A 57,671-nucleotide genomic window follows, 5' to 3' on the forward strand; every position below is an offset into this window, starting at 1 on the left:
TATCCGCAGGCGGCGGGCGGCCCCCGGGCATACCGGCCGGCCAAGCAGCCGTCGGGCAAGAAAGCGGCCGGCTGGTTCTACGGCCGGCTCTCCATGTCGGAGTCGCTGCGCCTGTCCGGCGCGCCGCTGGAGGCCAAGCCCGACGTGGTGAACGGCGGCATCGGTGGCGGCGTCGGCGAGAACCTGAACGCCGATGTGAACCCGGTGGAGAGCGCGAGCGAGGTGTTCGGCGAGATCCGCCGCCTCTTCCTGCTCAACGGCGCGGTTCTGCTGGCGATCCTGGTCGGTCTCGCCGGGATGGCGTTCCTGATCCGCCGCCGGATCTGACCGAGACGCTCTCCACCAGGGCGATCAGGTCGTCCAGGTCGGCGTCGAACTCGTCGTCCGGCTCCAGCGGGTTCTCGGCGACCGGCAGGCCGCCGGTCACCTCGCCGGTGAGATAACCGAGAAGCAACGCACAGATCATCCGCGCGATCCGTGGCACGTCGGACGCGCGGACACCGGCGTCGTGCAGGATGCCGCGCAGCGCCGCTGCCAGCCACGACGCCGAAGCGCCGGCCGCCGATCGGGTCAGCAGCAGAGGGAAAGCGCTCGGGTGTTCCTGGGCGAGAGCGCGCACGGCCCGGCTCAGCGCACGTAAGCGCCGGCGCCAATCGATATCGGCCGGATCGTCGTCGAACGCGGTTCCCAGCTCAAGATGCAGCAGGTCGACAAGGCCGTCCAGCAGCGCGTCCTTGCCACCGACATACGGGTAAAGGGCCATCGAGGTCAGGCCCACCCGCTCGGCGACGGCCCGCATCGACATCGCAGCGAGGCCACGCTCGTCCACGAGGGCGAGCGCCTGGTCCAGGATCAGCCGTCTCTTGTCATCCACCGCACCTACCTGACCAGGCGCATGGGCCGGCCCGGGCGAAACTCGCCCGGGCCGGTGTGGCACTCACCCGTTCGGGGCCCCAGCTCCCCGCCCGGTTTTCCGCATCACCAGCGTCTAGCACCAGCGGCCGGGTGGCCGCCCTCGTCCAGCCGCGCGCCGCCTCGGGCGCACAGCACCGTGCAGATGAGCACCAGCCCACCCGCGCAGTTCGGTACGGCAACCAACCCGTCCCGATCCCAGATCCAGGATCGGCTCCTCGTCGACCGGTGCGGGCACCGTCACATCGTCGAGGACGGAATCACCGTCGGTACGCGTCAACGCCTCGTCCCGTTCCATCATCTCGCCTCCTCGATCCGCGTCCTCGACACCAACACCAGCATTCCTCGGCACCGTCTCTTCATCGGCACCGCGACGCCCTGTGTTAACCCCCCGGCCCGGACCGCACTAGTCCGACACGATGCCAGGTCACCGACCGAAATCGCGGAAGGGGCGCACTGCTACACCGGTCAAATGTCGTAAAACGGCATAAACCTACTCAGCCCAACCCGGCATTCGGTCCGTGACACGCTTGGCACGTGGCAGACAGCACCACCAACCCGCTAGCGCCCGGCACATTACGCCGAATCGAGCGGCATGCCGGGGCGCTCGCGACTTCCGCCGTGGCCCGCATGGAAGAGACGTTGCCGTGGTTCCGCGCGCTCCCCGCCGACCAGCGTTCCTGGGTGATGCTCGTCGCACAGGCCGGCGTCCGATCTCTCGTGGAGTGGCTCAGCTCCGGCGCTACTGTCGCCGCCAGCACCCAGGAGATCTCCGACGAGGTCTTCGCGGCGGCGCCTCGCGCCCTGGCCCGGGCCATCACGCTGACCCAGACCGTGCAACTGATCAAGGTGACGATCGACGTCGCCGAGGCCGAGGTGCCGGGGTTCGCCGAGGAGGGCGAGACCGGCGCGCTGCTCCAGGCGATCCTCCGGTTCTCCCGGGAGATCGCGTTCTCCGCCGCCCGGGTCTACGCCAGGGCCGCCGAGTCCCGGGGCGCGTGGGACGCCCGCCTGCAGGCCCTGCTCGTCGACGCGCTGCTGCGCGGCGACTCCTCGGACGTGCTCGCCAGCCGGGCCGCCGCCCTGGGGTGGACCGACGCGCCACCGGTGACCGTCGTGGTGGGCCGCTCGCCGGGCGGGGACATCACCGCGGTGCTGCACGCCGTCTATCGGGCCGCCCGCCGGGCCCGGCTCGAAGTGATCGGCGGCGTACACGGCGACCGCCTGGTCGTGGTGGCGGGCGGAGCCACCGATCCGGTCGCCACGGCCACCGCGCTCTCCGGCACTTTCGGCGAGGGGCCGATCGTGGTCGGCCCGGCCGTACCGTCGCTGGACCAGGCGACCGAGTCGGCCCGGGCGGCGCTGAACGGGTTCCGGGCGGCGCCCGCCTGGCCGGCCGCGCCATCCCCGGTCGCCGCCGACGATCTGCTGCCGGAACGCGCGCTCGCCGGCGACCTGGACGCCCGGCGCAAGCTGCGCAACGAGGTCTACGGAGGGCTGACCCGGGCCGGCAGCGGGCTCATCGAGACGCTCGACGCATTCTTCGGCTCCGGCGGGGTACTGGAGAGTGCGGCACGCGAGCTCTACGTGCATCCGAACACCGTGCGATACCGCCTGCGCCGGGTGGCCGAGGTCACCGCCCTGTCGCCGTTCGACGGCCGGGACGCGTTCGCTTTACGCATCGCGCTGACAATCGGCAGGCTCGACCCCGCAACCTGAGGGACGCCTGCCTCGTACCTCATGTTGGTCGTATTGTCCGCTGATTACGTGTCGCGGGGGGAAATTCCGCTTCCGTGGCGAATATGGCTAAAGTGTCCCAAGCCAACGGCGGCTTTGTAGGTTTCCTACAAACATCGTCGTAGGGTTTCGTCGCGCCCAGCAACCCCCGAACCTCCCCCGATCCGGAAGAGTCAAGACGTGCTCGCCGTACTCTCCCCCGGCCAAGGCTCACAGAAGCCCGGCTTCCTGATCCCATGGCTCGCCCTACCCGGCGCCGAGGCCCGCCTCGGCGAGTGGTCCGCGCTCGCCGGAGTGGACCTGGTCCACCTCGGCACCAAGGCTGACGCCGACGAGATCAAGGACACTGCCCGTACCCAGCCTCTGCTCGTCGCGGCCGCGCTGCTCGCGGGCGAACAACTGCCGCTGGGCGACGTCGACCTGGTCGCCGGCCACAGCGTCGGTGAGCTCGGAGCGTCCGCGCTGGCCGGCGTGCTCTCCCCCGAGTCCGCGATCAGCCTCGCCGGTGTGCGCGGCCGGGAGATGGCAGCCGCCTGCGCCCTCGAGCCCACCGGCATGAGCGCGGTCCTCGGCGGCGACCCGGACGAGGTCGTCGCCGCGATCGAGAAGCACGGGCTGTACCCGGCGAACCGCAACGGCGCCGGTCAGATCGTCGCCGCTGGGGCGCTGCCCGGCCTCGCCGACTTCGCGGCCGCCCCGCCGGCCAAGGCCCGGGTCATCGCTCTGGCGGTGGCGGGTGCGTTCCACACTCCGTACATGGCTCCGGCCGAGGCGGCTCTGGACGCCGTCGCTGCCGGCGTCACCGTGACCGACCCGGCCCGGACCCTGCTGTCGAACCTCGACGGCAAGCCGGTCGCGGACGGCGCCGAAATGCTGCGCCGCCTGGTCCGTCAGGTCACCGCGCCGGTCCGCTGGGACCTGTGCATGGCGTCGCTACGCGAGCTCGGCGTCACCGGCGTGATCGAGCTGCCGCCCGCCGGCACTCTGGCCGGCCTGGTCAAGCGCGAGCTCAAGGGCGAGGGCGCGCCCGAGATCGTCACCCTGAACACCCCGGACGACCTGGACGCCGCCCGCGACCTGATCGCCCGCCACGGCGGACACCAAGGAGGAGCACGATGACCGCGGGTTCCCGCATCGTCGCGATGGGGCACTACCAGCCCTCGCGCGTGGTCACGAACGACGACCTGGCCATGAACCTGGACACCAACGACGCGTGGATCCGGGACCGGGTCGGCATCGCCGAGCGCCGCATCGCCGAGAACGAGTCGGTCGCCGACATGGCGACGTACGCGGCCGAGAAGGCACTGGCGAACTCCGGCCTCACCGCCGCCGACATCGACCTGGTGACCGTCGCGACCTGCACCTCGATCGACCGCTGCCCGAACGTGGCGGCCCGGGTCGCGAGCCGGCTCGGCATCGCGGCACCGGCGGCGTACGACCTGAACACCGCCTGCTCCGGGTTCTCGTACGCGCTCGGCACCGCGGACCACGCGATCCGTGCCGGCGCCGCCCGCAACGCTCTGGTCATCGGCTCGGAGAAGCTCTCCGACGTCGTCGACTGGTCCAACCGCACGACCGCCGTGCTCTTCGGTGACGCCGCGGGCGCAGCGGTCGTCTCCGCGGTCCCGGACGGCGAGGAGATCGGCATCGGCCCGGTGCTCTGGGGTTCCGCCCCGGACAAGGGCGACGTTCTGCGGATCGAGGGCTGGCAGCCGTACATCGAGCAGGAGGGCCAGGCGGTCTTCCGCTGGGCCACCACCGCGCTCGCCCCGTTCGCGATCGAGGCCTGCCGCCGCGCCGGCGTCGACCCCTCCGACCTGGCGGCTTTCGTGCCGCACCAGGCGAACACCCGGATCATCGACGGCATCGTGAAGCGGCTCGGACTGAGCCCGGACGCGATCGTCGCCAAAGATCTGGTCCATTCCGGCAACACCTCAGCGGCCAGTGTGCCGTTGGCACTGTCGAAGCTGATCGAACGGCGCGAGGTTCCCTCCGGGTCCCACGTACTGCTCTTCGGCTTCGGCGGCGGCCTCACCTACGCCGGCCAGGTTGTCCGCTGCCCTTGAGCAGCACCTGACGGCGTATTCACCACCCACCGAGAGAAAGAACGAGAATGGCAACTCGCGAAGAGATCACCTCTGGCCTCGCCGAGATCCTCGAGGAGGTCGCCGGGGTGAACCCGGACGACGTCGCCGAGGGTAAGTCCTTCACCGACGACCTGGATGTCGACTCGCTGTCCATGGTCGAGGTCGTCGTCGCGGCCGAGGAGAAGTTCGGCGTCAAGATCCCCGACAACGAGGTCCAGAACCTGAAGACCGTCGGCGATGCCGTCACCTACATCGAGGCGAACCACTGACATGAGCAACGTAGACGTCGTCGTCACCGGGCTCGGCGCGACGACCCCGCTGGGCGGGGACGTCGCGTCCACCTGGGACGCAATGCTCGCGGGCCGCTCCGGGGTCGGCCCGCTCACTCAGGAGTGGGCGGGTCAGCTCCCGGTGCGGATCGCCGCACAACTCGCGGTCGACCCGGCCACGCTCATCGAGCGGGTCAAGATGCGCCGTCTTGACCGTTCCGAGGCGATGGCGCTGATCGCGGCGAAGGAGGCCTGGGCCGACTCCGGCCTGGCCGGTTCGGGCCTGGACCCGGAACGCCTCGCGGTCAGCATCGGCAGCGGCATCGGCGGCGCCACCACGCTGCTGGAACAGGACGACATCCTCGAGCAGTCCGGTCCGCGCCGGGTCAGCCCGCACACCGTACCGATGCTGATGCCCAACGGCCCTGCCGCCTGGGTCGGCATCGAGCTCGGCGCCCAGGGTGGCGTCCGGGCCGTGGCCAGCGCGTGCGCCACCGGCGCGGAAGCCGTCGCCCTCGGACTCGACCTGATCCGTGCCGGCCGCGTCGACGTGGTGGTGGCCGGTGGCGTCGAAGCCGTCGTGCACCCGCTGCCGCTCGCCGGTTTCGCCTCGATGCGCGCCATGTCGACGCGCAACGACGAGCCGGAGAAGGCATCGCGCCCGTGGGACAAGAACCGGGACGGCTTCGTCCTCGGTGAGGGCGCGGGAACGATCGTGCTGGAGCGTGCCGATCACGCGATCGCTCGTGGCGCGAAGATCTATGCCCGGCTCCTCGGGGCCGGCATCACCTCGGACGGTTTCGACATCGTCCAGCCCGACCCGGAGTGCCGCGGTGGCATCCGTGCGATGCGGATGGCTCTGACCGACGCCGGCCTGACCGGTGCGGACATCCAGCACGTCAACGCGCACGCCACTTCGACGCCGGTCGGCGACATGAGCGAGATCAAGGGGATCCGGACCGCCATCGGCGATCACCCGATCCTCACCTCGACCAAGTCGATGAGCGGACACCTGCTCGGCGCGGCCGGAGCGGTCGAGTCGATCGCCACCATCCTCGCCCTGCGTGAGTCCGTGATCCCCCCGACCATCAACCTCGACGACCCGGACGAGCGTCTCGACCTCGACGTGGCAGCGCACAAGGCGCGGCCGCTCGAGATGACCGCGGCGATGAACAACTCGTTCGGCTTCGGCGGCCACAACGTGGCGTTGGTCTTCGCCCGCGCCTGATCGCAATGACACGACGGTGCCGTGTCCGCCGAACGAGGCGGGCACGGCACCGTCGTGTCGTTCAACGGATCACTTGACGCAGGCGCTCCGCTTCAGCCCGGCAACCTCGATCGGCGACTTGCCCGGCGCCTTGGCCTTGCCGGCGATGACCGCGGCCAGGGCGGCCAGCGAGAGCTTGCTCGACGAGTACGTGGCGACCAGCGTCGGCGACCGGGACAGTCCCAGCAGCGACGGGCTGTCCATCGCCACCGTGATCGCCGCCGAGTCGTCCAGATCGACCTGGGAATCTCCGAAACCGACCAGGCGGATTTTCGCCCCGTTGTCGGCCTGGACGTTCACACCGGCCTCCTGAAGGGCCCGGACCATGGCGACCCGGGCGACCTCGCGCGAGGCGGGCGCGGTGACCGTGACCGGTCCCTCGGCCAGCGGCCCGGAGCACTTGCCCCGGAAGACCGTGACGGCGGCGGCGTCCAGGGCGCCGACCGACCGGGCATGCGCCGGCGAACCGATGACGTCGAGGTCCGGCTGGTTCCTGATCTCGGTACGGAACTTGAGAGTGAGAATCCGGGTGACCGCCTCGACCAGGCGTTCCCGCTTGAGGCTGCCGCTCTTGAGCCCGGCCACGATGCCGTCCCGGGCACCACCGATATCCGGCGGCATGAGCAGCATGTCGTTGCCCGCGTTGAGCGCGCGGACCGCGGCCTCGCCGGCCGGCCACTTCTTCGCCGGGGCCATGTTCATCGCGTCGCTGATCGCGACCCCGGTGAACTTGAGCTGCTTCCGCAGCACGTCGGTCATGATCTTGTGGGAGAACGTGGCGGCGTTGCCCTTGTCGATCGCCTGGAGATCCAGGTGACCGGACATCACCAGGCCCGCGCCGGCCTCGATGCCCGACTGGAACGGCGGCAGGTCCTGCGCCTCCCAGTCCTTGCGGCTCTGCTTGATCACCGGGAGCTCGTCGTGGCTGTCCCCGCTGGTGTGCCCGTGGCCCGGGAAGTGCTTGAGGGCGGCCGTGACGCCGGCGCCCTGCAGGCCCCGGACGGCCGCGGTGACCTGCGTGGCGTTCGCCTTGGCGTCGGAGCCGAACGAGCGCGAGCCGATCAGGCCACCACCCCGGGTCGCGAGCGTGTCGGCGACCGGGGCGAAGTCGACGGTGATGCCCATCGCGGCCAGCTCCTCGCCGGCCGCCCGCCAGGCCACCTCAGTGAGACTGGGCTGCCGGGCGGCACCGACGGCCAGCGCCGACGGAAGCATCGTGACGCCCTCGGTGATCCGGGTGACCACGCCGTACTCCTGGTCGGTGCCGATCATCAGCGGCGCGGTGGCGGGCAGCTTGAGAGCCGCCTGCTGCAGGCCCCGGGTCAGCTCGCGGACCTGTTTCGGGTTCTCCACGTTCGTGGTCGGGTTGGTGTCGCCGGTCGGGTCGTCCGGTGTGAAGCCGACCAGGATGAGACCACCGAGCTTGTATTTCTCGATCATCTCGGCCGGCGTGTTCACCCCGGCGAGTTGCTGGTTGCCGGCGGAGGCGCCCTTGTCGACGGTGGTGGCGTAACTGCCGTAGGCGTACGGCATCAGCACCTGGCCGGCCAGGTCCTCGTCGCTGAGCCTGGTCACCACCTCGGCCGCGCGCGCCGCCGGGTCAGCGTTGATCACCAGACCGGCGCTGGCCGAAGCCTCAGGCACGAGGGACGGCGACGCCGGAGGCGTCGTCGCGGTGGTTGCCGACGGCGCCGGCTCATCGTTACCGCATGCTCCGGACAAAAGCAGCAAAGGTACGGCCAAAGCGACGCGGAGCAGGTTTTTCACGCACGCCATCGAACCAGTTCACGGCGACCGTCGCCACTTTATCCCCGAGAACCACCAGTCGCGGTTTTCGCCCGATCAGCCGGATCGCACGTCAGCCGACCCTGGTGAGCAGGGTGACCGGCGCGCCGTCGCCGGCGTACCGGTACGGCTCGAGCTCCGCATCCCATGCGGTGCCCAGCGCCTTGTCCAGGGCGTGCGCCAGCGCCTCGGGCGCCCGGACCGAGGTCATGATGGAGCGCAGCCGGTCCTCGCCGATCTGGATGTCACCCGAAGCGCCCATGACCCCATGGAAGAGGCCACGCCCGGGGACGTGCATGAACCGCTCGCCATCGAGGCCCTCGCTGGGTTCCTCGGTGACCTCGAAACGGATCATGGGCCACTGCCGGAGGGCAGCAGCCAGCTCGGCGCCAGTACCAGCCCGGCCGGTCCAGCTGCACTCAGCTCGGCGCATGCTGGGATCGACCGGTTGCACGGTCCATTGCAAATTGACCGGCGCGGTCAGGACGCGCGCGATCGCCCACTCGACATGCTGGCACACGGCGAGTGGGGTCGAGTGGACGTATACGACGCCACACGTTGGCACGGTGACCTCCCGGAGACCGAGGTGCGTCTTCCCCTACGACCTCGACCGCGGTTGATCGTGTCCCATGATGCCGGGTGGTACGGATGGTGCGCCAGAGAATCCGCAACATCGACTATGGGACCTGCCGTAGTGGCGTACCCAGTGCAACGCCCGTACCTGCTCCGACGGCACGGTCCAAGGGCTGTCGTGTAGAGTTGCCACGGCCCTTTTTCTACTTTCTCAGCTTTCCTTCAAGGAGTGCCGCCGTGGCGAGCAACACCTCAAAGACCGCCCGCGCATCAGTCCGCGCCGGACAGAGCACGTCCGGCGCGCTCAGCGTGCTCGGTGAGTACAAGTACCTCATCCCGCTCGGCACCGGCCGCTTCGCGTACGTGCGCAACCTGACCAACGGCAAGACCACGCACCTCAGGACCGACTCCGACGCTTTCGTCGAGGAGATCCGGGTGCTGGCCGCGGCCGGCCACGGCGCCAAGATCCGCGCCGAGATCAACTCGCTGCACAGCGCCAGCCCGCAGGACGGCTGGGACGCGACCGAGAAGCGTCTCGCCGACGCCGGCGTGTTCGAGGGCTGAGAACGCCTCTGACAAGAAAGGCGCCTCCCGGTTTGTGCCGGGAGGCGCCTTTTTGCACTTCATGAAGATCAGGACAGGCTGAGCCGCCGAGAAATCAAGAAAGAAATTCTACCCACCCGCTGTCCAGGTCATAGATGGCGCCGACCACGTTGATCCGCCCGGCCGCCATGGCCGCGGCCAGGCTCTCCACCTTGTGCAACCGGTCCGTGGTCCGGATCACGTGGGCGCGGATCGCTTTCTCGGCGGCGTCCGGGTCGTCGATGCCCACCTCGCGTACCGCAGGGGCCAACTGGTCGACCAGATAGCCGATCTCACCCTCGGAGACCGTGCCGGCGCGCAAGGCCTTCACCGTGGCGTTCACGGCGCCGCAGCGCTGGTGCCCGACCACGACCACCAGCGAGACGCCGAGTTCGGCGACCGCGAAGCCGACCGAGCCGATCAGCGACCGGTCCAGCACGTGCGCACCGGAACGTGCCACGCAGATCGAGCCGAACGGCTGGTCGAAGATCGCCTCGAGCGGAACCCGCGAGTCGATGCAGCCGAGGACCACCGAGTGCGGCTGCTGGCCGCCCGCGGTGGCGGCCGCCTGGGTCACGTCGTGGCCGTAACGGGGATTTCCGTAGACGAACCGCTTGTTGCCCGTCACGAGCCTGCTGAGCGCTTCAGCGGGCGTGATGACCTGCGCTTCTCGGGTAACAGCCATGAAGAGATTTTCGCTGCTGAAGTCCGGCGGGAAAGTGATTGCGAGGTAACTCACTGTCCGACCGGATCTGACCAAAAGCCTTGACGAAACATGCTGGTAATACACGTGATCGGGAGTGATGATTATTACCCGTGGGTACAACGGGGACCGTGACTCTCACGGAGGTGCCCATGCAGACGCGTTCAGAGATCACTCTCGCCGACGGCGTACGCCTGCACGTGACCGTTTCCGGCCCGGCTGACGCTCCGGTGACCGTCGTGCTGCTCCACGGCTGGTGCCTGGACCGGCGGATCTGGCATGACCAGGTCGCCGCCCTCGGCGGCATGGGCCGCAAGGCGCCGCGGGTGATCGCGTACGACACCCGGGGGCATGGGCGGTCCGGGCACACCGGTCTCGGCGGGGCGACCCTGGCCCAGCTCGGCGACGACCTGGCCGAGGTCCTGCGCCAGTTCGCGCCGACCGGCCCGGTGGTCCTCGCCGGCCACTCGATGGGCGGCATGACGATCATGGAGTACGCGCACCGCCACCCCGAGGAGTTCACCGCCCGGGTGGCCGGCCTGCTCCTGGTCTCCACGACCGCCGAGGGACACACGCACACCCGGTACGGCCTGCCGGCCCGGGTGGCCGCCCTGCTGCGCGCCGGCGAGACGTTCGGCGCCGGCCTGCTCGCCCGCTCCGGCGCCTGGTCACCGCACCGCATGGTGCTGCCCGCCCTGCGCCCGGCGGTCCAGTGGCTGCTCTTCGGCGAGGACTGCGCGGACGCCGCGCTCAAGGTCGCCCTCGGCGGCATCGGCCGGGCCTCACTGCGCTCGATCGGCGGCTTCCGCGCGTCGGTCGGCGCGCAGCAGCGCCTGGACACCCTCGCCACCATCGCCGACGTGCCGGCCACCGTCCTGGTCGGCGACCGGGACCGGCTCACCCCGACCGCTTGCGCCGAGTCGATCGCTCAGGCGCTGCCCGGCGCCCGGCTGGAGATCCTCGAAGGCGCCGGGCACATGCTGCCGCTGGAGCGGCCGGAGCAGGTCTCGTCGGCGCTGGTAACCATCGTCCGGCGGGTCGCCCGGTCGGCGAAACGAGAACGACGCGCCGTCCGCGAGACCGTTACCCGCTGCCGCGAGGCCGCTTAAGTCGTTTCCCGTTTCAGCTGAAACGCCTGTCCGGCGGTGCCCCGGCGGCGATCCTGAGAGATTCGAGGCCCCGGCGGAGGGTAGTGCGGAGCAGTGCGGTTCGACGCGGCCAGCCGGACAGGAGTAAGTTCGATTGCCCCCTTCGCGCAAGCGCTGGTGGTGCGCAGAGGTTTTTCGCCCCCCGTCGCGCTGAGTGGTGTGGTGGGCATGAGAGGAAGACAGCGGACTTGAGCGACGCCACCGTCCTGCAACAGGAGATCGCGGTCGAACAGCAGCACGTGGACCGGGTCTACGCCCGGCTCACCGAGCTGCGCCGGGATGCCTCCCGAGCCGAAAAAGAGGGCTACAGCCTGGCCGGGGTGGGCACCTTCGGCGCCCTGGTCGAGCGTGACGCGATGGTCTTCCACGCGGCTCGCCGCCGGCACGCCCTGGACACCGAGCACGAGGGCCTGGTCTTCGGCCGGCTCGACCTCAAGACCGAGGCCACCCATTACGTCGGCCGGATGGGAATCCGCGACAACGAATCGAAACCGCTGGTGGTGGACTGGCGTGCGCCGGCCGCCGCGGCGTTCTACCAGGCCACTCCGGCCGATCCACTCGGCGTGATCCGCCGGCGGATGATCCAGTCCAGCCGCGAGCGGGTCACCGGGATCGAGGACGACCTGCTCGATCCCGACTCCGCGCCGGACGACATGCGGGTGGTCGGCGACGGCGCCCTGCTGGCCAGCCTCGCGAAAGCGACCGGCCGGGGCATGCGCGACATCGTCGCCACCATCCAGCGCGAGCAGGACGAGGCGATCCGCTCCCCCGCCGGCGGCGTGACGATCGTCACCGGCGGCCCGGGCACCGGCAAGACGGCGGTGGCGCTGCACCGCGCGGCGTACCTGCTCTATTCCGACCGCAGCCGGTTCGCCGGCGGCGGCGTCCTGGTGGTCGGCCCGTCCGGGGTCTTCGTGGAGTACATCGCGACAGTGCTCCCCTCGCTCGGTGAGGAGACCGCGACCCTGCGCTCGCTGGGTTCGCTGGTGCCCGGTTACGACGCCATCCGGGTCGACTCCGGCGAGGTGGCCTCGATCAAGGGCTCGCTGCGCATGCGGCGGGTGCTGGAACGTGCCTCGCACGACGCGGTGCCGGGCGGTCCCACCGAGCTGCGCCTGCTCTACCGGGGCACGCTGCTGCGGCTGGACGCCGCAGCGCTCGAAAAGATCCGCCGTGCGGCGCTCCAGCGCGGCGCCCGGCGCAACGAGGTACGCAGCCACGGCTTCGACCGGATCTTCGACGCGCTCTGGGCACAGTTCCGCGACCACAAGGGCACCGGCCTGCCGGAGAAAAAGGAGTTCGAGGCCGAGCTGGCCGACCGCACCGAATTCCGGGAGTTCCTCAAGGCCTGGTGGCCGAGGTTCACCCCGATGCGGGTGCTGCTCTGGATGGCCGACCGCGAACGCCTCCGTTCGTACGCGAACGGCATCCTCTCCCGCGACGAAATCGCCACCCTCCAGGGCTCGTTCGACGCGCTCGCCACCGAGGGGCCGACGATCGCCGACGTGGCGCTGCTGGACGAGCTGGACGAGCTGATGGGCCGCCCACGCAAGCCGGCCAAGAAGTCGAAGAACCCGTTCCACGTGCGTGACGGCGTCCAGGAGGTCAGCACGTTCGCGGACCGCCAGGCGGCCGCCCGCACGCAGCACCTGCAGCGTGAGGACGACTACCGGGACTACGCGCACATCGTGGTGGACGAGTCCCAGGACGTGTCACCGATGCAATGGCGGATGGTCGGGCGCCGGGGCGCGTACGCATCCTGGACGGTTGTGGGTGACCCGGCACAGACCGCATGGTCGGGTGACGCGGATGAGCTGGACCGTGCGCGCGATCGCGCGCTGGGGTCCCGCAAGCGCAACAGTTACTCGCTGACCACCAACTATCGAAACTCCTCGGAGATCTTCGCGGTGGCCGCTCAGGTCATCCGCAAGATCATGCCGGACCTGCCGCTGCCGTCGGCGGTGCGCAGCACCGGCGTCGACCCGGCCGACCTGGTGACCACTGTCGACGGGCTGCCCGGGGTGGTTCGTGAGCTGACCGAGAAGCAGCTCACCGAGGTGGACGGCACGATCGGCGTGATCATGCCGGTGCCGCGCCAGGGCGAGGTGGCCGGCTGGGTGGCCGGTCTGCCGGAGCGGGTGCAGGTGGTGACCGCGCTGGAGGCCAAGGGCATGGAGTACGACGCCGTGGTCCTGGTCGAGCCGGCGCAGATCGCCAGCGACCCGGCCGGGATCCGCACCCTGTACGTGGCGCTGTCACGTGCGACGCAACGGCTGACCACGGTGGGCACGAACCCCGGCTGGCTCTAGGAATTATGGGATGGGGACGGCGACCGCGTTGTACGTGGTCGTCGGCTCCGCCGGTGTGGTGAATCGCGCGTTCGGCAGGTAGAACCGCTTGCCGAACTCCGCGATCGTGGTCGGCACGTCGAAGCTCGGGTCACCGGTCCGGGACACCACGGTCCCGGCGGTGCCCTTGCGGTTCAGCTCGACCTTGGCGATCACGTTGAGCCGGTTCTGCACGGCGTACAGCGTCTTGCCGCGCAGCCAGAGCCCGTCGCCGTTGACCAGCGTCTCGGTGGCGCCGAGGTCGACCTTCGTGGCCACCCCGGAGTACGAGACCCGGAACAGCGAGCCGGTGTTGGACTGCACGACGATCAGCGCACGGCCGTCGGGCGTGGTGGTGATGCCGTTGGCGTTGTTGCCCTCGCCCTGGACGAAGTCGCCGGTGATCGGCACCGCGACGGCCTGCGCCGGCAGCTTGCCGTGCCGGCCGAACGGCAGCTTGAACAGCACCGCGTTGCGCGAGTCGGTGAACCAGGCCGCGTCATCGGTGACGATCACGTCGTTGATGAAGGCCGTCGTGCCCACCGGCTGAAGCTGATACGACTTCAGGACCTCGCCGGTGCGCAGATCGAGAACACGGGCATTTCCCCCCGCGCCACCGGCCACGAAAAGCCGGTTGTCGTCGATCTTGAGGCCGAGTGACGCGGTTCCGGGACCCTCACTGAAGGTCCGGCCGGCTCCGGTACGCAGATCGACGCGGTAGATGCCACCGTCGACCCGGGAGCCGAAGTAGGCGTACGGCTTCTTCCCGATGGCAATGCCTTCGGGCTGGAAACCGCTCGGCAGGGTGATTGTGCTGGGTAACGGGCTTGTCAAAGCCCTGGACTGAGCCGCCTGCGCTGGCGCGGCGGTTACCGTCACCGCGAGGGCGGTGCCGAGAAGAGCGTTCGCAAAGGTACGGCGAAGCACAAAACTTCCTTTCCGTTGCGGACGGGTCATAGGTGATTCCAACCCGCGATGGTCATCCACACAACCGATTGCACATATAGCAATGTCCGCATACATTGGCGACGGCCCGCTGGACGACGGAAGGTAGAAGACATGGGAGCCGGCCACGACCACGGCACCGCCGCCCAGCTCGGAGGGGCCAAGCACCGCAAGCCACTCTGGTGGGCAGCGGGCCTGCTGACCGCCGTCATGATCGTCGAGGCGGTCGCAGCCGGGTTCACCGGTTCACTGGCTCTTCTCTCCGACGCCGGTCACATGTTCACCGATGTTCTGGCGATCGCCATGACGCTCGCCGCCATCACCGCTGCCGGCCGGGCCGGCGGCGGCGACTCGCGCCGCACCTTCGGGCTCTACCGCCTCGAAGTGCTCGCCGCGCTCGCCAACGCCGCGCTGCTCACCGTGGTCGCCGGCTTCGTGGTGGTCCAGGCCGTGCGCCGGTTCACCGACCCGCCGCACGTCCCGGCCGGGTGGATGCTGCTGGTCGCGGTCGGCGGCCTGCTCGCCAACCTGGTCGCCTTCGCGCTGCTGCGCTCCGGCGCCAAGGAGAACATCGGGGTACGCGGGGCGTACATCGAGGTGCTCGGCGACCTGCTCGGCTCGGTCGGCGTCATCGTGGCCGCTCTGGTCATCTGGTTCACCGGCTGGGCGTACGCGGACCCGATCGTCGCCGTGATCGTGGCCCTGATGATCCTGCCGCGGACGTTCGCGCTGGGCCGCTCGGCGATCCGCATCCTGGTCCAGGCCGCGCCCGAGCACCTGGACATCTCCGCGGTCCGCGACCGGCTGGCCTCGGTCCCCGGTGTCTGCGACGTCCACGACCTGCACGTCTGGACTCTCACCTCGGGCATGGACGTCGCCTCCGCACATCTTCGCCTCGACCCGGCGGCCGAGCTCGGCGCGGTGCTCTCGGTGGCCCGCGAGGCCCTGCACGAGGACTTCGCGATCGACCACGCCACCCTGCAGGTGGAACCGGCCGGGGCGAGCCGGCACTGCACGCCGACTGGCTGGTGACAGGTATGGCGATCATCACACCCGGCGCGCGATGATCGAGCCATGTCGACGCACGTCATCCACCAGCCACGTGTGATCTGGGACGCCGCGCGGGCCTTCGTCCAGGCCGCGTCCGGGCCGTCCCACCACGAGTTCGCCTCCGCCGCCTACCACCGGCTCGGCCCTGAGATCTTCGAGGCCCTGCTCGCCACCCACGACTACCTGGTTGCCGAGGCCGCCCGCACCGGGGGCGACAGATCCGCCACCGACCTGGAGGCCGGCAAGTGGCGCATCCGCCTCGAGGAGCTGCTGCGGGCCCAGCCCGAGCTCACCGATCAGGTCCGCGACCTGACCTCAAAGGGGTTCGAGTCGTAAAGCGGGGCACTTGTTCTTTTTGCGATCAGCCACGGCGGATGCGCAAAAAGATAACAATGCGAGACATGAGTGACGGCCGGGTCATGGTCTTCGCACCGGCGCCCCAGCTGACGGTGACCATCGAACAACACCACGACGAGCCTGAGTTGCACGTCCACCCGGGGGGCCAGGGCATCTGGCAGACCCGGATGATCACGTCGCTGGGTGCGCACGTGACGCTGTGCGCGGCCGCCGGGGGCGAGGTCGGCCGCGTGCTCAGTCCCCTGCTCTCCGACCTGCCCGGCGTCACGCTGCGGCTGGTCATGCGCGAGCACGGCAGCGGGTGGTACGTGCACGATCGCCGCGGCGGCACCCGCCAGGAGATCGCTGAACGGCCCGGGAACCCGCTGTCGAGGCACGAGCTCGACGAGCTCTACAACCTGACGCTCGCCGAGGGCCTGCGGGCCGGGATCGCAATCCTGAGCGGCCCGGCACACCCCTCGGTGATCAAGCCGGAGGTCTACGGCCGGCTCGCTGCCGACCTGCGGGCCAACGGCTGCCGGGTGATCGTCGATCTATGCAGCAACCACCTGGCCGCGGTCCTGGACGCCGGCGTCTCGGTTCTGAAGATCAGCCACGAGGAACTGATCGCGGACGGGACCGTGCCGGACGGGTCGACGGAGTCCCTCACCAAGGCGCTCGCCCACCTGCACGAGCGAGGCGCTGAGACGGTCCTGATCTCCCGGTCCGACGAGGGCGCTCTGGCCCTGATCGACGGCGAGATCTACAGCGTCGCGCTCCCCCGGCTGATCTCGGCCGAGCACCGCGGCGCCGGCGACTCGATGACGGCCGGTGTCGCGGCCGTTCTCGCGCACGGCGGCCCGATGGAGGAGGCGGTCCGGACCGGCGCCGCCGCCGGTGCGCTCAACGTCACCCGGCACGGCCTCGGCACCGGGCACGTCGACGCCGTACGAGTCCTCACCGAACGAGTCGTCCTGACTCCGATCAAGAAGGCATCATGAGTTCGATCTCGGGCAATCAGCCCCCGATGAGAATCCTGATCACCAACGACGACGGCATCGAGGCGCCCGGCATCCGCTGGCTGGCCCGTGCCGTCGCCCACGAGGGTTACGACGTGGTGGTGGCCGCCCCGTTGAGCGAATCCAGCGGCAGCAGCGCCGCGATGACCGCGGTGGTGCACGAAGGCAAGATCGTGTCGGAGCCGCGAGAGCTGCACGGCGCGAAACACATCCCGGCGTACGGAGTGGCGGCCTCGCCCGCGTACATCGTGCTGCTGGCGCTGCGTGAGGCGTTCGGCCCGGTGCCGGACCTGGTGGTCTCCGGGATCAACCGGGGCGCCAACGCCGGCGCCGCGGTGGTGCACTCCGGCACCGTCGGCGCGACGCTCACCGCCTCGCACGCCGGCCTGCGCGGCCTCGCCGTGTCGCTGGACGTGCTCACCCCGGCGGCCGCGTCAGCGTCCAGCGGAGGGGCCGCGATCGCCGCGCTCGACACGATCGACGACGAGTTGCATCACTGGGCCAGTGGCGCCGCGGTGGCGGTTCGGATCCTCCCGGCGCTGCTGCACACGCCGCCCGGGACGGTTTTCAACCTGAATGTGCCGGACCTGCACCTGGACGGCATCCGCGGGCTCCGTCAGGCGCACCTGGCCCGTTTCGGTCAGGTGCAGATGAGCATCGCCGAAGCCGGCGAAGGGTTCGTCCGGACGGCCGTGCAGGCCGCCGAGGAGGAGCTGGAGGCCGGTAGCGACCTGGCAGCCCTCGCTGAGAACTTCGCCGTGGTCACCCCGATCCGGGCCCCGCACGAGGACACCGACATTCGGATCAATGTCGAAGCGGTCCGGGTGCAGAGCCCGGGGTTCTAACAGGTCTGTGTTGGTTTCGTCACGCGCCGGCGGTTGTCACCGCGTCCTCGTGCGGCTGGGGATTGCCGAAGAGGCCGAGCAGACCGGTCACCCACAGCTGTCTGTGCGCGAAACGGCTCGGCTGCGTGACGATGAGTTTGACTCCGCTGACCCCGGCGAGCTGGAAAGCGGCCACAAGAGCGCTGATCCCCACAGAGTCGATAAAAGTCACCTGTTGCATGTTGAGCTCGATCCGGCCGGGGCTGGCGTCAGAGAGCTGCGCACCCACCGCCTCGCGGATCTCGTACGCGTTCTCGACATCGATCTCGCCTCGCGGCGAGATTTCAATGGCCCCGTCGGCCAGCGTCGACGTCGTTATCGACAGCGTCACGCCTCTTCCCTCCACCCGCCCGGCTGGTCCAGGCGTTGTTCCTCTGTTCGTGGGTCAGCCAGGCCAGTTGAGAAGACCGGCAGGACTACCCCCGGAAGGTTCGGTGAATCCGACCGAAAGGTTAGGCCCTGAACCTGTCAGTCGCCTGAGTGGCCCGTGTGAACGAGGTCAACAGTACTGCGGCCCGTCAAATCGTTTTCGAACCGTGATGCCGTCCATACCGGACGTTTGTCGAGCTCCGTTCCGGGGCATGCTGGCCTTGAAAGGCCATCGCAGGAGGTAGTGATGTCGTGGAGCAGGAAAAACCGGGCCGAACGGACCGCGGATCAGGCTTGGGAGTACCTCACCTCGGCCATGACGGCGGCCAGTGAGGGCGCCGGCGCAGCGACCGACCTCGCCGGCAAGGCCGGCAACAAGAGCCGCAAGCTGGCTAAACGTGCCAGCCAGAAGAGCTCGACGCTGGCGAACCAGGCCGGCGGCAGAGTGAGCTCTGTCACAGACGAGGCATGGGGCCGGGCGAACGCGGCGGCGAACGCGCTGGCCGGGCGCAAACCGTCCCGTCCGTGGGGCTTGATCGCCGCGATCGGGCTGGTCGGCCTGGCTGCCGGCTGGGCCGCGGCCAGCACCGCACGGGCCGCACAGGAGCGTCAGGCGGAGAACGAGGAGCTCGAGCTCGCCGAAACCGCCATCGTCGTCACCCCTACGTACGACGAGCGCTGAGGCTTTCAGGCCGTACCGTATGAGCGGAAGTGCCGGCTGGTCGCCGATCTGGCGGCCGGCCGGAGTGCTTTCGAGCACATTCATCGTCGTACCGGAGAGCCTCGATGCGCTCCGGTGGTGAACGCTGAGCGCGCGGACACCCGGGAACCCAGGCTCAAACAGCTCATTGAGGACTCCGCGGCCGGTCGGAGGCCGCCGTCGCTGACCTCCCGCGCAGTGGCGGTGATCTGTACTCTTGAGCGGCATTCGGCTTCCCTCCGCGGCACCCTCACGGGCCGCCCGATACAGATAAGGTCCCACTGGTGCTCAGTGCCGGAGATCTCCTGGACAACCGGTACCGGTTGGACGATCGCATCGCGACCGGCGGGATGGGTGACGTCTGGCGCGGCACCGATGTAGTCCTCGGACGCACGGTCGCCGTGAAGGTGCTGCGCACCGCGATGCTCGAGGATCCGGAGTTCGCCACTCGCTTCTACGGCGAGGCCCGGATGATGGCGACGTTCCGGCACCCCGGCGTCGTCGAGGTCTACGACTACGCGAGCGACGGCGACTTCGGCGGCCAGGAGAAGGTCGCCTATCTGGTGATGGCCTTCGTCGAGGGCGAGCCGCTGTCCAGCCGGGTGAAAGAGGGACCGATCCCGGTCACCGAGACCCTCTCGATCGTGGCGCAGGCCGCCGACGCGCTGCACGCCGCGCACCAGGCCGGCATCGTGCACCGCGACATCAAGCCCGGCAACCTGATCGTGAAACCGACCGGCGCGGTCATCCTGATCGACTTCGGCGTCGCCCGGTCGGCCGCGCTGACCAGCGTCACCGGCCTCAACGCGATCGTCGGCACGGCGCTCTACATGGCGCCCGAGCAGGTCGCCAAGGGCGACCTCACACCAGCCACCGATGTGTACGCGCTAGGCGCCGTGGCGTACCACTGCATCGCCGGACGGCCCCCGTTCGACGGGGAGAACGCGCTCCAGGTCGCGCTGCGTCACCTGGAGGACGAGCCGCCGCCGCTGCCCGACCACGTGCCGGTCGAGGTGCGTCACCTGATCGCCAAGGCGATGGCGAAACAGCCGTCGGACCGGTTCCAGAGTGCCGCCGAGTTCGCTGAGGCCGCCTTCGCCGCCGCCGGGCCGATGGACTGGAAACGTCTGACCGGTACGGCCATGGTCGCCCCGCTCAGCCCGGCCGCGCCGACCCGCGCGGTGCCGCGTCCCCGCAACTTCCCGCCGCAGGCCCCGGTGGGCCCGCCCCCGGTGCCGTACACGGCGGCCCGGTCGTCGCAGCCGCTCGCCCAGCGCGGGCTGATGTTCGCGATCCTCGCGCTCTTCGCGATCGCCGGCACCCTCGGCGTGGTCTTCCTGCTCAACCCGACCGGCGACAAGCAGCCGACCACCTCACCCACCCAGCAGAACGAGCAGGTGGTGGAGGAGTTCCCGACGGAGGCGAGCGAGGAGGCCGAGCCGTCGACCGAGGTCACCAGCCGCCGGCCGGTGAAGCGGTCGCGCAGTGCGTCGGCGAGCCCGTCTCCGTCGCTGTCGTCCGCCTCTCCGGAGCCGAGCGAGACGACCCCGGCGACGACCGAGCCGACCACCCCGGCCACGACGACGCCGGCGACCACGACGCCGGCGACCCAGCCGACCACGACGGCGCCCACCGAGACCGAGGAACCGGAGCCGCCGGTCGCGACCACCACGACGGCCGGCGCCGGCGGGGGCACCGCACCGTAATCCTCAACTCGTGAGGGCCCGCGCCGATGAGCGAGACGGTTGCAACCGTGCCGCTACCCGGAAGGTCCTCACATGACAGAAGCTCCACCGTGGGCGGTCACGCCGGAACAGGTCCAGCACGAGCAGGTCGCGCAGCCGTTCGGAGGCGTCGTTCCCCCGTACGGCTCACCGGAGAACAAGCACGGTCAGCTGCTGGTCCGGTTCCCCGGTGAGGTGCACGGCTCGGCCCGGCCGCCGGCGCCGTCCTGGCGGCCGGTGGTGGGCTGGACGTTCTTCTTCAGCGTCCTCGGCGTCGTCCCGGCGATGCGGCGCGCCGGCCGGGCCCGCAGGTACGGCCGGGAACGCGCACCGTACTGGATCGCGTTCGGCACCACGCTGGTGATCGCTACGGCGTTCTGGTCGGCGCTGACGTACAGCGTGGCCCTGCCGGTCTATGACCACTTCGAGGAGAAGTCGCTGACCACGGCCCTGGAGGACACCATCCTCGACGACGGCCGGATCGCGAAGTCGGTCGGCGCGACCGTCTCGAACCCGCAGTGCACGCCCGAGGGCGACCGCGGCTCCGACGGCCTGCGTACCTATGTCTGCACGTTCACGCTTGTCGCCGACGGTGAGACCACGTCGCTCTTCGTGGACGCCGACCTCAACAGCAACTGGGAGATCAACGACTGAGCCATGGGGCCCGGTCACCCGGGCCCCATGGGATCAGAACGTGATCGGCACGCCCGCGCGGACGAGCTGCCAGTTCTTGACGTAGAAGTCGGCCGGGTTGATGGCGCCCTTGGCCTGCGCCCAGTCGATCAGGAGCTGGCGGATCTCCTGCTGCGCGTTGTAGACCTGGGTCTTCACGATGCCGGGGAAGCTGCCGCCGCCGGAGCGCCGGTAGTTGTTGACCGCCACCACGAACTGGGCGTCCGCCGCGACGTCCACGCCGGCGATCTGCAGGCGGGTGATCCGGCTGCCGACCGGCTTGCTGATGTCGATGTCGTAATCGACGCCGGAGAAGACGTCGTAGTTGTAGTCCGGCACCGCCGGGTCGCTGATCGTCTCCGTGTTGACCGGGGCGTCCGCCGCGAGCGTCACGAAGTACTTCGCCGAGTACTCCAGGTACGCCTTCACCTCGGCGCCGGTCAGCACGACCGCTTCCAGGGTGTTGTCGTAGATGTAGAGCCCCGCGACGTCCTTGATCTTGACTTCGCCCTGCGGGAACACCGCGGTACGGCTGAACGGCGCGGCGATCGAGAGGACCGGCAGCGACGCGTACGCGGTGCCGGCCAGCGCCGCCGTGACGGTGTCGGTCTGCACCTTGTTGATGTAGTCGAGGATCGGGGTGTCCTCGTACCGGGAGGTCTCCGCGGAGAGCGTCTCGGTGGAGTTCGCGACCGGCTGGTTCACGTACGCCACGGTCTTCTCGTGCTGCTTCTTGACGACCGCGAGCACCTTCGGGTCGGCCTCGACCGTGTTGGTGTTGAGCATGACCGCGGCGCTGGTCGTGATCTTCCAGTCGCCCTTGTCCCGGACGATGTCGAAGTCCATCTTGGTGAGGCGCTGGCCCCACTTCGACGGCTCGGAGAGCAGCACCTGCTTGCCGGTCTTCAGGTTGGTGACGAACCGCTGCGGCACCTCGCGGTGCGCGTGACCGAAAAGGATCGCGTCGATGCCGGGCACCTGCTCGGCGATCAGCGCGGTCGGGTTCTCGTTGGGCAGCTCGGTGCCGTAACTCGACGTGCCGCTGTCGCCACCGTGCGCGGAGATCAGCACGATGTCGGCGCCGCGGGCCCGCATGATCGGCACCCACTTGGCCGCCGAGGCGATCATGTCGGTGAACTCGATCTTGCCTTCGACGTTCGCCTTGTCCCAGATCGCCGAACCCGGGTTGGTGAGACCCAGGATGCCGACGCGCAGCGTCGGCGCGTGCTTGCCGAGCGAGACCTTCTTGATGATGTACGGGGTGAACGCCGGCTTACCCGTCTTCACGCTGATCGCGTTCGCGGCGAGGGCCGGGAAGCCGAGCTGGCGGATCCAGAGGTTCAGCAGCGGCAGGCCGTAGTTGAACTCGTGGTTGCCAAGCGTGACGGCGTCGTAGTGCAGAACGTTCATGGCACGGGCCATCGGGTGCTTCTCACCGGTCGAGGTGATCGGCTCCTGCTTGGCGTAGTAGGTCGCCAGCGGCGTGCCCTGAATCGTGTCGCCCGCGTCGAGGACCAGCACCGGGCCGGTCGCTTCCTTACGCAGCTTGTTCACCAGCGCGGCCAGCTTGGCGACGCCGATGTCGTTCTTCGCGCTGTCGTCGTACTCCGCGTCCTTGTAGTAATCCCAGTTGTAGACGTTACCGTGCGTGTCCGAGGTGCCGAGCACGGTGAGCCGGTAGGTCGTCGACGCGGGAGGCTTGTGGCCACCGGCCTGTGCCGCTTCCGAGACGACGAGCGGCGCGGCGACGGACGCCGCGGAGGCGGCGAGCACACTACGGCGCGATATGCCGGAGAGAGGGGTCATTCCCCGGACCCTAACGGCCGATAGGGTCATCGGTCGATCGGTGACACGTTGCATGGAGATCAAATCTGCTCCAACGCCGGGATACCCAACAGAAACATTCCACGATGGAGCGTCCGCGCGGTGTGCCCGGCCAGCGCAAGCCGGCTCGCCCGCACCGCACCCTCCGACCGCAACACCGGACACTTCTCGTAGAAGACCGAAAACGCCGCTGCGAGCTCATGCAGATAACCGGCCAGCCGATGCGGCTCCCGCGCCTGAGCCGCACCGCGCACCGCCGGCTCCAGCCCGAGCAGAGCAAGACCAAGAGCACGCTCCGCCGGCTGCGTGATCATCACCCTCCCCGGCTCGCCGCCGGCTTTCACCGTCAAAGAGCAGATCCGTGCGTACGCGTATTGCAGGTACGGTCCGGTGTTCCCGCTGGTCGCCAGCATCCTGTCGATGTCGAAGACGTAATCACCCCGCCGATCGCCGGACAGGTCGGCGTACTTGATCGCGGCGAGCCCGATCTCCGGCGCCGACGCCCGGTCGACCGCCTCGTCCAGCAGGTCGGCGAGCCGCAGCGTCTCCCCCGCCCGCGTCTTGAGCATCTTGCCGTCGGCGCCGAGCACCGAGCCGAACCCGATGTGCTCGGCGCTGACCGATTCTGGCAACCATCCGGCCGCCCGGGCCACGGCGAAGACCATCTGGAAGTGGGTCCGCTGCGGTGCTCCGACGACGTACAGCAGCTCGTCGGCGCCGAGGTCGCGTACCCGATGGTGGAGAGCCGCGAGGTCCGTCGCGGCGTAACCAAAACCGCCGTCGCCCTTGCGCACTATGAGCGGAACCGGCGCGCCGTCCTTGCCGGTGAAACCGGCAGGAAACGCGCAAAGCGCGCCGTCGCTCTCGACCAGCAGGCCCTTCGCGCTCAGCTCGGCCACCACCCCGGCAAGATCGTCCTGATAGCGGCTCTCCCCCGCGAAGTCCTCGGGCCCGAGCGTGACATCAAGCCGGTCATAGACGGCCAGAAATGCCTCCTCGGACCGCTGAACCAGCCGCCGCCACAACTCCCGGGTGTCCGGATCGCCGGACTGCAGCGCCACCACCCGCAGCCGCGCCCGGGTCCGGAAGCCCTCGTCAGCGTCGAACTCGGCCCGCGCAGCACGATAAAAATCGGTCAAGTCACCGAGCGAATGGTCCCCGTCCACGCCCTCTGTGGAGATCAGATGCTCGATCAGCATCCCGAACGGCGTGCCCCAGTCGCCGAGATGATTGACCCGCACCACCTCGTGCCCCTGCCAGTCGAGGATCCGGGCCAGCGCATCCCCGATGATCGTGGACCGCAGGTGCCCGACGTGCATCTCCTTGGCGACGTTCGGCCCGGAGTAGTCGACAACGATCCGCCGCGGCGTCTTGGTTTGCGCGACACCGAGCCTGTCGTCGCCGGCGAGCGCGTCCAGCGACGCCACGATCAGATCATCAGAAACGGTCAGATTGAGAAACCCAGGCCCGGAGACGGTGACCTCGGCGAGGCCGCCGAGGTCGGCCTTCCCCGCTACTTCAGCTGCGATCTCCCGCGGCGGCTTCCCGAGGGTACGCGCAAGCCCGAGAGCCGCCCCCGACTGAAAATCCGCATGCGGCGAGGCCCTGACGGCGGGGTCGGCAGGGGCGCCGGCGACCGCTTCGAAAGCAGGCGCAAGCCGGTCGTGCAGAAGTTGTTCAAGATTCACAATCGACCCCATCACGAGAAACGAGACGGGTCGACGCGGCGCCCAAGCGCTCTCCAGCACCGGCGGGCAACGACCCGCCGGCAAAAAGGCAAACTTCAGCGGCGGCCAGGAAGAAGCCGGCGTCGCACACCAAAGCAGCACATGCGCCGAACTATAACCACACCCCCGACCCCGTCGCCCCTCTTTTCCGCCCACCCCCATCTCGGCCCCGCCCCGCTCCGGGCGCCCACCGATCTTGTGAGCTTGGGCCGCCCGGGCAACCACAACCACACAAGATTCGAACGCCACCTCGCCAGAGCCCCCGCTACCGGCCCACAGAACGGCGAAACTCAGGGTGCAAATTCGCTCAAGATCCGGGGTGGTTGGCGGATCTTGTGACTTTCGGGTTAGTCGGGCGGCTCAGCCTCACAAGATCCGGAACCGAGCAGGCCACACAGGGACAGACGGTCCGGGGCGGCGCGGGGCGGGGCGGGGCTCGGCGCGGCGGCGCGGGGCTCGGCGCGGCGGCGCGGGGCTCGGCGCGGCGGCACTCGGCGCGGCGGCACTCGGCGCGGCGGCACTCGGCGCGGCGGCACTCGGCGCGGCGGCACTCGGCGCGGCGGCACTCGGCGCGGCGGCACTCGGCGCGGCGGCACTCGGCGCGGCGGCACTCGGCGCGGCGGCACTCGGCGCGGCGGCACTCGACGCGGCGGCACTCGGCGCGGCGGCACTCGGCGCGGCGGCACTCGGCGCGGCGGCGCTCGGCTCCGTGGGGTGGGCTGGTTAGTGGGGGGTGTGGGCTATTCGGGTCATTTGGGGCCATAGGAGGATCAGGAAGAGGGCTGAGCCTGCGAAGGCGACCCAGAACGGGGCTGCGATGCCGTAATGGGTGGCTATCGTGCCGCCGAACGCGGAGCCGATCACCAGGCCGCCGTAGACGCAGATGGTGTTCACGCTGCCTACCCGGCCCTGCAGGTGGGAGGGGACTGCTCGCTGGCGGACCGTTGTGGAGGTGGTGCCCCAGACGAAGGCGTGGGCGCCGAAGATGAAGAAGACCGGCATCGCCACCCACGGTGAGGTTGTCGCGGCCAGGGCCAGGTGCACCAGGGTTTCGATCGTCAGGCCGATTCGCATCAGGTTGCCCAGGCTGATGCGGGCGGTCAGCCAGCCGTACAGGCCGGTGCCGAGGATTCCGCCCACCGCTGAGACTGTCGTGATCAGACCGAAGCCGATCGCGCCCAGGCCGAGTTGAACGCTGGCATAGAGGACCAGGACCGACCAGGCCGCGCCGAACGTCAGGTTGAAGATCAAGATCGTCAGGCAGAGGGTACGCACCGGCGGGTGGTGCAGCACCCAGCGGAAACCCTCGGCGATGTCGCGCCACACGCTGGCCGAGCCCGGATCGGAGGGAGCGCGGCCGTGCGGGGGCAGGACCACCCGGGCTACCAGGAACATGCCGGCTATCACCAGAACGGCCTCGGCTACCAGGGGCCAGGCTCGGCCGGCCGCGAAGACCGCTGCGCCGATCGGTGGGCCGGCAAGCTGGTTCAGGGTGATGAAGCCGGTCTGCAGGCGGGCGTTGGCGAGGCTCAGGTCGTCGCGGTGGACCAGCATCGGGGTCAGCGTGCCGGTGGTGTTGTCGGCGAAGACCTCGGCTGTGGCGATGAGGCCGAAACCGATCAGGGCGCCCTGCACTGTCAGGTGGTCGGTCGCCAGGAGGGCGACCATCGCGGCCAGAACGAGAAGGCGGACCGCGTTGGCCAGCAGGATGATCCGGCGGCGGTCGTGGCGGTCGGACAGGACGCCGGCGAAGAGACCGCAGATCAGGGGTGGCGCCCAGGTCAGCAGGGCGGCCAGGGAGATCAGGAACGGGTCACGGGTGAGTGACGCCACCAGCAGCGGGCCGGCGGCGACCGCGATGCCGTCGCCCAGGTTGGTCGTCCAGGAGGATGCGAGCAGCCAGCGGAAACCGGTGCCGAGCCGTGCGGGCAGGAGGGTCTGGATCAGCGTGCTCACAAGGGGTGCACCCTACGTGCCCGCAGCGCTGGATACGATCGAATAATGACCGTCGCCTGGGAGCCGACCGGCGCCGGCGTGATCCGGCTGCCGTCGGGGCGGCTGATCCGGGGCCGGGGCCTGCGGGATCCGATGCCGTCCGGGCATCCGCCGCAGTTCGGGGTCTATCTGCTCGGCTCGGCGCCGCCCGAGTTCGGCTGGACCGCCGAGTGGGTGCGGTGGCCCGACTTCTGGTTGCCGCGCGATCTCGCGTACGCACGAAGGGTCTTGATCGAAGCCCTGCGCCGCAGTGAGGGTGAGCGGGTCGAAGTGGCTTGCGGCGGAGGCCGCGGCCGGACCGGGACCGCGCTGGCCTGCCTCGCCGTCCTGGACGGTGTCGCGCCGGGCGAGGCGGTCGGGTTCGTGCGGCGGAATTATCATCCGCGGGCGGTGGAGACGCCCTGGCAGCGGCGACTGGTCGAGCGCTTCGCCTGATCAATCCTTGTCGGCCGCGCCGGTCTCGCCACCCGGTCCAGCGACGGTCGATGCGGCAGCGGCAGCGGCCGCATCGGCGGCGCGGGCCGATCGCAGCTCCGCCGCCAGGCGAACGGTCTCCTGGTATGAGCGCCAGGCCAGCCAGACGCCGGCCGCCGCGAGCGCCGCGGCGGTGACGCCGGCCAGCTGGTCGGCGAGTGCCGGACCGAGCGCGGCCACCGCCATGATCAGTGCCAGCACCGAGAGCAGGACCAGGCCGCCGGTGCGGATCCACTTGTTCGACAGGCTGCCGGCGCTGGTGGCCGGATCCTTGCCGCGCGCACGCAGCACGAGGTAGACGACCCCCTCGACCAGCAGGATCACGCCGGTTACGAAGATCGGGATCTGCCACGCCTGCAGTCCGGAATCGATCATTGCAACGCCTCCCGCAGGTCCTCGACGAACCGCTGGGTGAGTTCCTCGCCGCGGTACAGATAGGCGAAGGTGTGGTCCTTGAAGGCACGGGCAAAATCGGGGTATCCCGGATGTATCGGGCGGGGCCGAGCCGCCTCCACCGCGGTACGGATCGTGCTCACGTGCGGGGCCACCGCCTGGACGCCGGCGTCGATGTACGCGTCAAGACCGGGCGGCGCGAACCCGAAGGAGGCCAGCAGTTTCTGGGCCGGCTCGTCGGTCAGGAACTGGATCACCTGCTCGGCCTCCTCGCGATGCGGCGAGTCCTGAGCCACCGCGAGGCTCTGCCCGCCGAGCACACCCGTCGGCAACCCGCTGAGGCGGATCTCCATGGTGCCGGCCTTGCTACCGCGCTCGGCGCGATCCACCGACGGGAACCAGACCGGCCAGTTACGCATGTAGCGCAGGTCGCGCACGTTGTAGGTCCGGAGCGTCGTCTCCTCGCTGGACTCGGCCAGGACACGGCGGCGGCGCAGCGCGTCGGCGAGCGGGGCGAGGGCGGTACGCCACTGCCCGAGGCTGAACGAGACAGTGCCGGCGGCGTCGAGGATCGCGTCGTCCTGGGCGAGCGCCTGCTCCAGCACGTTGATCACGAACGCCTCGTCGGTGGCGATCCCGTCGGTGTTGAGCTGCGCCGTGAAACTGCCCTGGGCGAGCACCTCACTCATGCTCGGCGCGAGGTCGGTCGCACGCTTGTCGGTGATCCGGCGGTACAGCATCCCGACGTCGGTGTTGAACGGGATCGCCCAGAACTCGTCCGGCGAATTCTCGACCTGGCACACCCGGCGCACCGGTTCGAGCAGGGAGATGTCGTTGCGCGGCACGACCGGCGCGATCCGTCCGGCCTGGGCGAACCTCGGGATGTGGATGACGTCGAGGTTGTAGATGTCGGCCCGGGTCTCGGTGAATTTCGCGTACTGATCCATGGTGGAGCTGTTGACCTCCACCACCTCGATGGTGATGTCCGGGTGGAGGCGGTTCCACATGCTGACCAGCAGTTGCCGGGCGCCGGTCGGGTCGGCGCCGGTGGCGAGCACGAGCGTGACCGGCTCGCTGCGGGTGAGCAGATAGCCGGTCGCGGTGGAGAGCATCCCGGCGGTCAGCGCGCCTGCGACGAACGACCGCCGGGAGTACAGCTCTACCATGTGATCTAAGTTACTCGATATCAGGCCTTCGCCGGGGGCCGCCAGACGGTGAAGTCCTCGACGTGGAAATGGCTGGCCACGGTGCGAAGCGCAAACCAACCACTTCGGTACGGGTCAGCGTCGGTGTAGTCGAAGACCAGTTGACCGTCGCTGTAGTACCGGATCTTGTCGCCGTCCACCGAGATCTTCACCTTGATCGGGGTGTTCGCCTCGATCAGCGGCGACGTGTAGTCGTAGATCAGTGGCCGGTTGCCCTTTTCCCCCACGTACTTGCGGAACCGGGTCGTGGTGTTGAGGTTCGCGCCCTGGCCCACGTAGTACGTCTTGAGGTAGTCGTACTCGGCGAAGCCGCCGCTGCGGGTGGTGGCGAAGATGTCGTCGGGCGAGCGGACGTCCCGGGCGTTCCAGAACGAGTTCAGGTCGGTGACCAGGTCGTTCGGGCCGCCGGCGGAGATCGGGGTGGCGGTGTACTCGATCTCGTAGGGTCCGTCGAGTTCCTGCTTGAGCCAGATGGTGGCGCCGTTGGGGACGTCGATGTCGAGGACGCCGTTGGCGGCGTTGACCGTGCCACCGGACTGCAGCTCAGACTGCCATTTGCCCGAATTTTTCGTGAAATTGTCCGATGCGATGACCTGCCAGGCGTTACCGACGGACGCGGTCGTCTGGATCTTCGGGCGCGCCGGCGGGTTGCTGCCGAACCCGAAGTAGAAATCGGTCAGCGTCGACTGCAGGTAACCACGAACCGTCCAGCCCAGCCGGTAACCCGGGTTGTGAGCCAGCGTGTAGAGCTTCACGTTCGTCGGGATGTTCGTGGTGAACAGCCGCAGCGCGGTGTGGTCGCTGGTCTCCGCGAAGTACTCCTCACGCCAGTCGCCGAGGATGTCGCCGTAGAACGGCACCGCGTTACGCCACGAGGAGACGACGCCGGACGGCTCGAAGAGCTTCTTCGTGGTCGAAGTCTTGTAGTTCCACTTCTCGACGTACGTGCTGTCGAGCAGCTCGGATCCCTTGTCGCCGTCCCACCAGATGCGGAAGTTCACGCTCGGCGTGGTCTTCGACAGCTGGGTGCCGTCGACGCTCCACACTCCGGCGCCGGGCAGCTCGGAGTTGGCGGTGGCGGCCCAGAACTCGTACCCCTCGTGCGTCGGGTCGATGTCGGCAGTGGTGCCGCGCGGTACGTCCCAGAGGGTCGCGTCCTGCGGGACGTCCGGGTGCGAGCCGGTGATCAGGCGCTCGCCGGTCGAGGCGTCGTAGTAGTACCAGGGGAAGTTGGTGAAGACGCCGCCCTCGGTCTGCTGGATGGCGTAACCCTCCAGGCCGGGACGGTTCGGGTCCAGGTCACCGATGTGGAAACGGTCGCCGTGGATCGACTGCGGCACCACGTACCGGAAGGTGCCGTCGCTGTTGACGACGTAGTTGCCGTCCGCGATCTCGTCCTTGCCGTCCTGGTCGACGTCGATGATGCGCAGCTGGTGGAAGCTGGTGCCCTGGTCGGTGCCGCGGATGTACTTCCACCGCTGGGTCAGGCTGCGGCCGTCGTAGTCCCAGGCGGCGAACAGCACCCGGAAGTCGCCGCGCTTCGCGCCGATCCGGACGACCTGCTTGGTGATCAGGCTCGGGTGCACACCGTCCAGGTACGCGATCCCGTACTGACCACCGGAGGGGCCGTCCGCGGCGAAGTCGGCGGCCACGGCGGCACGGGACCGTTCGACTCCGGTCCAGCCGTCGATCACCGAGACGAACTGGTCCAGCGGGTTGGCCGTCTTGATCACCGCGCCGTCGGCGAACGTGGTCCCGTTCGCGGTCTTCACGAAGACCTCGGAGCGGCCGTCGCTGTCCACGTCGAAGACGGTCACGTTGTCGTCGTTGCGGTAACCGGCGACCTCTCCGTACCCGCTGATCGCGGCGAGTGGCGGGTCGTTCGCGGCGTTGCCGCCCTGGCGGACATAGGAGGCCGGGCCGAGGTCGACCCGCCACAGGTTCTCGCCGGCGAGCGTGTAAGCCTCGATGTAGTTCGGCTTGTCCAGGTCGTACGAGAGCCGGGAGACCACGATCTCGTAGCGCCCGTCGCCGTCCAGGTCACCGGGCCAGGCGTGCTGGATGTAGTAATTGGGCGCGTCGAGCAGCGGGATGTCGCCGGGCGTGATCGCCGGGCCGCTCGGCGCCTGCTCCTTGTTCTTCACGATCGCCCGGACCGTGTAGACCCCGGAGCCGGCCGTGGTGTCGGTGAAGTTCGTCGACTCGTCGATCGGCTTCTTGTTCAGCTTGCGGGAGCCCTTGTAGACGTTGAACTCGACGTTGTTGCCGTACTCGGTGCCGAGCAGTCGCCAGCTCAGGAAGGTGCCGCCACCTGTCGCGGGCACCGCCACGAGCCCGCGGTCGAGAGACTCGACGATGCGTTTGAGCCCGGAGTCTGGAGCAGCGCCACCGGCGTACGCCGGAGCGGAGAGGAAGCCGGCGGCCAGCGTGAAGCCGGCCGCGGCGGCGAGGACGCGTTTCATGGGCCGGAAGTTAAGGGGCCACTGTGTATCGACGTTTGCACAAGTTTAAACGTGATCGACTCGGTGACCACGTTCGATGAGGTGAGGGCATTTCCGCGCTGCAAAGGGTGACGGGCGCTACACCCGTACCCTCGCTTCTCGGTCTTTGGGATCGAGGGCCGTGACCAGCTCACCCAGCAGGACCACCAGATGGTCGTCGATCTCCAAACTCTGGATGCGCGATCTCATCTGCTGCGACACCCGCTCGTGCAGACGACGGCCGCGCGCCGCGAGATGGACGCGGATGCGCCGGCGATCCACATCGTCGCCCCGGCGGTAGACGAGGTTCTCCTCGGCGAGCTGGTCGATCAGCCGGGTGAGACTGCCCGGCGGCAGGAACGCCAGCTCGGAGAGCCCGGTCATGAAGTGACCCTTGCCGTCCGCGAGCACCTGCAGGACGCGCCAGGCATCCGGCGTGCAGCGCTCCGCGTCAAGGATGTCGGACAGGTGCCGGGCAAGCAGGCGCTCGGCACGGTTGAGCAGGTACATCAGGTCGTTCGGTCCCCGCATCGAAGGGATGTTACCGAGGCTCTACAAAGTTCGGCCACGATAAGGCCATGCGGCGGCCGACAAACTTCGATGTGGCCCTCGTCGTGCCGCTGCGGGGACCTGCCGGGATCTTCGGTCCGAGCGCGGAGTTCTGCGCCCAGCTCGCCGCCGAGGAGATCAACCGATCCGGTGGCGTGCTCGGCCGCGAGCTGCGGCTGATCCCGGTGGACGGCGGCGCCCCGCCCGAAGTGGTCGCGGACGAGGTGGCCGCGCTCGTCGGGACCGGCCGGGCGCACGGCGTCACCGGCTGGCACATCTCGACGGTCCGGCAGGCCGTCGCGCCACGGGTCGCCGGCCGGGTGCCCTACGTCTACACCGCGCTCTACGAGGGCGGCGAGCGGGCCGAGGGGATCTTCCTGACCAGCGAGACGCCGGACGTCCAGCTCTTCCCGGCGATGCGCCTGCTGGGCGAGGAGCGTGCGGCCCGCCGGTGGTACCTGATCGGCAACGACTACATCTGGCCACGCCGCACCGCCCTGGCCGCCCGGGGGTACGCGGCCGGCACCGGTCTGAACGTCGTCGGCGAGAGTTACGTCCCGCTCGGCACCCACGACTTCACCGGCACCCTGGCGGCGATCGAGCGCTCGGCCGCCGACGCGGTGCTGATGCTGCTGGTCGGCACGGACGCGGTCCGCTTCAACCGGGCCTTCGCCCGTTCCGGGCTGGCCGGGCGCTGCCTGCGCCTGAGCACGCTGATGGACGAGAACATGCTGCTGGCAAGCGGCCCCACGGCGACCGTCGACCTGTTCAGCACGGCCGGCTTCTTCGCCTCGATGATCACCCCGGAGAACCTGGACTTCCACGGCCGGTACGCCCGCCGCTTCGGGGCCGAGGCGCCGCCGCTGGGCAGCCTCGGCGAGTCCTGTTACGAGGGTGTGCTGTTGCTGGCGGCACTTGTCGAGCAAGCCGGCGCGGTCGACCTGCGCGCGATCGGGGCCAACGCCGAGTCGGTCTCGTACGAGGGACCCCGCGGACTGTTGCGGCTGCGCCAGCGGCACGTGAACCAGCGCATCTATCTGGCCGAGGCCCGCGGCGTCGAGTTCGACGTGATCACGCAGCTGCCCTGACCGGATCCGTCAGGAGGATTGACCTTCCTCCGCGAGCACCTTCTCCACCTCGACGCGCAGCTCCTGGATCTCCGTCTCGATGGTGTGGTGCTCGCTGGAGGTGTACCGCAGGATCGAGCCGGCCTCCTGGAGGCTCGGCTTCGCGCCGGGCTGCACCGCGATGTTCAGCTTCGTCTTCCAGACCCGCTCGGCGGCCTTCGTCGCGGCCGCGTCGATCTGGGCGGAGAGCCACTTCTTGTCAGCGTCGGTCAGTGCCACGGGGATGTCCTCCAGGTGCCAGGAAGCCGTCGAGGCTTCGAGCTTCGTGTCATACGAGGCGGAGAAGTGGGCATGCTCGGTGTGCGGGCTGGCGCCGGTGTACGCGCGCTGTTTCCAGCTGTTCGACGCTTCCCAGATCCGGCGGTTGTAGATCATGTAGCGCAGCCGTTTCTCGGCGCCACTACGGCACCGGCGCAGAATGTGCTGCACGACCATTTCCATGGTCAGGCTCGGGGTACGCAGATCGTCGTCCGCGTCGAACGCGTGCACCTCGTGTTTGGAGTCCGCGTCCCGGATCGGCACCGAACCGACCTCGTCGTCATTGTGATCGGAGACGCTGGATTGATGCGCCCGGTCGCCGATCGTGCCGTCACTGGACTTGTCACGGCCGGGGGCGATGGTGTTCAGCTCCGAACGCAATCGCACCAGGCACGGCACCAGAACCCAATCTGCCATCGGGGGCCCTCTCAGCGCTGTCGTCGGTATCGGTACTCATTGCTGATTCCCCCGCGTTACAGGTCAATGCTTACCGATAAGCGGCCTCACCAAAACGCTCCGATTAGGTGAGAGGTCACTACAGCGGGTGAATGAATGCGTGAAGTCCCTGGTCGGCACGACAGGGCAGAGGTGTGCCAACGTCCCGCGCTGTGACGCGAGTCACCAGTCGATTCGTCCGGGATACACCACATCGGCCAGTTCGTTCTGACCCTCGACGTTCGGATGGAAGTAGTCGATCTCGTTCACCAGATCCAGGGTGAACCGGACCTCGTGCGCCCGGCCACCGTCCCACCGGCACTTCTTTCCGTACGCCTTGCACGCCTTGCGCAACTGCGTGTTGTACGCGTCGATCCGGTCCCGGACGGCCCGCCTGCGCTCGGCGTCCGCACGCGCCGTGGACGTGGGATCGGCCAGCATGGACGGGCAGATCCGGCCCTCGCTCCAGACCCCGGCGGCCCGCTCGTCCTTGTGGCCGACCTCCCAGAGCCGATAGAGGTCCGGGATGCTGACCATCAGCACCCGCGTCTTGGGCAGGCCTTTTTTCAGCCGGCCCAGGCCGCGGTCGACCTCCTCGCGGAACCGCCGCACCGGCGTCATGTTCTCCACCCGGCCGGCGCAGGCGTCGTTCGCGCCGATCAGGATCGTCACGTACTGCGCCTTGGCGTCGACGGCCCGGTCGGCCTGCCCGGCCAGCGCGTCCGCCTCGGCGCCCGGCTCGGCGAAGTTGTCCGCGTGATTCTTGATCTTCGAATTCTTGTCGAGGATCCGCCGGTAATGGCTCTCCACCGCGGAGCCCGACCCGGTCGACCAGGAGTTCCGGCCGCACGCCAGGAACGCCAGGCAGCTGCCGACGCCGGCGGTGATCGAGTCACCGAGGGCGGCCATCGAGGACGGGTACGCCCTCGTCACCGGCTTCGAGCTCTTCGTCGGCTCGGGGGCGGCCTCACCCGCGCCGTCGCAGGCGATCGCGACGACGGCCAATATCACGAGTACCACGACGTGCCAGCGGCGAATCATAGTCATCGAACAATATGACAGGTTCCGCATTCATGCACAGAGCCTGCTGATGATTGGCATAGCTTTCCCTCAGAAACTCTTTCTAACTTGCTGGGCCGTGGGATTTCCGCATTTCCGAGGGGACCAGCACCATGATCTACGCCTCCACCAAACTGAACGAGCCCGTCGACGCGAAGGTCTTCGTCGATTCCACAGGTAAGCGGAAAAAGATCCTCATGATTTCCGGAATCGCCGCGGCGGCGGCCGCCGTGCTCTATATCGGTGTCGTGGTGTCCAGTTTCGTTCAGTCGCCGTCGGCGGATCTGACCACCAGGGCGACCGTCTCCGGGACGGCCGCCTCCACCTCATCGGCCAGGCCTCGCTGAGCCCGGCATGCCCCCGCTGCCCAAAGGCCCGCTCTCGTCACTCGAAGTCGGCGAACAGCTTCGTGAACGCGTAGTCGGACTGCGAGATGCCACTGCACTGCCCGCTGAGCTCGCCGTCGCCGCAGTCGCCGTTGTCCCGGTTGACCGACCAGAACCGGACGAAGCCCAGCCCTTTCTCCTGCGCGAAGTCGAGCACGGTACGCGCGTTCGCGACGGTCGTGACCGGTCCGGTGTCGTTCACGCCGATCATCGGGGTGACACCGAGCATCGCGTACAGCTCGGAATCGCTGCGGCCGGGCCAGACCTTCGCGAGGTCGGCGTGCACCGCCTCGGTGGCCTCGGTCATCGCCTGACCCCAGCCGCTGTCGTAGCTGAAGTTCATGGTCATCGCGTTGACGGTCACCTCGACGTCGGCGTCGGCGAGCGTCTGGAGCAGCGCGACGTCCTCGTCGGTGAGCCCGCTCTCGGTGCCGCCGACCGGCAGCGTGAGGCTGATCTCGGTGCCCTGCCCGGTCTGCAGCGCGGCGAGCGCCGCAGCGACGGTCCCGTAGTCGACGTCCTGCTCGATGTCCACGTCAAGGTGATTGCTACCAGCAACTTCAAGAGCCTTTTGGTACGCCTGAGCAAGGTCGTCCGCCGAGCACACGTTCTCCAGATAGGTGCCGGTCGCGCCACCCGTGGAGACGATCGCCTCGCCGCCGATGTCGCCGATCGCCGCGATCTCGTCAGCGACCGTGCTGCTGTCGATGGCCGTCGTCCCACCCCAGGTCGGCGTACAGGTGCCCTCGGCGTCGGCCAGCACGAAGGCGAGCGAGAAATCGGTGAGCCCGGTCTTGGAGTGCACCTCTTCGAGATCAGCGGTGCCGCTGACGACGTCGACGTACGGCGCCACGACCGGCCCCGCGTCCTGTTCTGCCGCGCTGGGACTCGCCGTGGCCGTGGCGTCCGGGGCGGTGGTCGTGCTTGTGGTCGTGCTTGTGCTTGTGCTTTTGCTCGGCGACGCGGTGGCGCTGGCGCTGGGCGCACCGCTCGGCGGGGCGACGGCACTGGCGCCGGCCGACGCGGAAGCCACCACGGCCGGCTGGGCCTGAGCCTCGGCCTCGCTGCTCTTACAGGCTCCGGTGAAGAGCAGCCCGGCGACCGCCAGGCCGGCAAGGGGACGACTTATGGGGTGCATACCGAGATAGTTGCATTTCTCGGTCATATCAAGCTTTAGCTATTACCTCCTAAGCCATCAATCCGGACACAGCAGGCGCACATTAAGTGCCCGTTTCGACCCGTAAACAACGGAAGGAAAAGCCACTGGGCAACGATTCTTGTGTCTTGACTCACACGACCGGCAGGCGCAATTCGGCGCCGGCCGGCACTGAAACGTGAAAGGGAAATGCGTGAGTGTCTACACGTCGGGAAAGGCGAGACCGCCCAAGGATTCGCCGCCGATCCTGCGACGCATCCGCGTACCCGAACCGCGGTGGGTGGTCTTCGCCGTGCTGCTCACCCTGTTCGCCAGCATCCTGCTCGTGAACGGCCTCGTCGAGGGCGAGTTCACCCAGGACGGCGCGATCGAGTCGACAGCGGAGACCGACCAGGTCCCCGCGGAGGCTCTGAACGGCGGCCCGATCATCCAGACCGACGGCAGCACCACCACGACCGTCGACGCCGGGACGAAGCAGATCGTGCTGACCTTCGACGACGGCCCGGACCCGGAGTACACCCCGGAGATCCTGGACGTACTGGCGAAGTACGACGTCCCGGCGACGTTCTTCATGATCGGCTCGGAGATCAGCAAACACCCCAGCCTGGTCCGCCAGGTCGTGGACGCGGGCCACGAGATCGGCATCCACACCTTCACCCACCCCGAGATGTCCGGCAAGAACGACTGGCGGCGCTCGGTGGAGATGCAGGAGACCCAGTACGCCCTGGCCGGCGCGGCCGGGGTGACCAGCGTGATCTTCCGGCCGCCGTACTCGTCGACGGTGGCGGCGCTGGACAACACGAACTGGGCCGTCATCCAGGAGATGGGGCAGAGCGGTTACCTGACCGTGGTCAACGACCTGGACAGCCGTGACTGGGAAGCCGACGTCACCATGGACGACATCGTCGAGGCGGTCACCCCGGACGACGGCGCCGGCGCGGTCCTGCTCTTCCACGACGGCGGCGGCGACCGGTCCGACACGGCCGAGGCGCTCGCCACGGTGATCCCGGCACTGCAGGCACAGGGTTACACGTTCACCACTGTCGCGGCGCTCAGCGGCATGGCGACGGTCAACCCGAAAGCCACCGCCCAGGAGCTCGTGGTCGGCACCGGCCTGGTCGGCGCGGTGCAGATCGCTCGGAACACCACCATCTGGTTCTCCTGGCTACTGCTCGCCTTCGGTGTGCTCACGGTCGCCCGGCTGGCACTGATGCTGGCCCTCGGACGCCGCCACGCGAACCGGCACAAGCAGGGCCGCCGCCGGGTGAAGGGGGTGGCGCCGCACACCTGGGGCCGGCCGTACACCGATCCGGTGACGGTGATCGTCCCGGCGTACAACGAGAAGGAGTGCATCGCCGACACCGTGCGATCCCTGGCGGCCAGCACCCACCCGATCCGGATCATCGTGGTGGACGACGGCTCCACCGACGGCACCGCGGAGATCGCCGAAGGGCTCGGCTACCCGAACGTCACTGTCATCTGGCAGCCGAACAGCGGCAAACCGGCGGCGCTGAACACCGGCATCGCGGCGGCCGACACCGAGGTCGTGGTCATGATGGACGGTGACACGGTCTTCGAGCCGGACACCGTACGCAATCTGGTGCAGGCTTTCTCCGACCCGGAGATCGGCGCGGTCGCCGGCAATGCCAAGGTCGCCAACCGCAAGGGCCTGATCGCGCTCTGGCAGCACATCGAGTACGTCGTCGGCTTCAGCATCGACCGCCGCGCGTACGACGTGATGCGCTGCATGGCGACGGTCCCGGGCGCCATCGGCGCTTTCCGGCTCTCCGCTCTGCGACAGGTCAACGGCCTGAGCGACGACACCCTGGCCGAGGACACCGACCTGACGATCGCGATGATCCGGGCCGGCTGGCGAGTGGTGTACGAGGAACACGCCCGCGCCTGGACCGAAGCGCCGACCACGATCTCGCAGCTGTGGCGGCAGCGGTACCGCTGGAGTTACGGCACCATGCAGGCGATGTGGAAGCACCGCCGCGCCCTGGTGGAGAAGGGCGCCGGCGGCAAGTTCGGCCGGCGCGGCCTGCTGAACCTGCTGATGTTCCAGACCCTGATGCCGCTGCTCTCCCCGCTGATCGACGTCTTCCTGATCTACGGATTCCTCTTCCTGGACCCGCTGCAGACCGCGATCGCCTGGCTGACCATGCTCGCCATCCAGATGATCAGCACGGTCTACGCGTTCCGCCTGGACGGCGAAAAACTCAAACCGGTCCTGATGGTCCCGTTGCAGCAGTTCGTCTACCGCCAGCTGATGTACCTCGTGCTGATCCAGTCGGTACTGGCCGCCGTCGGTGGCATCCGCCTCGGCTGGCAGAAACTCCACCGGGCCGGCGGCCTGAGCGCCCTGCTGGGCGCCCGCACCCCCGCCAACTGAGAACAAGGGCCGCCGCCCTGACCCGACGGCGGCCCTCACCCACGGTGGGAATAACGCGACACTCCGCCGAACGGTGCGAGCACAGTGCACAACGAAGCTATGGCGATCACCACGGCCGGGTAAATAGGCTTTCGCGCGATGAACGCCGCTCAACTGCTGGCCGGTGTGCCGGTGGACCGCGTCGTCGCGCTTCCCGGCATCCCCGCCGATGACCTCGCCCTGCTGATCGCCGGCAGCCATCCCGACCTCGCCGTCGTGGTGAGCCGCCCGGCGGGCACCCCCACAGCCCCTCGTGACGTGGTGCGCTCCGCCGTGTCCGAACTCGAACGGGTCGCGGTGGAGTTGCTTCCCGCCTGGTTGCCGGACGCGGCGGCGGTCAACCGCCCGGACGTCCTCGGGCTGGCCGCGATCCGGCTGGCCGCGGCCGACCTCGCCCGGCGTGACCGGTACCCGGTTCCCTTCCTGATCGACCTCGCGATCCTCGCCCTGACCGGCCGGCACACGACGGGCAGCACCCTTCCGTTGCACGCCCGGATCGCTGCCCTCGCCCGGATCGTCGCGGAGGCGTTCGGCCGTCGTCAGGTCGTGCTGCTGCTGGAGAGCGCCGGCGACCGTGAGGTCGTCGCCGCCGGCGCCCAGTGGCTCGTGGGCAACGGCGGGCCCGCGGTCTGGATCGTCGGCCCGGAGGCGGACGAGCCGGACCGCATCCCCGTGCACAGGCTGACCCACCCGTTGCCCGCTTCTTCCAGGCCGGCCGTCGTCGGCGAGCCGGGGCCGGCCGTCACCGGCGAGCCCTTGCCGGCCGTCGTCGGCAAGCCGCATCCCGCGAGTTCCGTGGAGCGTGCGCTCGAAGCCGCCCTGGCCGCGGAGAGCTGGGCCACCGGCCGGATGTGGAACCAGACGTACCAGTCGCACGCGCTCACCACGCCGATCCGGCTGGACCTGCTCTGGCCCGGTGAGCGATGCGTCGTCGAAATCGACGGTCCCGAGCACTGCCATCCCCGGCGGTTCGAGGAGGATCGGCAGCGCGACGTGCGATTACAGCTCGACGGTTACGCCGTCCTGCGTTTCACCAACGCACGAGTCAGCCACGACGTCGGCGCGGTGGTTCATCAGATCGGCGCCTACCTGAAAGGCCGCCGAAGTGTTGCAGCGGAAGGAAATTCCCATGGCCGACGATAAACTCATCGCCTCCGAAAGCGCCCTCCTCGTGGTGCTGATGGCCGAAGCACGGGAGGTCCTCCAGACCGAACTCCAGGAGCGTTACGGCCTGGTCGTCCGGAAACCGTCCCGCGACAAACTGGTCCGCCTGCGATACCTGTCCAGCCGCAAGAGTGGTCGATCGATCGCGCTCACTCTTGAGGACGACGGCTGGGTCCGCGTACAGAAGGATCTGGATTTTAAGGCTCGTGGGGCCGCGGCCTTGGGCGCGGCACTCACCGCGCTGCAGGCAGCGCTTCGCGACCGGGTCCTGGCCCGCAGCGGCTGCGCTTCGCTTGCCGAGCTCTTCGCACTCACCGACGTGCGCGCTCTCTCTGCCGCGCCCTCCGCTTCCGACCAAGATCTTCGGGTACGCGTGAAGACTGCCTATGACGCGCTCGCCGAAGCACCCGGCGCGTGGGTCGGCCTTGCCCGGCTTCGTCCGTTCCTCGCCGATGTGCCGCGGGAGGCCGTTGACGAGACGCTTCGTCTGCTGAGCCGGGAGTCCGGCGTGAACATCGTGCCCGAGTCGAACCAGAAGATGCTGACCGAAACCGATGCACAGGCGGCCCTGCACATCGGCGGACAGGACAAGCACCTGCTGGCGATCGGTGTCTGATGACGGAAGAGGAACGCGCCGCTCTGGCGGCGTTGCGATTCGACTGGGCGCCGGTACCCGATGACGTCTGGCGGCCACTGCCCTTCCACGTCGACGGCCTGCACACCGCCGTCACCCGCGACGTGCTCGACGGGGTGGCGGACGCGCGGGCGAGCAGCGGTCCCAGCCCGATCGGCCTGATCGTCCAGGGTCAGCGAGGGTCGGGCAAGACCCATCTGCTCGGCTGGACCCGGCAGCGGGTCCAGCAGGAGGAGGGGTACTTCTTCCTGGTCAGCCTGCTGGACGCGGCCGGGTTCTGGGACAGCGTGCTGGCCGCGATGCTGGACGGGCTCTCTCGTCCGGTTCCCGGTGGCGGCGAGACCCAGCTGCGCCTGCTGCTGAAGCGGCTCTCCGCGATGGTCGGCGCGCCACGGACGGCCCGGCGTGCGGTGATGGGCGAGACCGAGCTGACCCGATCGGCGCTGGACGCCTTCATCGAGGGCCTCGGCGCCTTCGACCGGCACGTCGCCCGGGCCAGCCAGGAGACCGCCCGCGCTCTGGCGCTGAGCGCTTCGGACGAAGTCGCGCACCGCGACCTGGCCGAGAACTACTTCGTCTCCGGCGAGGAGAACGTCGCCGGTGAGCGCCTCGAATGGGGCATGCGCCGGGCGCCGCGCCAACCGCAGCAGATCGTCCAGGACCTCTCCTGGCTGATCGCTCTGACCGGCCCGTCGGTCGTCGCCATCGACCAGATCGACACGCTGATCGCCCAGTCCGCGGTGCAGGCCGACCCGGCGCTCGCGGCGGCCGCGGCCACCGATCCGGCGCAGGCGCTCATGCTGGCGCAGCTCGCCGAAGGGCTGATGTCGCTGCGGCAGTTCACCCGGCGCACCCTCACCGTCGTCGCGTGCCTGCCGACCTCGTGGACGATCATCCGGAACTCGGCGGCGGACACCGTCGGCGACCGGTTCCGTCTCGCGCCGCCGCTGACGCCGATCAACGACGACGAGCTGGGCCGCGCGATCATCGAGAAGCGCTTCGCCATCCGGTTCGCCGAGATCGGCTTCACTCCTCCGTACCCGTCGTGGCCGGTGCTGCCGGAGGCGTTCGCGCAGGCCGGCGACTTCACGCCCCGCCAATTGCTCATCGAGATCGACCGGCATGTCCGGGCGTGCGTCACCGACGGCGAGGTTCGCTTCTTGTCCCGGCTCGGGGATCCCCCAGCCATTGAGCCGGCCACCACACGGGCCACCGTGGTCGCCTCCACTTCGGATCTTGAGCGGTTCGACGCGCGGTACGCCGAACTCAAGAAGAACGCCGCCGTCGGCGCGGTGCTGGAACGGGCTTCGGAGGGATCCCGGGTGCCGCCGCTGCTCGCCGCCGGACTCACCGCCTGGATCCTGGAACGTGGCGCGGACGGCGAGGCGTTCACCGTCGATCCCCCGCCCAGCAACGATCCGCCGCTGCACGCCCGGCTGCGCCAGACCCTGGACGAGCGCACTGAGGATCAGGTCCACTGGTGTTTCCGTGCCATCAGCGACGGCCATCACGCTGTCGCGGCGCTCTCCCGTCTCCGCAAAGCGTGTGTCGCGGCCGCCCTGGATCCGGCCGTGCCCAAGCGGAAGCTCTTCCTGCTCCGGAACACGGACTGGTCGGGTGGGGAGAAGACTCGGGCCGCGGTGACCGCTTTTGAACAGGCGGGTGGGCGGACGCTGGCCCTGGAGGAGCCGGATCTGCGGGCGCTGACGGCGTTGCAGATCATGCTCGACGGTTCGACGATGGAGATGCAGGGGTGGCTGGCCGATCGGCGGCCTACGCAGGAGATCAAGTTCCTGCAGGAGGCGCTGGGATCGCCTGTCGTGGTTGTGCCGCCGGAGGTTGTGCCGCCGGAGGTTGTGCCGCCGGTGGATGTGCCGCCGGAGGTTGTGCCGCCGGTGGATGTGCCGCCGGAGGTTGTGCCGCCGGTGGATGTGCCTCCTGTGGTTTTTGATCATGCTGATGGGTTCACCATCGGGTACGACCACGGTGACGGCTCGCCTGTCGGGCTGCCGCTCGAAGCTCTCCGCAAACACGCGACGATCTTCGCGGGCTCCGGTTCGGGAAAGACCGTCCTGATCCGCCGGATCGTGGAGGAGTGCGCGCTCCAAGGCGTTTCCGCGATCGTCCTGGATCCGAACAACGACCTCGCACGCCTGGGTGAAGGTTGGCCCGAAGCCCCGTCGCACTGGCGCGACGGAGACGCCGAGAAGGCGGCGGAGTACCTCGCCGAAACCGACGTGGTGATCTGGACACCCCGCCGCAACTCCGGCCGGCCGCTCAGCTTCCAGCCGTTGCCCGATTTCCGCAGTGTGCTCGACGATCCCGACGAGTTCGGTGAGGCGGTCGAGGCGGCTGTCGCGTCGCTCGCTCCCCGGGCCATGGTCACCGGCCGGGCCAGCAAGGCGCACCTCGGGCTCGCGGTACTCCGCAAAGCCGTCGAGCACTACGGCCGCCGGGGTGGCACCCGCCTGCAAGGGCTGATCGACACCCTGGCGAACCTGCCGGACGGCATCATCGACCTGGACGACGCCGAAAAGATCGGCCTCGGGCTGGCGCAGACGCTGACCGCGGCGATGGTGAACGATCCGCTGTTCGGCGGCGACGGCACACCGATGGATCCAGGACTGCTGCTCACCCCGGCGCCGGGCAAACGCGCCAGGGTCTCGGTGATCAGCCTGGTCGGACTGCCCTCGGACGACGTACGCCAGAGTTTCGTCAACCAGTTGCAGATGGCCCTCTTCGCCTGGATCAAAAAGAATCCGGCCGGCGACCGGCCACTGCTGGGCCTACTGATCATGGACGAGGCGCAGACCTTCGCGCCGTCGGGCACCATGACCGCCTGCACGCAGAGCACCCTCGCGCTGGCCGCTCAGGCACGCAAGTACGGGCTCGGGCTGATCTTCGCGACCCAGGCGCCGAAGGGCCTGCACAACCGGATCCCCGGGAACGCGGCGACCCAGCTCTACGGCCTGATGAACAGCCCGATCCAGATCGAGGCGGCCCGCGAGATGGCGAAGGCGAAGGGCGGCGACGTCCCGGACATCTCCCGGCTCACCACCGGCGAGTTCTACTTCGCCGCCGAGGGCCTGCCACCCCGGAAGATCCGAACGCCGCTCTCCCTGACCCACCACCCACGCAGCCCGCTGACAACCGAGGAGGTACTGGCCCGGGCAGCCCTCGTCAAGGACTAGCTTGCCGATAGGACATGCGGGTCGGGCTTCGGGCTTCGAGCTTCGAGCTTCGAGCTGGAAGCGCCGCACCGGCTGTCGCCGTTCGGCGCGCCCGTCGCCGAACTCCCCTCGGTCTTCGGCGGCGAGGCGGCCGGCGCGGTCGAGCAGGTCGGCGCCGACCTCACCGATTTCGCCCCTGGCGACGAGGTGTTCGGCCAGGCCGTCGGCGGCACCTTCGCCGAGTACCCGCGCCTGCCCGCCGCCTTCACCGTCCACAAACCGGCGACCGTATCGTTCGAGGACGCCGCAACCCTGCCGATCACGACCGCCACGGCACACGACCCGATCGCCAGCCGCAGCAGTGAACGCCCGCAGAGTGCTTGCGCGTGCGCTCACCACCCTCAGCAGCGCCCGCGGTGGCAGGCCCCGACTCGCGTGTCGAATTAGGGTGCGTATCGCGCCGCAATTTCACACGCAACCCGGAAAAGCCTGCAGCGTGTCGAATTAAGGCGCGTATCGAACCTCAACTTCACACACAAAATCGCGTGCGCCCAGGCAGGCCCGACAACATTCCGCCTCGATCGGGTAGTGCATTCAAGGGCACACGGTGAGCGCCCGACCCGGCGAGACAAGAGCACACGGTGGGCGCCCGGCCCGGCGCGACGAAGGCACACGGTGAGCTCGGCGCCCGGAACACAATGTGGCCTGGTGAGAGCACACGATCGCCCGAGCCGGCGTGGATCAGGTCGCACAATCGCCATCTGTGCGACCTGATCCACGCCAGGGCGTGAACGTGGGCACACGTTGCCGTTGTGTGCGACTTCATCCGCGCTGTGGATATCCGGCCGGCTCTCACTGCTGTCACAACGCGGTTGAGACAGCGCTGACCCTGCTGGCCAACTGAGATGGCCGCTTACCAGCGGGCCGCGTGACCTCGAACGGTTGTCGGGCGCGCTCTATCGCCGTAGGTCTCGTCGCCGCAGGGGCCGACGGCATCACGCCACGATCATCACGCCCAGTGCGTGTCGAGTTGAGGCGCGTATCGAACCCGAAATCGACACAGGGCAGGCGATTCGCGCAGTGCGTGTCGAGTTTGGGGGCGTAGCGAACCCGAAGTCGACACGCCCGCTCTGGCCTGCGCGATCTTGGGCTGCTGTTCCCCGCGGGGTGTGGTTCGGGGACCACGATCGCTACGGGAGGCCCCTGGCGAAAGGCGATCGCTACCGAAGCGTCCGCTGCCAGCGGCATTTCCATTGACCAGCAGGGTCAGCACTGCGAGCCGGCCGGATGAAGCGGGCCGGCCTCCAGCGCCGCCTCACGGGCATCGCGACGACCCGGAGCGCCAGCCAAACCGGCCCTACCAGCCAGAACAGCCGGTCCAGCCGGAACAGCGAGGACCGGCTGGTGCTCAATACGTTCACTCGCTGCCCATTCGTTTGTCGTCACGGGAACATTTGCGCACGTCTTTGTCGGGAACGTGATTTCACCCATTCCGCAACTGAACATCTCGGCATCTCCGTGCCACTTCTCGCCCATCGGGCCCACCTAACCCACACCCACCAACCCCACTCAGGGCAACAGAGCAACCACTCAAAGCAACCACCCCACCCCCCATTGACATCGATCTCGAATGTTGCGAGTGTGCGAACACCACGTTTCGTGTGTGATTTTGTGAACACGTCCTCTAGGAGAGGCTCGATGTCACCGACCGCAAAACACTTCCGTTCGGCTGGTGCCCTGCTGGGCACCCTCGTTCTTTCGCTGGCGTGTGTGAACGTTCCCACATCCGCCTCGGCGGGCACCAGGCCAACCCCGAAGCCCACCGACACCTCGTGCGCCACCACCGGTTCCGTCGACTTCGGTGTCGATCTCGCCGGGGACGGATGGAAGTTCACGACCGGCGACGACGCCGCCTGGTCGGATCCGTCCTTCTCGGACACCGCCTGGCGGGACTGGACCGTTCCCGACAACTGGGGCAACCACACGGACCTGTCCGGGTACGACGGTTTCGCCTGGTACCGCAAGACATTCACGCTGCCCGCCCGGCCCACCGGGGTCACCGACTCGAACATCATCGCGGCGCTCGGGAAGATCGACGACGCTGACCAGGTGTTCCTCAACGGGTCCGAGATCGGGCGTACCGGCGGGTTCCCGCCCACCTTCGACTCGACGTGGGAGGTGCCGCGGGAGTACTACCCGGCGGACGGCCTGCTGCGCTGGGGAGCCACGAACACCATCGCCGTCCGGGTCTACGACGGCACCGGTGGCGGCGGTTTCTATCAGGGACCGATCGGCCTTTACTCCAAGTCGCGGCTGCGTACCCTCGCTGGGGTAACCGGGACTGCGGCTACGCGTACCCAATTGGCCCATGCGTGCGCCGTGCTGAACCAGCAGCACCGCGCTGTCGCCGCAGGCGACTGGCGCGCCTATGCGGCGACGCTGGCGAACGGGTTCTTCCACCAGGGTGACACCACCGATCGACGGGTCAGCGAGCTGCGCACGCTGCTCAAGAAGGGCAAGGTCACGCTGACCGACGCCCAGGCCGAGGTGTTCGTGGACTCGCAGGGCCGGCTCGTGGTCGACACGATTCGCACCTGGACCGGGCTGCCGACCGCCCGTGAGCTGCTCTATCTCGACCCGAAGAAGGACGTCGAGCTGGGCGACCACGCGCGGTTCTTCCGCGACGACTACGACTCGGCGGCGATGAACCGGCGGGTGCAGTTCAACGTCTACCTGCCGAAGGGGTACACGAAGACCACCGCGAAGCGGTTCCCGGTGGTCTACATGCTCAACGGCTTCAACGGCAGCAACATCGAGTGGGAGGCGCGTGACATCGACGCGGTTCTCGACAAGCTCGGCGTCGACTCGATCGTCGTCTTCCCGGACGGGGACAGCGGCTGGTACGTCGACACCGCGGCCGGCAACTTCAAGTCGATGATCGTCAAGGAGATCGTCCCGATGGTGGACCGGGTCTACCGGACCGTCGCCGACCGGGATCACCGCGGCATCAGTGGTGTGTCGATGGGCGGGCAGGGCGCGTTCACGCTCGGACTCACCAACCCGGATCTGTTCAGCTCGATCGCCAGCCACATGGGCGCGCTCAGCCTGGCGCCGCTGGTCGGTACCGCCGAGGAGCGGGCCGCCAACGCCGGACTGCGGCCGCTCACCCTGGTCGCCGGGATGTCCGCGGCTGATCTGAATCGGCACCGGTTCTACCTGGACGGTGGCGACTCCGACGAGTACCGGTTCGGGGTGGCGGCTCAGCAGATGAGCACGGCGCTGGCCGCGAAGGGCGTCAAGCACGACTATCAGCTCGGCGCCGGCAATCACAGCGATGCCTACTGGATGCCCAAGCTGGACAGGTCGTTCGGGTTGCACGCTGAGCAGTTCGCCGCGTACCCGGTGAAGCAGCCTCGCGAGCCGAAGCCGGTCAAAGACGGATATGTCTGGCCGTAAGCAAGAGTAAGTGAAAGGCCCGGGCGCAAGACGCCCGGGCCTTTCAACAAGATCAGTTCTGGTGCAACAACTCGTGAGCCTCACTGATGGCGGCCCACGACTTAGGCGCCACCGGAGCAGCCTTACGAGCCAACGTCGAAGCGATCACCGGCTTCGACGGCGTGTACAGCCACGCGGAGAACAACGCGTCCAGATCCTCGCCCGAGATCTTCTCGGCGAGCGCGGTGAACTCCTCGGTGGTCGCGTTGCGGTAACGCTTCTCGGCCACCCAGGTACGCAGGATCTCGAAGAAGTCGTCGTCCCCCACGGCCAGGCGCAGCGCGTGCAGCGTCAGCGCGCCACGGTCGTAAACGGCGTCACCGAACAGCTCGTCGGTGCCGGGATCGGCCGGAGCCGTCGTCCAGATGGCCGCGTCGTCGGGGTACGAGGCGTACAGGTAATCGAAGATCTCCTGTGCGGTGCCCTCGTTGTTCTTCTCCGACCACAGCCACTCGGCGTAACTGGCGAAGCCCTCGTTGAGCCAGATGTGCTTCCACTCGGCCACCGAGATCGCGTCGCCGAACCACTGGTGCGCGTTCTCGTGAGCGACCACGTACGTGTTGGAACCGCGCCGGAAGAACGCCGCCGAGTAGTTCGGCCGGGTCTGGTTCTCCAGGGCGAACCCGAGCGTGCCGGGCGGCGTCACGATGCCGCCGGTGGCCTCGAACGGGTACGGCCCGAAGACCGTGCTCTCCCAGTCGACGATCTCAGCGGTCCGCTCCACACTGGCCTCAGCCGCGAACCGGAAGTCCTCGCTGAGCGACTGCGAATACGCGTTGTAAACCGGCAGCCCACCCTCGGTGGTGTCCTGGGTGATGTCGTACTGGCCGACCGCAATGAAGGTCAGGTACGTCGCCTGCGGCTTGAGCGAACGCCAGCTCCACCGGGTGTACCCGAGCGTCTCGCGGACGGGTGGGCGCGGCTGGACGCCGTTGCTGATCGCCTCGACGCCGTCCGGCACGGAGACCGAGACGTCGAAGGTGGCCTTGTCCGACGGGTGGTCGTTGCTCGGGTACCACCACCAGGCGATCTCCGGTTCGCCGACGGCAAGCGCGCCGTCCGGCGTCTTGATCCAGGCGGTGTATCCGGCGCCGACCTTTGTCGACGGGACACCGGCGTACTGCACCACGATCGTCAGGGCGGCGCCGTCGGCCACCGGGCGGGCCGGTGTCACGACGAGCTCGTGGTCACCCTCCTTCGCGAAGGTGGCGGGGCGGTTGTTGACGCGTACCGAAGAGACGTCGAGCAGGAAGTCGAGGTTGATCCGGCTGAGGTCCTGGGTTGCCTTCGCCAGGATCGTGGTGGTGCCGGTGAGCAGGTCGGTCGACGGGGTGTACCGCACCCGGATGTCGTAGTGGGTGACGTCGTACCCGCTGTTGCCGTAGTCCGGGTAGTACTCGTCGCCCAGGCCGGCGCCACCAGGGCTGGGCGCTGCAGCCATCGCCGGGGTGCCGGTGAGGATCAGTGCTGTGGTGAGAGCTGCGGTCAGCAGTCTGCGCACGGTGAAACTTCCTTCCCGTTGGGCAAGAACAGTCACCCCGAACCTATCGAAGAACTTCAAACTCCGCGTTAAGGCGTCAACGAAGTTCAACGACCTCAGCGACTGAAGAAGACCGCGCACTCCACCGCTCGGCGCCAGTTCGCATGCTCCGCGGCCCGCTTCGGTGAATCGAGAGCAGGCACCCACCGGCCCGCCCGATGCCGGTTGGCCCGAAGATCCCGCAGATCGGACCAGTACCCGACAGCCAGCCCGGCCGCATAGGCCGCACCCAGCGACACCGTCTCGGCAACCATCGGCCGGACCACCGGAACACCCAGAAAGTCCGCGACAAACTGCATCAGAAGATTGTCGGCCGTCATGCCGCCGTCGACGCTGAGGGCGGTCAGCGCGAGACCGGAGTCGGCGTTCATCGCGTCGACCACGTCGCGGGTCTGCCAGGCGGTCGCTTCGAGAACCGCGCGGGCCAGGTGCGCCTTGGTGATGTACGAGGTCAGGCCCACGATCACGCCCCGGGCCTCGCTGCGCCAATGGGGAGCGAACAGCCCGGAGAACGCCGGAACGATGTAACAGCCGCCGTTGTCGGAAACGGTCGCCGCGAGGGTCTCGATCTCCGAGGCGGTGCTGATCAGCTCGAGTCCGTCACGGAACCACTGCACCAGCGACCCGGCGGTGGCGATCGAGCCTTCGAGCGCGTAGACGACCGGCTCATCGCCGATCCGATAACCCACCGTGGTGATCAGGCCGTGGCTGGACCGGACCGGTGTGGTGCCGGTGTTCATCAGCAGGAAGCCGCCGGTGCCATAGGTGCACTTGGCCTCGCCCGGATCGAAACACGTCTGCCCGAACAGCGCGGCCTGCTGATCACCGATGGCAGCGGCGATCGGCACACCCTCAAAATGTCCGTAGATTTCGGCGGATGACCGGATCGACGGCAACATCTCTCGCGGGATATCAAACGCCGATAAAAGCGAAAGATCCCAATCCAACGTCGCCAGGTCCATCAGCATCGTCCGGCTCGCATTCGTCACATCGGTCAGATGCGACCCACCCGTCAGATTCCAGATCAACCAGCTGTCCATCGTCCCGAACAGCACCTCACCGCGCGAGGCCCGCTCCCGCAGCCCGTGCTTCTCCAGCAACCACTGAATCTTGGTAGCCGAGAAGTAGGTAGCCGGCGTCAAACCGGTCTTATCTCGCACAAGGGTCGAATCAACCCGAGCAACCAGCTCCTCAGTCCGCACGTCCTGCCACGAGATCGCCGGCGCCACCGGCTGCCCGGAATCCCGATCCCACAGCACCACCGTCTCCCGCTGATTGGCGATCCCGATAGCCGCGACCTGGTTCATCACCACGCCGCCCTCACGCAGCGCACGCCCGATCAGCCGCTGCACATCCCGCCAGATCCGCGCCGCGTCATGCTCCACCCACCCCGGCTTCGGATAGGACTGCGGATGCTCACCACGAACCACCGAGACAACTGTCGCTTTCCGATCAAAGAGAATGCACCGCGTCGACGTCGTCCCCTGATCAATGGCGAGCACATAGCGATCGCTCATGCCAGATCCCTGGAGATCGACCGTGCCCCGCCCACCACATGCTCGACCAGCGCCTGCCGCGCCTGCCGCCGCGTGTCACACACCGTCTCCACCGGCCCCGCGATCCCGATCGCTCCGACCACGAGACCGCCACTCGTCCTCAGCGGCGCCGCGATCGCGGCCTGCCCCGCACGCCATTCCTCCACCGCGAGACCCCACCCCCGCGCGCGGGTCTCACCCAATTGCCGGGCCAGATCCTGCCGATTGGTCAAGGTCCTTCTTGTGTACGCGTCAAAGCCCTCCCGTGCCACGGCGGATGCCACCGTCGGGTGATAGGCGAGCAGCGTCTTGCCGAGAGCCGTGGCATGCGCCGGGAGCAGCCGCCCGGTGTCCATCGACTGCGCCGAATCGTCCGGCCGGAACACGTGGTGCACGACGAGCACCTGGCGATCGCGGAGCACGCCGATGCGCACCTCCTGGCCGCTGCGTGCGGCGAGTGCGTCCGCCCAGTTCAGCGCACGGCCGCGCAGCTCGTTGACGTCGAAACCGGCGGAGCCGAGGTCGAGCACGCCACGGCCGAGGCGATAGCGGGTGGTGCGCGGGTCCTGCTCGACGAAACCGACGTGTTCGAGGGTGCGCAGGATGCTGTGCGCTGTCGACTTGGGCAGGTCGAGAGCCTCGGCGACCTCGCCGACCCGCAGCCGGTCGGCGGCGAGCAGCCGGAGCACGGCCGACGACCGCTCGATGGACTGGATCAGGCCCGGCACGTGCGACATTGTCGCACGGATCGCGTTGCCGCCGCCTGATCCGCTCCATAACGTCGCAGCTCTGAAGAGGGCGATCAGGGGGGTACTGTGGCGCACTTCGTCGGCGCGATCGATCAAGGCACCACCAGCACACGCTTCATGATTTTCGACCGGGCCGGCCGGGAGATCGCCCGCCACCAGCTCGAACACCGGCAGATCCTGCCGGCTGCCGGACGGGTCGAGCACGACGCGACCGAGATCTGGGAGAACACCCTCAAGACGATCGGTGTGGCGCTGTCCGGCGCCGGCCTGGTCGCCGCCGACCTGGCCGCGATCGGCATCACGAACCAGCGGGAGAGCGTGCTGGTCTGGGATCGGGAGACCGGCGAGCCCTGCCACAACGTCATCGTCTGGCAGGACACCCGCACCGACGCGCTGGTCGCCAAACTCGACGCCGATCTGATCCGGGAGAAGACCGGGCTGCCGCCGGCGACCTACTTCTCCGCGACCAAGATCCAGTGGCTGCTGGAGAACGTCGACGGCCTGCGCGACCGGGCTTCCCGGGGCGAGGTGCTGTTCGGCACGATGGACAGCTGGCTCATCTGGAACCTGACCGGCGGCCGGCATCTGACCGACGTGACAAACGCCAGCCGCACGATGCTGATGAACCTGGAGACCCTCGACTGGGACCCGGACCTGCTGCGGCTCTTCGGAATTCCCCGGGAGATGCTGCCGTCGATCCGGTCCTCGGCCGAGGTGTACGGGACCGCGGACACCGTCCTGCCCGGCGTGCCGATCGCCGCCGCCATCGGCGACCAGCAGGCCGCCCTGTTCGGCCAGACCTGCTTCGCCCCCGGCGAGGCCAAGTGCACGTACGGCACCGGCGGCTTCCTGCTGATGAACACCGGCAGCACCCCGGTCCGGTCCAGCCACGGCCTGATCACCACGGTCGGCTACCGGTTCGGCGACGCCCCGGCCACGTACGCCCTCGAAGGCTCGATCGCCGCGGCCGGCGCCGCCATCCAATGGCTGCGTGACCAGCTCGGCGTCCTCGACTCGGCGGCCGAGAGCGAAACCCTTGCCGCCTCGGTCGACGACAGCGCCGGCGTCTGCTTCGTGCCCGCGTTCTCCGGCCTGTACGCGCCGTACTGGCGGCCGGATGCCCGGGCCGCCATCGTCGGGCTGTCCCGGTTCCACACCGCCGCGCACATCACCCGGGCCGCGCTCGAAGCGATCTGTTACCAGACCCGCGACGTCGTCGAGGCGATGGCGCAGGACTCCGGAACCACGTTGGACTGCCTCCAGGTGGACGGCGGCGTGACCGCGAACGCGCTCTGCATGCAACTTCAGGCCGACATCCTCGGTGTGCCGGTCAGCCGGCCCGCCGTCGCCGAGACCACGGCGCTCGGAGCCGCGTACGCGGCCGGGCTCGCCGTCGGTTTCTGGCACTCCGTCGACGACCTGCGCGCCAACTGGCACGAGGACAGGCGATGGCAGCCGTCCTGGTCGCCGGAGCGGCGCGACGAAGGAATCACCCGCTGGAAGGCGGCCATCGACCGAACCCTCGGCTGGGTCAGCGTCGGCTGATCACCACTTGAATGGGGTAGCAATGAACACCGGAATGATCTCGCCGAAAGCTCGCGCCGCCGCCCTGGCCGCCCTGTCCTCCGGTGACGAACTCGACGTACTGGTCATCGGCGCCGGCGTGGTGGGCTCCGGTGCGGCCCTCGACGCCGCCACCCGAGGGCTCTCGGTCGGCCTGCTCGAAGCCCGCGACTTCGCGAGCGGCACCTCCAGCCGGTCCAGCAAGCTGATCCACGGCGGCCTGCGCTACCTGGAGATGCTCGACTTCTCGCTGGTCCGCGAGGCCCTGCGGGAGCGTGGCCTGCTGATCGGAAAGCTCGCGCCGCACCTGGTCCGCCCGGTGGCGTTCCTCTACCCGCTCCAGCACCGCGCCTGGGAGCGGTTCTACATCGGCGCCGGCATCGCGCTCTACGACACCCTCGCTCTCTCCGGTGGTAGCGCCGGCCTCCCCCGGCACCGGCACCTGTCCCGCGCCCAGGCGCTCAAGTCGTTCCCGGCGCTGCGGCCTGAGACGCTCATCGGCGCGATCCGGTACTACGACGCTCAGGTCGACGACGCCCGGCACACCATGTTCCTGGCCCGGACCGCTGCCGCTTACGGCGCGCATGTCGCGTCCCGTACCGAAGTGATCGGTTTCCTGCGTGAGGGCCGCCGGGTTGTCGGTGTGCAGGCGCGTGACCTGGAGACGGGTGCCGAGTTCGAGGTGCGGGCTCGCAGCGTCATCAACGCGACAGGTGTGTGGACCGGCGACAGCCAGGCGATGCTCACCGGCGAGCGGGGGCAGTTCAAGATCACCGCGAGCAAGGGGATCCACCTGGTGGTGCCGCGCGACAAGATCGCTGCCAAGGCCGGCATGATCTTGCGTACGGAAACCAGCGTGCTGTTCGTAATCCCGTGGGACCGCCACTGGATCATCGGCACCACTGACACACCGTGGGACCTCGACAAGGCTGACCCGGCGGCGTCCGGTCGCGACGTCGACTACCTGCTCGACGAGGTCAACAAGGCGCTCGCCACCCCGCTGACCCGCGACGACGTGCAGGGTGTCTACGCCGGACTGCGCCCGCTGCTGTCCGCCGAGGCCTCCACCACCGCGAAGCTGTCCCGCGAGCACGCCGTCGGCAAGCCGGTCCCCGGCATGGTCATCGTGGCCGGCGGCAAGTACACGACGTACCGGGTGATGGCGAAGGACGCGGTCGACGCCGCCGTCGCCGACCTCAACACCCGGGTGCCGGCCTCCTGCACCGACCAGGTGCCGCTGCTCGGCGCCGAGGGGTACCGGGCCGCCTGGAACCGCCGCGCCCAGCTGGCCCGCCGCGCCGGCCTGCACGTCTCCCGCGTCGAACACCTGCTCCGCCGGTACGGCACGCTGACCGACGAGGTCCTCGCCCTGATCGAAGCGGACCCGGCGCTCGGACGGCCGCTCGACGGCGCCACCGACTACCTGGCCGCCGAGGTCGTCTACGCGGTCACCCATGAGGGTGCTCGGCACCTTGAGGACGTGTTGTCCCGGCGTACCCGGATCTCGATGGAAACCGCGGACCGCGGCGTCGCCGCGGCCCGGACCACCGCGAAGCTCATCGCGGAAGCCCTGGGCTGGTCCGATGAGGAGACCGAGCGCGAGATCGCCCGGTACGAAGCAGTGGTCGTGGCCGAGCTGGCCGCCCAGGAACAGCTCGACGACCAGGGCGCGGACGCCGCCCGGCGGGGTGTGCCGCTCGCCGCTTCGGCTGCCTGAGTTCGTTCAGCCCGCCGGGTCTCGTGCCCGGCGGGCTCTTTCTATACCCCCTCTCCACCGATGACGTTCAATGCCTCTGGGTACTGAACTGACCGCATAGCGTTGCTGTTTCTCCAGGCAGGATGCACCTCCGCCTTCGAGAGGGTTCGCTATATACAACCAGCAATGGCAGCCGTATGTGCCCGCCAGTTCCGCTCCTCCGCTCTATCAACAGCCCGGTCATCAGCAGCACGCCGCTCTTGCGGTGACGCTGCGGTACTCGCCGCTCGCGATGCTGCTCGGGCTGTTCACGCCGGTCCTCGCCGTTGACGGGCAGCCGGTGCGGGCGGGCTGGAAACGGCCGATCGTGATGCCGGTCGCGCCCGGGCGGCACCACGTGCACGTGCATGTTCCGTACCTTCTGCCGCGCCGGATCGGCAAGGCCGACCTCGACGTCGTCGTGCTGCCCGGCCAGACCGCCGCGCTGGAGTACCGCGCGCCGATGATCGCCTACATGCGCGGCGCACTCGGCGCCCCGCCGCAGAAATACCCCGGCATGATCGCCACGATCGTCCTGCTGGCGCTGGTCGTGCTGATGGCGTTCTGCGCGGTCGGCAACGCGATCGTCGCCGCCTCCGCCGAGACCCGGACCGTCCCGGCCTGGACACCGACGCCGGCCCGGACGATCCCGAAGCTCCCCTCCCTGCCGGGGTCCACTTCCGGCTCGCAGCCGGACTTGACGGAAGGCGCAGCCGTGCGGGACGTCGCCGGCGCCACCTTCGCAGCGTCCGACAAGACGGCCACGATGCGGTTCACCGGTTGGCCGTTCGCCTTCCGTACCCCGGCGAGCTGGGGCTGCCTCGGCGCCAAGGTCGAGCTGACCGGCGCCAAGGCGTACATCTGCGTCGACGAATCCGACCCCAGCGGCGAGAAACGCGTCGGCGTGATGCTGCGGACCTGCACCCAGCCCTGCGGCGAAGAGTCGATGGCCCGTCTGACGAAGGACTGGTTCAGCGCGACACCGAAGGCGGCCGGCAACGCCACGAATTTCCTGGAGTCGTCCGGCAACGGGAAGTACGAGATGGAGATGGACCACTTCTTCGCCGGCAAGTGGCAGGTGGCGGTCGCCGCGACCGCCCCGGAGAAACAGCGCGCCGAGGTCCAGAAGATCGCCAACGACATCCTCACCCAGACCTCGTGACATGTCCGACTTCGCCCTGGACGACGCCGACCGCTGGGTCGGCGACTGGCAGGCCGGCCTGGAGGAACGCCTGGCCCGCACCCGAGCCCTGTCCACAAGACTGCACGCCCTGACCGGATCCGCCCAGTCAGCCGGAGGCCTGGTCGAGGCCACCGTGGACAGCGCGGGCGCCCTGACAGATCTTTACCTCTCCGACGAGGTACGCCGCCACTCCGCCCGCTGGATAGCCGAACAGATCCTGACCGCGTCCGAGGCGGCCCGAGCCGAGCTGGCCAGGCAGGCGGTGCTGGTGGCCCGGGCGAACGGCGACGACGAGACGGCCGAGGGCCGGGTGCTGCTGACGGCCTTCACCGATCGCCTGGAGACCCGGCGATGAAGGTCACGCCGGAGGAGCTGTGGCGGCACTCCGCCCACCTGGACGACGTGACCGACGGGCTGTCCCGCGCCCGGATAGCCGGAGATGACACCTCCATGACGCCCGACGCCTACGGTCATCTCTGCGTCATAGTGCCCATTCTCCTCGAACAGGTCAGGGCACCACTGGCCGAGGCGATCGGCGAGGCGGTCCGCGCGGTGGGCACGAGCGCCACCGCGATCCGCCAGGCGGCAGACGAATACCGACGCACCGACGACGTGGCCGCCGCAGAGCTGCACGGCAGGACGTGATGACGTCAGCAGTAGCCGGCATCGGGATCGCCGAGGACATCGAGCTGCTCGCCGACGGCGTCCGGAATGGCAGCTGGATCGACGGCACGCTCGGCGTGACCGGCGCGAGCCTCGATGCGCTCGCCTACATCGCGGACCCGGTCGGCATGCTGCTGCAATCAGGCGTCGCCTGGCTGATCGAGCACGTCCGGCCCCTGACCGCGGTGTTGGATCAGCTGGCCGGCAATCCCGTACAGATATCTGCGTCCGCGCAAAGCTGGCGCGAGATAGCCGCAGGCCTGCGCACGCAGGCCGACCAAGTGGGGTGGTCAGTCCGCCTGGATCTGTCCGAGTGGGACAGTCCAGCGGCCACGGCGTATCGAATCCGCTCGGAGAGCGACCAGCAGGCGGTCTTCGCCCTGGCCGCCGCGGCCCAGACCTTGGCCGAGCTGATCGAAGGCGCCGGGGCACTGATAGCGGCAGTCCGGCTGCTGGTGCGGGACGCGATCGCCTTCCTGGTGTCCCGCCTGGTGGTGTACGCAGCCGAGGCAGCCTTCACCCTGGGCCTGGCAACCCCGGTGGTGGTAGGCCAGGTCACCGCGGCGATCAGTTCATGGGGCGCCCGGATCGCCGGGTTCCTGCAAGCCCTGATCCGAAGCCTGCGCAACCTGACCCCAACCACCCAAACCCTGACCACCCGAATCACCGAGATCAAATCCCTCCTCACCGACAAGGCGCCTGCCGACGTCCTCAACCGGGTGCAGAAGAGAGGCGAGGGACCACGACTCTTCCGGCGCATGAGCGTCGCCCACGAGATCGCCGCGAAATACGGCATCGACATCTCGGATCTGAAGATCTCACTAGGGACCGTGCAGGAGCGGGTCGCCTTCGGCCGGACGTTCGCGGATGGATCCATTCACCTCTACCCGCGCGCTTTTCACAGTGAAGAAGACCTGGCCAGGACGCTCGCCCACGAGAAGTTCCACGCCGACGAGCTCGCCTCAGGAATTCCCTACCCACGGGATCGCGCGGAGTTCCGGGCTTCCGAGGATCGCGCATATGCTCACGAGGACGAGTGGTGGGACAACCAGCCGATCCGGCCTGAGCCGAGAGGTCGATGATGGCAACATCCGAGCAATGGTGGGACACCTTCCGCGCCGCTTGTGATGCGGTGCCCGGGCCGGTCGACCTCGCCTGCCCCAACTGCGGGCACCAATGCCTCCGTCTCGTCTTCACCGGCAACCTCGATCGAGCGGTCGGATACGCACAGTTCTGGTGCGACAACTGCTTGCAGGGCATCGGCATCTCCCGCACGCACATTCCCGATGGCGCGGTTGTCCAGGACATCCGGCTGCCCGAGGAAGAGCGCGTACCCAAGATCCCGAACTTCCGGCTCGCCGTCTGACCAGCGCTGCTGAACCGGCTTCCGCGGGCCGGTTTTTCTCCGGATAGGACACTATCCGGAGGGAGGCCGGCGAGCCGTGACGTACCCGAATCCCCTGGTGGCTCAGGCTCAGGACTCGACGACCTGGCACACCGGGCTCGGTCTGGTGGGCGACTTCGCCGACATAGCCGAGGTGACCAGCTGGTTCGGCGCGGCCGGCGACGCGTACCGGGAACACGCCCGCCTCCACCTGGAGACCCTGGACGGTCTGGCGACAGCGGCACGCGGCATCTCGTACGCGGTGGAG

53 protein-coding genes (2 of these 53 cut by a window edge) are annotated in these 57,671 nt (G+C 68.8%); 34 read left to right on the forward strand and 19 right to left on the reverse strand.

The window, feature by feature from the left end; all coding sequences use genetic code 11:
* On the forward strand, positions 1-327 hold the 3' portion of the coding sequence (locus B0I29_RS11885; RefSeq protein ID WP_221401750.1) for a hypothetical protein. The gene continues 327 nt to the left of window position 1, outside the view; 327 of the gene's 654 nt are visible here — the last part of the coding sequence; its start codon lies beyond the left edge, outside the window; the stop codon is at positions 325-327.
* Here B0I29_RS11885 and B0I29_RS11890 read toward each other — a convergent pair.
* Positions 254-874: a TetR/AcrR family transcriptional regulator gene (locus B0I29_RS11890; RefSeq protein WP_111648971.1), complete on the reverse strand. Its 621-nt coding sequence runs from the start codon at positions 872-874 to the stop codon at positions 254-256. The genes B0I29_RS11885 and B0I29_RS11890 overlap by 74 nt on opposite strands.
* 575 nt (positions 875-1,449) lie before the next feature.
* On the opposite strand from B0I29_RS11890, the gene B0I29_RS11900 reads away from it, so the two are divergent.
* From B0I29_RS11900 to fabF, 5 genes are all read left to right on the forward strand, one after another.
* Positions 1,450-2,631, forward strand: a complete 1,182-nt coding sequence (locus B0I29_RS11900; RefSeq protein WP_111648973.1) for a PucR family transcriptional regulator — start codon at positions 1,450-1,452, stop codon at positions 2,629-2,631.
* 198 nt (positions 2,632-2,829) lie between these two features.
* A complete protein-coding gene (locus B0I29_RS11905) occupies positions 2,830-3,768 on the forward strand; it encodes an ACP S-malonyltransferase (RefSeq protein ID WP_111648974.1) in 939 nt (312 codons plus the stop codon).
* A complete protein-coding gene (locus B0I29_RS11910; RefSeq protein WP_111648975.1) occupies positions 3,765-4,715 on the forward strand; it encodes a beta-ketoacyl-ACP synthase III in 951 nt (316 codons plus the stop codon). Before B0I29_RS11905 ends, B0I29_RS11910 begins: the two co-directional genes overlap by 4 nt.
* 47 nt (positions 4,716-4,762) lie before the next feature.
* The gene (locus B0I29_RS11915) at positions 4,763-5,005 is read left to right on the forward strand and encodes an acyl carrier protein (protein WP_014441425.1); all 243 of its coding nucleotides are present in this window, start codon (positions 4,763-4,765) and stop codon (positions 5,003-5,005) included.
* Between the two features lies 1 nt (position 5,006).
* The gene (gene fabF, locus B0I29_RS11920; protein WP_111648976.1) at positions 5,007-6,233 is read left to right on the forward strand and encodes a beta-ketoacyl-ACP synthase II; all 1,227 of its coding nucleotides are present in this window, start codon (positions 5,007-5,009) and stop codon (positions 6,231-6,233) included.
* A 69-nt stretch (positions 6,234-6,302) separates the two neighbouring features.
* Here the strand turns inward: fabF and B0I29_RS11925 are convergent, their stop codons facing one another.
* The gene (locus tag B0I29_RS11925) at positions 6,303-8,048 is read right to left on the reverse strand and encodes a glycoside hydrolase family 3 protein (protein ID WP_111648977.1); all 1,746 of its coding nucleotides are present in this window, start codon (positions 8,046-8,048) and stop codon (positions 6,303-6,305) included.
* Positions 8,049-8,130: 82 nt separating this feature from the next.
* On the reverse strand, positions 8,131-8,622 hold the full coding sequence (locus B0I29_RS11930; RefSeq protein WP_111648978.1) for a DUF3145 domain-containing protein: 492 nt from the start codon (positions 8,620-8,622) through the stop codon (positions 8,131-8,133).
* Positions 8,623-8,867: 245 nt separating this feature from the next.
* Between B0I29_RS11930 and B0I29_RS11935 the strand changes: the two genes are divergently transcribed.
* Positions 8,868-9,194, forward strand: coding sequence for a hypothetical protein (locus tag B0I29_RS11935; protein WP_111648979.1), 327 nt, complete (start codon positions 8,868-8,870; stop codon positions 9,192-9,194).
* Between the two features lie 94 nt (positions 9,195-9,288).
* Here B0I29_RS11935 and B0I29_RS11940 read toward each other — a convergent pair whose 3' ends face one another.
* Positions 9,289-9,897 (reverse strand): carbonic anhydrase, encoded by a 609-nt coding sequence (locus B0I29_RS11940; protein WP_111649170.1) that lies wholly within the window; start codon positions 9,895-9,897, stop codon positions 9,289-9,291.
* Positions 9,898-10,067: 170 nt separating this feature from the next.
* On the opposite strand from B0I29_RS11940, the gene B0I29_RS11945 reads away from it, so the two are divergent.
* On the forward strand, positions 10,068-11,024 hold the full coding sequence (locus B0I29_RS11945; protein WP_111649171.1) for an alpha/beta fold hydrolase: 957 nt from the start codon (positions 10,068-10,070) through the stop codon (positions 11,022-11,024).
* A gap of 227 nt (positions 11,025-11,251) precedes the next feature.
* Positions 11,252-13,372 carry a HelD family protein gene (locus B0I29_RS11950; RefSeq protein WP_111648980.1) on the forward strand — a complete coding sequence of 707 codons (2,121 nt, stop codon included), beginning with the start codon at positions 11,252-11,254 and terminating at the stop codon, positions 13,370-13,372.
* Positions 13,373-13,375: 3 nt separating this feature from the next.
* Here the strand turns inward: B0I29_RS11950 and B0I29_RS11955 are convergent, their stop codons facing one another.
* The gene (locus B0I29_RS11955; protein ID WP_111648981.1) at positions 13,376-14,317 is read right to left on the reverse strand and encodes an SMP-30/gluconolactonase/LRE family protein; all 942 of its coding nucleotides are present in this window, start codon (positions 14,315-14,317) and stop codon (positions 13,376-13,378) included.
* A gap of 132 nt (positions 14,318-14,449) precedes the next feature.
* Between B0I29_RS11955 and B0I29_RS11960 the strand changes: the two genes are divergently transcribed.
* From B0I29_RS11960 to surE, 4 genes are read left to right on the forward strand one after another with little or no spacing between them, the layout of a single operon-like run.
* Positions 14,450-15,367 (forward strand): cation diffusion facilitator family transporter, encoded by a 918-nt coding sequence (locus tag B0I29_RS11960; protein WP_111648982.1) that lies wholly within the window; start codon positions 14,450-14,452, stop codon positions 15,365-15,367.
* 42 nt (positions 15,368-15,409) lie between these two features.
* The gene (locus tag B0I29_RS11965; protein ID WP_111648983.1) at positions 15,410-15,721 is read left to right on the forward strand and encodes a hypothetical protein; all 312 of its coding nucleotides are present in this window, start codon (positions 15,410-15,412) and stop codon (positions 15,719-15,721) included.
* Positions 15,722-15,777: 56 nt separating this feature from the next.
* Positions 15,778-16,722, forward strand: a complete 945-nt coding sequence (locus tag B0I29_RS11970; RefSeq protein ID WP_245972454.1) for a 1-phosphofructokinase family hexose kinase — start codon at positions 15,778-15,780, stop codon at positions 16,720-16,722.
* Complete coding sequence (gene surE / locus B0I29_RS11975; protein ID WP_245972455.1) at positions 16,719-17,585, forward strand: 5'/3'-nucleotidase SurE; 867 nt, start codon at positions 16,719-16,721, stop codon at positions 17,583-17,585. Before B0I29_RS11970 ends, surE begins: the two co-directional genes overlap by 4 nt.
* A gap of 19 nt (positions 17,586-17,604) precedes the next feature.
* Here the strand turns inward: surE and B0I29_RS11980 are convergent, their stop codons facing one another.
* Positions 17,605-17,955, reverse strand: coding sequence for an STAS domain-containing protein (locus B0I29_RS11980; RefSeq protein ID WP_111648984.1), 351 nt, complete (start codon positions 17,953-17,955; stop codon positions 17,605-17,607).
* Positions 17,956-18,240: 285 nt separating this feature from the next.
* Here B0I29_RS11980 and B0I29_RS11985 point away from each other — a divergent pair, with 285 nt between their 5' ends.
* The 3 genes from B0I29_RS11985 to B0I29_RS11995 all read left to right on the forward strand — a co-directional run bounded on the left by B0I29_RS11985 (position 18,241) and on the right by B0I29_RS11995 (position 21,071).
* Positions 18,241-18,675 carry a hypothetical protein gene (locus B0I29_RS11985; protein ID WP_111648985.1) on the forward strand — a complete coding sequence of 145 codons (435 nt, stop codon included), beginning with the start codon at positions 18,241-18,243 and terminating at the stop codon, positions 18,673-18,675.
* A 302-nt stretch (positions 18,676-18,977) separates the two neighbouring features.
* A complete protein-coding gene (locus B0I29_RS11990) occupies positions 18,978-20,399 on the forward strand; it encodes a serine/threonine-protein kinase (RefSeq protein WP_111648986.1) in 1,422 nt (473 codons plus the stop codon).
* A gap of 72 nt (positions 20,400-20,471) precedes the next feature.
* The gene (locus tag B0I29_RS11995; protein ID WP_111648987.1) at positions 20,472-21,071 is read left to right on the forward strand and encodes a hypothetical protein; all 600 of its coding nucleotides are present in this window, start codon (positions 20,472-20,474) and stop codon (positions 21,069-21,071) included.
* A gap of 33 nt (positions 21,072-21,104) precedes the next feature.
* Here B0I29_RS11995 and B0I29_RS12000 read toward each other — a convergent pair whose 3' ends face one another.
* Entirely contained in the window at positions 21,105-22,895 is a 1,791-nt protein-coding gene (locus B0I29_RS12000; RefSeq protein ID WP_111648988.1) for a bifunctional metallophosphatase/5'-nucleotidase, read from the reverse strand.
* A 59-nt stretch (positions 22,896-22,954) separates the two neighbouring features.
* On the reverse strand, positions 22,955-24,601 hold the full coding sequence (gene argS / locus B0I29_RS12005) for an arginine--tRNA ligase (RefSeq protein ID WP_111648989.1): 1,647 nt from the start codon (positions 24,599-24,601) through the stop codon (positions 22,955-22,957).
* 358 nt (positions 24,602-24,959) lie between these two features.
* Between argS and B0I29_RS45195 the strand changes: the two genes are divergently transcribed.
* Entirely contained in the window at positions 24,960-25,367 is a 408-nt protein-coding gene (locus B0I29_RS45195; protein ID WP_146616771.1) for a hypothetical protein, read from the forward strand.
* Here the strand turns inward: B0I29_RS45195 and B0I29_RS12010 are convergent.
* A complete protein-coding gene (locus B0I29_RS12010) occupies positions 25,364-26,596 on the reverse strand; it encodes an MFS transporter (protein WP_111648990.1) in 1,233 nt (410 codons plus the stop codon). The genes B0I29_RS45195 and B0I29_RS12010 overlap by 4 nt on opposite strands.
* Positions 26,597-26,641: 45 nt before the next feature.
* On the opposite strand from B0I29_RS12010, the gene B0I29_RS12015 reads away from it, so the two are divergent.
* The gene (locus tag B0I29_RS12015) at positions 26,642-27,070 is read left to right on the forward strand and encodes a protein-tyrosine phosphatase family protein (RefSeq protein WP_111648991.1); all 429 of its coding nucleotides are present in this window, start codon (positions 26,642-26,644) and stop codon (positions 27,068-27,070) included.
* Here B0I29_RS12015 and B0I29_RS12020 read toward each other — a convergent pair whose 3' ends face one another.
* From B0I29_RS12020 to B0I29_RS12035, 4 genes are all read right to left on the reverse strand, one after another.
* The gene (locus B0I29_RS12020) at positions 27,071-27,484 is read right to left on the reverse strand and encodes a hypothetical protein (protein ID WP_111648992.1); all 414 of its coding nucleotides are present in this window, start codon (positions 27,482-27,484) and stop codon (positions 27,071-27,073) included. It abuts the gene before it with no gap.
* Positions 27,481-28,668, reverse strand: coding sequence for a type 2 periplasmic-binding domain-containing protein (locus B0I29_RS12025; protein ID WP_111648993.1), 1,188 nt, complete (start codon positions 28,666-28,668; stop codon positions 27,481-27,483). The genes B0I29_RS12020 and B0I29_RS12025 overlap by 4 nt, the downstream gene beginning before the upstream one ends.
* Positions 28,669-28,688: 20 nt before the next feature.
* Complete coding sequence (locus B0I29_RS12030) at positions 28,689-31,169, reverse strand: rhamnogalacturonan lyase family protein (protein ID WP_111648994.1); 2,481 nt, start codon at positions 31,167-31,169, stop codon at positions 28,689-28,691.
* A gap of 117 nt (positions 31,170-31,286) precedes the next feature.
* A complete protein-coding gene (locus B0I29_RS12035; protein WP_111648995.1) occupies positions 31,287-31,718 on the reverse strand; it encodes a MarR family winged helix-turn-helix transcriptional regulator in 432 nt (143 codons plus the stop codon).
* A 47-nt stretch (positions 31,719-31,765) separates the two neighbouring features.
* Between B0I29_RS12035 and B0I29_RS12040 the strand changes: the two genes are divergently transcribed.
* Positions 31,766-32,824, forward strand: coding sequence for a substrate-binding domain-containing protein (locus tag B0I29_RS12040; RefSeq protein ID WP_111648996.1), 1,059 nt, complete (start codon positions 31,766-31,768; stop codon positions 32,822-32,824).
* 9 nt (positions 32,825-32,833) lie between these two features.
* On the opposite strand, the gene B0I29_RS12045 is transcribed toward B0I29_RS12040, so the two are convergent.
* Entirely contained in the window at positions 32,834-33,538 is a 705-nt protein-coding gene (locus B0I29_RS12045) for a hypothetical protein (protein ID WP_146616772.1), read from the reverse strand.
* A gap of 201 nt (positions 33,539-33,739) precedes the next feature.
* Positions 33,740-34,597, reverse strand: coding sequence for a GDSL-type esterase/lipase family protein (locus B0I29_RS12050; RefSeq protein WP_111648998.1), 858 nt, complete (start codon positions 34,595-34,597; stop codon positions 33,740-33,742).
* 131 nt (positions 34,598-34,728) lie between these two features.
* Here B0I29_RS12050 and B0I29_RS12055 point away from each other — a divergent pair, with 131 nt between their 5' ends.
* Positions 34,729-34,962 (forward strand): hypothetical protein, encoded by a 234-nt coding sequence (locus B0I29_RS12055; RefSeq protein ID WP_111648999.1) that lies wholly within the window; start codon positions 34,729-34,731, stop codon positions 34,960-34,962.
* A gap of 37 nt (positions 34,963-34,999) precedes the next feature.
* Here B0I29_RS12055 and B0I29_RS12060 read toward each other — a convergent pair whose 3' ends face one another.
* A complete protein-coding gene (locus B0I29_RS12060) occupies positions 35,000-36,139 on the reverse strand; it encodes a chitinase (RefSeq protein ID WP_221401753.1) in 1,140 nt (379 codons plus the stop codon).
* A 211-nt stretch (positions 36,140-36,350) separates the two neighbouring features.
* Here B0I29_RS12060 and B0I29_RS12065 point away from each other — a divergent pair, with 211 nt between their 5' ends.
* The 6 genes from B0I29_RS12065 to B0I29_RS12090 all read left to right on the forward strand — a co-directional run bounded on the left by B0I29_RS12065 (position 36,351) and on the right by B0I29_RS12090 (position 47,012).
* Positions 36,351-38,549, forward strand: a complete 2,199-nt coding sequence (locus B0I29_RS12065) for a bifunctional polysaccharide deacetylase/glycosyltransferase family 2 protein (RefSeq protein ID WP_245972456.1) — start codon at positions 36,351-36,353, stop codon at positions 38,547-38,549.
* Positions 38,550-38,687: 138 nt separating this feature from the next.
* A complete protein-coding gene (locus tag B0I29_RS12070; protein ID WP_111649001.1) occupies positions 38,688-39,731 on the forward strand; it encodes an endonuclease domain-containing protein in 1,044 nt (347 codons plus the stop codon).
* Complete coding sequence (locus B0I29_RS12075; protein ID WP_111649002.1) at positions 39,718-40,368, forward strand: hypothetical protein; 651 nt, start codon at positions 39,718-39,720, stop codon at positions 40,366-40,368. The genes B0I29_RS12070 and B0I29_RS12075 overlap by 14 nt, the downstream gene beginning before the upstream one ends.
* Entirely contained in the window at positions 40,368-43,577 is a 3,210-nt protein-coding gene (locus B0I29_RS12080) for an ATP-binding protein (RefSeq protein WP_111649003.1), read from the forward strand. The genes B0I29_RS12075 and B0I29_RS12080 overlap by 1 nt, the downstream gene beginning before the upstream one ends.
* A 72-nt stretch (positions 43,578-43,649) precedes the next feature.
* On the forward strand, positions 43,650-44,003 hold the full coding sequence (locus tag B0I29_RS12085) for an alcohol dehydrogenase catalytic domain-containing protein (protein WP_245972489.1): 354 nt from the start codon (positions 43,650-43,652) through the stop codon (positions 44,001-44,003).
* A gap of 1,251 nt (positions 44,004-45,254) precedes the next feature.
* Entirely contained in the window at positions 45,255-47,012 is a 1,758-nt protein-coding gene (locus B0I29_RS12090) for an alpha/beta hydrolase (protein WP_181557774.1), read from the forward strand.
* 52 nt (positions 47,013-47,064) lie between these two features.
* Here B0I29_RS12090 and B0I29_RS12095 read toward each other — a convergent pair whose 3' ends face one another.
* The 3 genes from B0I29_RS12095 to B0I29_RS12105 all read right to left on the reverse strand — a co-directional run bounded on the left by B0I29_RS12095 (position 47,065) and on the right by B0I29_RS12105 (position 50,854).
* On the reverse strand, positions 47,065-48,552 hold the full coding sequence (locus B0I29_RS12095) for a M1 family metallopeptidase (protein WP_245972457.1): 1,488 nt from the start codon (positions 48,550-48,552) through the stop codon (positions 47,065-47,067).
* Positions 48,553-48,647: 95 nt separating this feature from the next.
* Complete coding sequence (gene glpK, locus B0I29_RS12100) at positions 48,648-50,108, reverse strand: glycerol kinase GlpK (protein WP_111649006.1); 1,461 nt, start codon at positions 50,106-50,108, stop codon at positions 48,648-48,650.
* Positions 50,105-50,854 carry an IclR family transcriptional regulator gene (locus tag B0I29_RS12105; protein WP_111649176.1) on the reverse strand — a complete coding sequence of 250 codons (750 nt, stop codon included), beginning with the start codon at positions 50,852-50,854 and terminating at the stop codon, positions 50,105-50,107. Before B0I29_RS12105 ends, glpK (B0I29_RS12100) begins: the two co-directional genes overlap by 4 nt.
* 87 nt (positions 50,855-50,941) lie before the next feature.
* Here B0I29_RS12105 and glpK (B0I29_RS12110) point away from each other — a divergent pair, with 87 nt between their 5' ends.
* The 8 genes from glpK (B0I29_RS12110) to B0I29_RS45700 form a co-directional block, all read left to right on the forward strand.
* Positions 50,942-52,420 (forward strand): glycerol kinase GlpK, encoded by a 1,479-nt coding sequence (glpK, locus tag B0I29_RS12110; RefSeq protein ID WP_111649007.1) that lies wholly within the window; start codon positions 50,942-50,944, stop codon positions 52,418-52,420.
* A 22-nt stretch (positions 52,421-52,442) separates the two neighbouring features.
* Positions 52,443-54,155, forward strand: a complete 1,713-nt coding sequence (locus B0I29_RS12115; protein WP_111649008.1) for a glycerol-3-phosphate dehydrogenase/oxidase — start codon at positions 52,443-52,445, stop codon at positions 54,153-54,155.
* 178 nt (positions 54,156-54,333) lie between these two features.
* The gene (locus B0I29_RS45695) at positions 54,334-55,335 is read left to right on the forward strand and encodes a hypothetical protein (RefSeq protein ID WP_181557775.1); all 1,002 of its coding nucleotides are present in this window, start codon (positions 54,334-54,336) and stop codon (positions 55,333-55,335) included.
* Position 55,336: 1 nt separating this feature from the next.
* A complete protein-coding gene (locus tag B0I29_RS12125; RefSeq protein WP_111649009.1) occupies positions 55,337-55,711 on the forward strand; it encodes a YbaB/EbfC family nucleoid-associated protein in 375 nt (124 codons plus the stop codon).
* Positions 55,708-56,001 (forward strand): type VII secretion target, encoded by a 294-nt coding sequence (locus B0I29_RS12130; RefSeq protein WP_111649010.1) that lies wholly within the window; start codon positions 55,708-55,710, stop codon positions 55,999-56,001. The genes B0I29_RS12125 and B0I29_RS12130 overlap by 4 nt, the downstream gene beginning before the upstream one ends.
* Complete coding sequence (locus B0I29_RS12135; protein ID WP_111649011.1) at positions 56,001-57,101, forward strand: hypothetical protein; 1,101 nt, start codon at positions 56,001-56,003, stop codon at positions 57,099-57,101. The genes B0I29_RS12130 and B0I29_RS12135 overlap by 1 nt, the downstream gene beginning before the upstream one ends.
* Positions 57,098-57,385, forward strand: coding sequence for a hypothetical protein (locus B0I29_RS12140; protein ID WP_111649012.1), 288 nt, complete (start codon positions 57,098-57,100; stop codon positions 57,383-57,385). Before B0I29_RS12135 ends, B0I29_RS12140 begins: the two co-directional genes overlap by 4 nt.
* 76 nt (positions 57,386-57,461) lie before the next feature.
* Positions 57,462-57,671, forward strand: the beginning of a protein-coding gene (locus tag B0I29_RS45700) for a hypothetical protein (RefSeq protein ID WP_181557776.1). 750 nt of this gene lie beyond the right edge of the window; 210 of the gene's 960 nt are visible here — the first part of the coding sequence; it begins with the start codon at positions 57,462-57,464; the stop codon falls past the right edge of the window.

It is taken from the genome of Actinoplanes lutulentus (assembly GCF_003259845.1).
Taxonomy (GTDB): Bacteria; Actinomycetota; Actinomycetes; order Mycobacteriales; family Micromonosporaceae; genus Actinoplanes; species Actinoplanes lutulentus.

Coding starts and splice junctions, on each gene's coding strand:
- B0I29_RS11910 (WP_111648975.1), top strand. CDS start 3,765: ATGACCGCGGGTTCCCGCATCGTCGCGATGGGGCACTACCAGCCCTCG.
- B0I29_RS11915 (WP_014441425.1), top strand. CDS start 4,763: ATGGCAACTCGCGAAGAGATCACCTCTGGCCTCGCCGAGATCCTCGAG.
- fabF (WP_111648976.1), top strand. CDS start 5,007: ATGAGCAACGTAGACGTCGTCGTCACCGGGCTCGGCGCGACGACCCCG.
- B0I29_RS11925 (WP_111648977.1), bottom strand. CDS start 8,048: ATGGCGTGCGTGAAAAACCTGCTCCGCGTCGCTTTGGCCGTACCTTTG.
- B0I29_RS11940 (WP_111649170.1), bottom strand. CDS start 9,897: ATGGCTGTTACCCGAGAAGCGCAGGTCATCACGCCCGCTGAAGCGCTC.
- B0I29_RS11945 (WP_111649171.1), top strand. CDS start 10,068: ATGCAGACGCGTTCAGAGATCACTCTCGCCGACGGCGTACGCCTGCAC.
- B0I29_RS11960 (WP_111648982.1), top strand. CDS start 14,450: ATGGGAGCCGGCCACGACCACGGCACCGCCGCCCAGCTCGGAGGGGCC.
- B0I29_RS11965 (WP_111648983.1), top strand. CDS start 15,410: ATGTCGACGCACGTCATCCACCAGCCACGTGTGATCTGGGACGCCGCG.
- B0I29_RS11970 (WP_245972454.1), top strand. CDS start 15,778: ATGCGAGACATGAGTGACGGCCGGGTCATGGTCTTCGCACCGGCGCCC.
- surE (WP_245972455.1), top strand. CDS start 16,719: ATGAGTTCGATCTCGGGCAATCAGCCCCCGATGAGAATCCTGATCACC.
- B0I29_RS11985 (WP_111648985.1), top strand. CDS start 18,241: ATGTCGTGGAGCAGGAAAAACCGGGCCGAACGGACCGCGGATCAGGCT.
- B0I29_RS11995 (WP_111648987.1), top strand. CDS start 20,472: ATGACAGAAGCTCCACCGTGGGCGGTCACGCCGGAACAGGTCCAGCAC.
- B0I29_RS12000 (WP_111648988.1), bottom strand. CDS start 22,895: ATGACCCCTCTCTCCGGCATATCGCGCCGTAGTGTGCTCGCCGCCTCC.
- B0I29_RS12015 (WP_111648991.1), top strand. CDS start 26,642: ATGACCGTCGCCTGGGAGCCGACCGGCGCCGGCGTGATCCGGCTGCCG.
- B0I29_RS12020 (WP_111648992.1), bottom strand. CDS start 27,484: ATGATCGATTCCGGACTGCAGGCGTGGCAGATCCCGATCTTCGTAACC.
- B0I29_RS12025 (WP_111648993.1), bottom strand. CDS start 28,668: ATGGTAGAGCTGTACTCCCGGCGGTCGTTCGTCGCAGGCGCGCTGACC.
- B0I29_RS12030 (WP_111648994.1), bottom strand. CDS start 31,169: ATGAAACGCGTCCTCGCCGCCGCGGCCGGCTTCACGCTGGCCGCCGGC.
- B0I29_RS12035 (WP_111648995.1), bottom strand. CDS start 31,718: ATGCGGGGACCGAACGACCTGATGTACCTGCTCAACCGTGCCGAGCGC.
- B0I29_RS12040 (WP_111648996.1), top strand. CDS start 31,766: ATGCGGCGGCCGACAAACTTCGATGTGGCCCTCGTCGTGCCGCTGCGG.
- B0I29_RS12045 (WP_146616772.1), bottom strand. CDS start 33,538: ATGGCAGATTGGGTTCTGGTGCCGTGCCTGGTGCGATTGCGTTCGGAG.
- B0I29_RS12050 (WP_111648998.1), bottom strand. CDS start 34,597: ATGATTCGCCGCTGGCACGTCGTGGTACTCGTGATATTGGCCGTCGTC.
- B0I29_RS12055 (WP_111648999.1), top strand. CDS start 34,729: ATGATCTACGCCTCCACCAAACTGAACGAGCCCGTCGACGCGAAGGTC.
- B0I29_RS12060 (WP_221401753.1), bottom strand. CDS start 36,139: ATGCACCCCATAAGTCGTCCCCTTGCCGGCCTGGCGGTCGCCGGGCTG.
- B0I29_RS12070 (WP_111649001.1), top strand. CDS start 38,688: ATGAACGCCGCTCAACTGCTGGCCGGTGTGCCGGTGGACCGCGTCGTC.
- B0I29_RS12075 (WP_111649002.1), top strand. CDS start 39,718: ATGGCCGACGATAAACTCATCGCCTCCGAAAGCGCCCTCCTCGTGGTG.
- B0I29_RS12080 (WP_111649003.1), top strand. CDS start 40,368: ATGACGGAAGAGGAACGCGCCGCTCTGGCGGCGTTGCGATTCGACTGG.
- B0I29_RS12090 (WP_181557774.1), top strand. CDS start 45,255: ATGTCACCGACCGCAAAACACTTCCGTTCGGCTGGTGCCCTGCTGGGC.
- glpK (WP_111649006.1), bottom strand. CDS start 50,108: ATGAGCGATCGCTATGTGCTCGCCATTGATCAGGGGACGACGTCGACG.
- B0I29_RS12115 (WP_111649008.1), top strand. CDS start 52,443: ATGAACACCGGAATGATCTCGCCGAAAGCTCGCGCCGCCGCCCTGGCC.
- B0I29_RS12125 (WP_111649009.1), top strand. CDS start 55,337: ATGTCCGACTTCGCCCTGGACGACGCCGACCGCTGGGTCGGCGACTGG.
- B0I29_RS12130 (WP_111649010.1), top strand. CDS start 55,708: ATGAAGGTCACGCCGGAGGAGCTGTGGCGGCACTCCGCCCACCTGGAC.
- B0I29_RS12135 (WP_111649011.1), top strand. CDS start 56,001: ATGACGTCAGCAGTAGCCGGCATCGGGATCGCCGAGGACATCGAGCTG.
- B0I29_RS12140 (WP_111649012.1), top strand. CDS start 57,098: ATGATGGCAACATCCGAGCAATGGTGGGACACCTTCCGCGCCGCTTGT.